Raw genomic sequence first — 57,671 nt, 5'->3', positions numbered from 1 at the left:
GGTGACGCCGGGTTCCAGCTGGCCGCGGCCCCGGGACGCTCCGGCGACCTGTGGCTCAGCGCCAAGGCGAACGGGCTCTACCGCTCGACCGACGGCGGCGCCGGCTTCACCGAGGTCGCAGGCTGCCGTGCCTCGCACACCCTGGGCTTCGGCAAGGCCGCCAAGGGTGCCTCGTACCCGGCGATCTACATGGCCGGCGGGATCGAGGACTTCAACGCCGTCTACCGTTCCGACGACGAGGCCAGGACCTGGACGCGGATCAACGACGACCAGCACCGGTGGGGCTGGACCGGCGCGGCGATCACCGGCGATCCGCGCGTCCACGGCCGGGTCTACCTCGCCACCAACGGGCGCGGCGTGCAGTACGGGGAGCCGGTCTGATGCCCGGCCTGAGTGACGTGACACGAGGCCGTCTGCTCTTCGGCGGCGACTACAACCCGGAGCAGTGGCCCGAGGAGACCTGGCACGAGGACGTCCGGCTGATGAAGGCGGCCGGGGTCAACTCGGTCACTGTCGGTGTCTTCTCCTGGTCGATGCTGGAACCGAAGCCCGGGGCCCGGGAGTTCGGCCGCCTCGACACGGTGATGGACCTGATGCACGAGAACGGCATCGGTGTCGTCCTCGCCACCCCGACCTCCTCGCCCCCGCCCTGGATGGGCCGGCTGCACCCGGACACCCTGCCCGTCACCGAGGACGGCCGCACCGAGTGGTGGGGCGGCCGCCAGCACTTCTCGCACTCCAGCGCCACCTACCGGCGCTACGCCGCCGCCATCACCGAGGACCTCGCCGCCCGCTACGGCGGCCACCCGGCCCTGACGATGTGGCACATCAACAACGAGTACTGCACCTTCGACTACGGCGACCCGGCCGCGGCCGGCTTCCGCCGCTGGCTGCGCGGGAAGTACGGCACCCTCGAAGCCCTCAACGAGGCCTGGGGCTCCGCCTTCTGGAGCCAGGGCTACGACACATGGGACGGCATCCTGCCGCCCCGCCTGCCCCACTACATGCGCAACCCCACCCAGGTGCTGGACTTCCGGCGCTTCACCTCCGACGCGCTCCTGGAGTGCTACGCCGCCGAGCGGGACATCGTCCGCCGCCACACCCCGCACCTGCCGGTAACCAGCAACTTCATGCCGCTGTGGATCGGCCAGGACGCCTGGCGCTGGGCGGCTGAGGAGGACGTCGTCTCCGTCGACATCTACCCGGATCCGCGCGACCCGCTGGGCGCCCAGAGCGGCGCCCTCGTCCAGGACATGACCCGCTCCCAGGCGCGCGGGCCGTGGATGCTCATGGAGCAGGCCGCCGGGCCCGTCAACTGGCGGGGCGTGAACCACCCCAAGCCGCGGGGTCTCAACCGGCTCTGGTCCCTGCAGGCCGTGGCCCGGGGCGCCGACGCCGTCTGCTACTTCCAGTGGCGCCAGTCCCGGCAGGGCGCGGAGAAGTTCCACTCCGGCATGGTCAGCCATGCCGGAGAGGAGGGCCGGACCTACCAGGAGGTCAAACAGCTCGGCGCGGAGCTGGAGCGGATCGCCTCCGAGGTGACCGGCCGCGACATCACCGCGGACATCGCGGTCCTGCACGACTGGCACGCCTGGTGGGCCGGAGCCCAGGACGGCCGCCTGTCCCGGCAGGTGGAGTACCCGGACGTGCTGAGCGCCTGGCACCGAGCCCTGTGGCAGGCGCACCTCACCACCGATTTCGCCCATCCCGAGCACGACCTGACGCCGTACTCCGTGGTCGTCGTGCCGCAGCTGTACGCGCTCACGGACACGGCCGTAGACAACCTCCTCGCCCACGTCCGCCGGGGCGGCACCCTCGTCTGCGGCTTCCAGACCGGCGTCGCCGACGAGGACGACCGGGTCCGCGCCGGCGGCATGGATCCCCGGCTGCGCGAGCTGTTCGGGATCCGCACCCTGCACGAGTGGTGGCCGCTGGACGCGGGGGAGACCGTCACCTGCGAGGGCTTCGGGGCGTCCCTGTGGTCCGAGGAGCTGGAGGGCGACGGCACCGCCGAGGAGACCGTGCCGTACAAGGGCGGTGAACTCGACGGACTGCCCGCCGTCCTGCGCAAGGGCCGGGCCTGGTACGTCTCCACGCTCCCGGAGCCGGAGGCGCTGCGCGACCTGCTCGCCCGGATCGCCGACGGCGCGGGCGTCCGGCCGGTGCTGGACGGCCTTCCCGAGCAGGTCGAGGCCGTCCGGCGGGGCGGGGCGCTGTTCGTGCTCAACCACGGCATCGAGCCGGTGACCGTCGAGGTGCCCGGCGCCCACCACGACCTCCTGACGGGGACGGACGTCACCGACCGGGTGACCCTCGGCCGCTACGGCGTGGCGGTGCTCCGGCCATGACCGCGGTCGACGGGCCCGTCCACGGCACGTGGGAGCCGCACCCGGCCACCCGCTGGGAGGACGGCTTCCTGAGCGGCAACGGCCATCACGGAGCCCTGGTGTTCGGTGATCCGAACGCGGAGCGGGTCGTCGTCACGCACCACACCCTGGTACGGCCGAGCGGGAACGGCCCGCACCGGCGGCCGCCCCGGCTGGCCGCCGAACTCCCCGGGCTCCAGGACCGCCTCCTGGCAGGAGACCGCACCGCCGCGGAGGGTTTCACCGACGGCCGTCCGCACCAGTGGGTGCAGCCCTTCCACCCGGCCTTCCAGGTCAGCCTGGTCCGGCCCGCCGCCGAAGGAGGTGACGGGGGTGACGGGCCTGACGGGGGTGACGGTGGCGGCGGTGGCGACTACCGCCGTGACATCGACTTCACGACGGGTGTCGTACGGGCGGCCGGCGCCGGATGGACCAGCCGGGTCTTCGTCTCCCGCGGCGACGACGTGATCGTCCAGCACGTGACGGCGCCGCCCGGACTCACCCTCGACATCTCCCTCGACCACCGGCTCCCCGGAGCCCCCGCCGCGCTGGCCGTCGGCCACGGCGCCATCGTCACCCCCGAGGGCGCCCTGCTGAGCCTGCGCGCCCGCTACCCGGAGGGCGACCGCGCCTTCACCGGAGTCACGCTCGTCGTGGCCACCGGTGGCAGGACGGCCCTCGCCGCGCCCCGCGTGCGCGTCGAGGGCGCCCCGTCCGTGCTGCTCCTCACGCGCGTCCGGCGGCACACCGGCGGACTGGACGTGACCGCGGAGGGCCGCGCCCTGCGCGACCTGCCCCTGGACTACGACGCGCTCCTCGACCGCCACGCCGCCCTCCACCGCCCCGCCTACGAACGCGTCACCCTCGACCTCGCCGCCGACCCGGCCGAACGGGCCCTGCCGGGCTCGGAGCTGCTGAAGCGCCCGCGTGATCGCGCCCTGCTGGAGCGGCTGTTCGCGGCCGGCCGCTACCACCTGCTGTCCTCCAGCGGCCTCTTCCCGCCCCGCCTGACCGGCCTGTGGACCGGCGAATGGAACACGGCCTGGTCGGGGGCGTTCACCAACGACGCCAACCTCAACCTCCAGACCGCCTCCGCCGCGGCCGCGCATCTGCCCGAGGTCACCGAGGCCCACGCCGCGCTGATCCAAAGCCAGTTGCCCGACTGGCGCGACAACGCCCGCGCGGTCTTCGGCGCCAGGGGCGTGGTCGCCCCCGCCCACACCGACGGCGAGTCCGGCCACTCGTACCACTTCAGCCGCGAGTACCCGCTGCACCTGTGGACCGCGGGCGCGGACTGGCTGCTGGGGCCCCTCGTCGACCACGACGAGACCCACGGCGTCCGCGACCCGCGCACCGCCGCCGCCCTGGCCGAAGTCGCCCTGTTCTACGAGGACTTCCTCACTCGCACCGATGGCGACGGCCGGCTCGTCGTCGTCCCTTCCTACTCACCCGAGAACCGCCCCGCGGACGCGAGCTGGGGGACGGTCAACGCCGCCATGGACCTCTCGGCGGCCCGGCACGCCCTGCGCACCGCGGCCGACTACCACCCGGACGGGCCGGACGCCGACCGCTGGCGCGCCCTCGCCGACCGGCTCCCGCCGCACCGGATCAACGAGGACGGGGCCTTGGCCGAATGGGCCTGGCCGGGCCTGGCGGACTCCTACGACCACCGCCACCTCAGCCACCTCTACGGAGTCTGGCCGCTCGAGGAGATCACCCCGTACGACACCCCCGGCCTGGCGGCCGCCGCCCACCGCGCCCTCGAACTGCGCGGCGCCGAGAACGACTCCGCGCACGGCCATCTCCACCACGCGCTCATCGCGGCCCGGCTCCGGGACGGCGGACGCCTCGCCCACGCCCTCGGTCAGGTCCTGGACGGCGACTTCTTCCACGCCTCCCTGATGAGCGCGCACTACCCGAACCGCGACGTCTACAACGCCGACGCCGCGCACACCCTGCCCGCGGTGCTGATCGAGGCGCTCCTCCAGTCGACACCCCACCGACTGGTCCTGCTGCCCGCGCTGCCGCCATCCCTCCCGGCGGGCCGGCTCACGGGCGTACGCACGCGGTTCGGCGCCGAGGTCGAACTGATCTGGGCGCCCGGCCGGGCGAGGGCGGTTCTGAAGCCGGCCCGCACGGTCCGCATCGAAGTCAGGACTTCTTCCGGCGACGCGGAGTCGATCGATCTCGTCGCCGGAGAGGACCACGTCCTCAGTATCGGGACGTGGTAGTACCCCCACATTTCCCCCCACCCGTGGAAGGGACACCATGGTAAACCGCACGATAGGCAAGATCACGATGGCGGTGCTGGCGCCGGCGCTGGCGCTCGGTGCCGCCATCGGCCTGGCCGCCGCCCCCGCTTCGGCAGCAGTCTGGAACTCCTGCGACCAATGGGGCAGCACCAGCCTGAACGGCTACAAGCTCTACAACAACGTCTGGGGCTCTGGTGCGGGCAGCCAGTGCTTCTGGGCCAACTCCGGCACCGGCTGGGGTGTCTGGGCCAACCACCCCAACACCGGCGGTATCAAGTCCTATCCCAACTCGACGAAGACGATCAACAAGACGATCGACTCCCTCGGCTGGCTCACCAGCACCTACAACGTCAGCGTCCCGTCGTCCGGCGCGTACAACACGTCGTACGACATCTGGGACACCGACCACCAGTACGAGATCATGCTCTGGGTCAACTACAACGGAGCCGTCGGCCCGATCGGAACCTGGCAGGCCAGCGTCGCACTCGGCGGCCACAACTGGAACGTCTACAAGGGCTCCAACGGGTCGAACCAGGTGTTCTCGTTCCTGCGGACGTCCGACTCCAACTCCGGCACCGTGGACGTCAAGCCGATCCTCAACTGGATCGCGCACACCAAGGGCTGGATGCCCGGCAACGAGACCATCGGCGACGTGCAGTTCGGCTATGAGATCACCTCCTCGTCCGGTGGCCTCAACTTCAACACCAACAACCTGACCATCAACGGCGGCTGACCCGGCACATCAGGGCCGGCCTCGGCCCGCAGTGCGCTGTGGGAGTCGTCCACCGCCGGACGAAGCCGTCGGGTCAGGAAGCGGCGAAGGACGCCGGCCCTGTACTCTCCCGCACCGTCAACTCCGGGGTGATGAGAACGACTTCATCGGCGCCGCGGTGGTCGAGCTTGGCGACCAGACGCTCCACGGCGTGCCGGCCCATCTCCTGCGCGGGGATGGAGACCGACGTGAGCCGCACCGAGGCCTGTACGGCCACCTGGTCCGGGCAGACCGCCACTACCGACACGTCCTCGGGCACGGCGCGGCCCTGCCGGCGCAGCAGGGCGAGCAGCGGCTCGACCGCCTGCTCGTTCTGCACGACGAACCCGGAGGTGGCCGGGCGCTCGTCGAGGATGCGGGCGAGGGTGACGGCCATCGCGTCGTAGCCGCCCCCGCACGGCCGGTGCAGCATCCTGATGCCCAAGTCCCGTGCGCGCAAACGGAGTCCGTCGAGGGTGCGTTCGGCGAAGCCGGTGTGCCGTTCGTAGACCGCGGGGGCCTCGCCGATGACGGCGATGTCGCGGTGGCCGAGCGTCGCCAGGTGCTCCACGCACAACGCGCCGGTGGCCTTGAAGTCGAGGTCGACGCAGGTCAGCCCCGAGGTGTCGGCGGGCAGTCCGATCAGGACGGACGGCAGGTCGGTGCCGCGTAGCAGCGGCAGACGCTCGTCGTCGAGTTCGACGTCCATCAGGATCATCGCGTCGGCGAGCCCACTGCCGGTGACGCGGCGGACGGCGTCGGGACCCTCCTCGCCGGTCAGCAGCAGCACGTCGTACCCGTGTGTCCGGGCCGTCGTGGCGACCGCGATGGCGATTTCCATCATCACCGGTACGTACATGTCGGTGCGCAGCGGAACCATCAGCGCGATGATGTTCGACCTGCTGCTCGCCAGGGCCCGCGCGCCGGCGTTCGGGTGGTATCCCAGCTCGTGGATGCTCTCCTCGACCCGTAGCCGCGTGGTCGTGGAGATGGACCGCTTGCCGCTGAGGACATAGCTCACCGTGCTCGCCGATACTCCGGCGTGCCGGGCGACCTCGGCGAGGGTTACCATCCAGCTCTCCCAGCTTTGTGAAACGCTTCGACAGTGTGCGCGTATTTGCGCGTAAAATGTACGCCGACCCTATCGTCAGCCCTGGGTGCGTGTCCATCCTTGCGTCGAAGCGCTTCGACGCGGACGCGAGCCTGCCCTGGCCGCCCGGGGGAGCGGGCGGCCAGGGCGAGGGTGCGGCAGGTCAGGAGAGGGTGCCGGTGACCGCGCTTCCGGACTTGGTGACGTGGTAGGTGACGGTGGTGCCGCTGTAGAAGTGGAAGACCAGCGTCGCCGGTTCCCCCTCGCGGAGCGCGCTCAGGAACTCGGGGGTCAGGATGATCGTGCCGTTCGGGTAGTCCGGTGAGAACGCCTTGTTGAACTCCTGGTACGGGGTCCAGCTGGTCTGGCCGGCGTTGGTGCCGTCGGCGTACGTGGCGTGCATGGTCGCCAGGTCATTGCCCCGGTACTGGGCGGGGACGGTGAACGAGCCGGTGGTGCCGGTGGCGTCCGACAGCACCGGAACGTCGTTGGTGACGATGTCGATGTTCCAGGGCAGCCCACTGGTGAACCGGGCCTGGAGCGACGAGTTGACGCCGTAGGCGCGGTTGCCGACCAGGCGGGTCAGCGCCTTGGCGGAGAAGGTCAGCTGGTTGCCGGAGACGGTGTAGTCCCGTCCCGCGACCAGCCTGGTGTCGCCCTGCCATACCCCGCGGAAGTAGGTGCCGTTGAGGTTCAGGGTGAGCGACTTGGCGGTGACCGGGCTGGACTTCGGCACGAAGACCTTGTCGAAGGAGGCCGTGCCCGAACGGGTGGTCCAGCTCGACTTGATCACGGCGAACAGGGCCGGGTCGCGCCACTGCAGGGTCTCGCGGTCCAGGTAGGCGAACGGGTCCCACAGCGCGGTGGTGATGCCGTACTTGCGCGCCCCGTAGCCCACGTGCTCGAAGTACTTCAGCGCCTCGCCCCGCTCGACGCGGGAGGGGTTGAAGTGGTTCGGGTAATCGAGCAGCCCGTACTCGCCGAGATAGAGCGGGATGCCCTTGGCGACGAGGGTGCGGTGCATGTTGGCGAAGGAGTCCTCCAGGTGCTTCTGCGCGACGGCGTCGTACAGGGTGCCGCCCGCGACGTTCACGCTGAACGGGTACCAGCTGTAGAAGTGCACCTGCGCGATGAGCTGACGGTCCTTCAGTCCGGCGATCGTGGTGTACAGGTTGTCCAGGTGGACCTGGTCACCACTGCCGCCCGGCGTGGTCAGCGACAACATGCGGCTCGCGTTCGCGCCGCCCGAAGCGCGGACCACGAAGTGGAACGAAGTCTGCAGTTCGTGCAGGTAGGAGACCTTCTGCGCGTCCGTGGCGTTGGCGAAGCTCGGCTCGTTGATGCCCTCGAAGATCAGAGTGCGCGGCGCGTCACGGAAGGTCGTGGAGATCTGCGACCAGGTGGAGTTGAAACGGGCCATCACGTTGTCGTGGTCGCTCGTGATCTTCTCGACCCACCTCCAGGAGTCGTGGTGGACGTTGAGCACCACGTACAGGCCGTCGGCCAACGCCCAGTCGACGAGCTGCTTGACCCGGGCCATGTAGGCGGCGTCGACGGTGTACGGCGCGGTGGTGGACTGGTGGTCGGTCCAGGTCACCGGGATGCGGACGCTGCGGAACCCCTGCGCGGCGATGGTGTCGAACGTCGCCTTGGTGGTCTGCCCGTTGCCCCAGGACGACTCGTTCGGGAAGGCGTCCAGGGTGTTGCCCAGGTTCCAGCTGGGCTGCATCCCCGCGACGGCGTCCATCGGGTTGTCCGGAACCCAGACCACCGGCCGCGAAGGCTTCCGGTGGCCGTCGGACGCGGCCAGCGCGGTGCCGCCGGCCAGCCCCAGCATGACGACGAGCGCCAGCAGCAGGGCGGCCAGCCTGCCCGGGCCCCGGCTGCGGTGCTGCGCGGGGGGCCGTATGTCCTTCATGTGTCATGCCTTTCGGTCGGTCGTACGGGTGATGGCCGGCCGGTGGGGAACGTGTCAGCCGGACTCGGGAGGGGGATTGGTTCAGCCCTCGACGGGCTCGTAGTCGAACCAGTCGAAGTGGACGCTGCCTTCCGCGGCGTACATGCCGATGACGCGTCCGGTGAAACCGCCGGCGACCTCGGTCGACAGGTAGCGGCCGTCGAGGGCCGCGAGCTCGGTGAACGTGCCGTCGGGCCGCTCGATGCCGAGGGAGACGGCGTCAGGTCCGGTGCACGGTCCGTGCGGCGGCGGCTCTGTGATCGTGACGGCGAGCACCACCGGCCCGGCGGGCACGGACCGAGCGGCCACGACCGTGCGCAGGGGGCCGACGCGCGCGATGACCCGTACCTCCGTACCGGACGCCTCGATCGCGTAGTGGTGCTGCTCGTCGAGCCGGACGGCAAGGCCGCCGCGCCCTTGCGACGGGTCGGTCAGGGTCCGCGCCCGGCACGTGAGGTGCTGCTGGCGTCGGCCGGTGAACACCACGTCGGGTTCGTCCAGGGAGCCGCCCCGCGCGCGGAGGGTCAGCCAGCCGGGGCGTTCCTTCGTGGTGCAGTGTTCGGCGGTCCGGTCGCGCAGGGAGATCCAGGACGGCCGCAGTTCGGCGAGGTCGAAGTCGTCCCGCTGCTCCTCGACCGGGCCGGGGGACAGCGGCCACGGGAGCTCGGGCAGGTCCAGGGCGACCTCGCCGACGACCGGCCAGTCGTCCACCCAGGTCACGGGAGCCAGGAAGGTCTCCCGGCCGAGCACGTGCCAGCCCGGCGTGCCGCCGCCCGGCCGGACTCCGAGCAGCACCATCCACCAGGAGCCGTCGGGTCCTTGGACGAGGTCGGCGTGCCCGGTGTTCTGGACGGGGCGGTCGGTGCCGCGGTGGGTGAGGACCGGGTTGGCCGGGCACGGCTCGAACGGGCCGGCAGGCGTGCGGCCGCGGGCGATCGACACGGCGTGACCGCGTTCGGTGCCGCCCTCGGCGATGAGCAGGTACCAGTAGTCGCCGATCCGGTACAGGTGCGGCGCTTCCGGGGCCTTGGCGCCGGGCCCGCCGGACCAGACCCTGTGCGGTGTTCCGTACGTCTGCCCGGTGGACGGGTCGATACGGACCTGTGAGCCCCCGGCGACCGTGCACCAGCAGGTGCCGTCCTCGTCCCAGACCAGGTCGGGATCGATGCCGGGGACGCCTGGCGCCCAGATGGGGTCAGACCATGGTCCGGCGGGGTCGGCGGCCGTGACGAGCAGGTTGCCGCCGCCCTCGCTGCAATTGGTGACGATCAACCAGAAGCGGCCGTCGTGGTGCCGCAGGGTGGGGGCGTAGATCCCGCCGGAGGACGACATGGAGACGGGCAGCCGCAGTTGCTCCGGCCGGTCCAGGGCGTTGCCGATCTGGGTCCAGTGCACCAGGTCACGGCTGTGGAAGAGGGGTATCCCGGGGAAGTACTCGAAGCTGGAGCAGGCCACGTAGTAGTCGTCGCCGACGCGGCAGACGCTGGGGTCGGGGTGGAAGCCGGGGATCACGGGGTTGGTGGAGCGGTGGTCCGGCTGGGGCAGAGGCGGCACCCGATGGGTCCTCTCGTCGATGCGTGATGCGTGATGCGTGATGCGGGCGTGGGGCGGGGTGGGGTGGATCAGAGCCCGGGAGCGCCGGGGTCCGTGGAGGTGATGCGGAGCAGGACGGCGGACGGCGCGGCGGGCAGGGTCAGCCTCAGCTCGGCCGTGTCGGGCATCCAGCCGGAAACGGCCCGGCTCGCCGAGGGGTAGAGCAGGTCGACGCGGGCGGCGGTGTCCCGCAGGTGGGGCAGGTGAAGCGTCGCCGTGGCGTCGGTTCCGGGGCGGCGCCAGGCGGTGAGGTAGGTGAGGGCGGGAGTGTGCAGGGCCAGGGCGATCCAGGGGTCGTCCCAGACGGGAAGGCCCAGTGGCCAGGACGGCACGGCTCGCGGCAGGTCGGCGCGGATGGCCTTGTAGACCGCCACCGCTTCGTGGACCAGGGCCCGGGCCTCCGGTTCGAGTTCGGGAATGCGGCCGGAGAGATGGATCCGGCCGAGGAGCGCGTTGGCCATGGTGAAGGCCACCTCGTCGAGGGAGTCCTCCGGCTGGGGGTACGCCCAGACGGCACCCTGTTCGGGGGTGACGGCGGTGGGCGCGGAGGCCGCGATGGCCGCGTAGAGGTGGAGGTTCTGCTGGTCGCTGGTGGACTGCAGCTGCATCCGGGAGAGCATGGCGTCGTCCCAGCGCATGCCGCCGGAGGCGCAGTTCTCCACCACCAGGTGCGGATACCGGTCGAGGACGCCGTCGAGCCAGTCGAGGTGCGCCCGGTTGTGGCCGAGCAGGCCGGCGCCCGGGGTCTCGCCGGGGTGGGCGCTGGTGCCGGAGCCGGGGTCGATGTTGTGGTCGAGTTTGAGGTAGCCGGCGCCCCACTCGCCGACCAGGCGGTCCACGACCTGGTCCAGGTGGGCGCGGGCGGCGGGGTGGCGCAGGTCCAGGTGGTGCCGGCCGGCCTCCGTGACGCGGGAGCCGTCGCGGCGGAAGAACGCCTCGTCGGGCAGGGACTCGGCCATCGGGCTGCGTACGCCGATCGCCTCCGGCTCCAGCCACAGGCCGGGAACCATGCCGCGCTCCCGGATGCGGTCCAGCACCTCGTGGATCCCGCCCTCCCCGGGGAACCGGGAGGCGGCGGGCTCCCAGGCGCCGACGGTGGTCCACCAGCCCCCGTCGTCATCGTCGTACCAGCCGGCGTCGATCACGAAGTACTCCGCGCCCGCGTCGGCCGCCGCGTCGATGAGCGGAAGCAGCTTCTCGGTGGTGGGGTCGCCCATCAGGCAGTTCATGTAGTCGTTGAAGATGACGGGCAGGCGCAGGTGGTCGGCGTGCGGGCGGCGCTGGGCGCGGCGGTAGCGGGTCAGCGCGGCGAACGCGGCGTCGGGGCCGCCGTCGGCGCTGAAGGACAGGGCGGCGGGCACGGTGCGGAAGGCGGCGCCGGGTTCGAGCGCGTGCCGCCAGCCGTGCTGGGTGTCGGTGGGTCCGAACAGCGCCGCGTAGGCCGCCTTGTCCCGCTCGCCGCACTCCCAGCGCCAGCCCCCGCCGTTGTGCTCGATCTGCCACACCCAGGTGCGGCCGGTGAGCCGGTCCGTCCATCCGCCCATGGGGAGGTGCCCGCAGCTGGACCAGGTGCCCTGCCCGTTCAGGGCGAAGCCGGCCCGGCCGTGCGCCTGGACCACGCGTCCGCTCTGGGCCGGTGTGGTCAGACGCGCCGGATGTCGCCGCCAGCGGCATTCGGTGAGCCAGTCGTTCTCCGCCAGCAGCAGATCCGCGGTGTCGAAGGCGGCCGGGTTCCGGGGGGTGAGGCAGCCCACCACGAGCGAACTCACCGACTCCAGATTCAGAGTGACCTGCCCCTCGTTGCGCAGGGTCACCTCGCTGCGGAGCACGGGGACGCCGTCCGGCGAGCGGTAGGTCACCTCCGCCACCAGGCCGGTCTCCGGGTCGTGGAGGTGCACGGTCAGTGTGTGCCAGACGCCGTCGCGGGCCGCGTGGTGGGACCGGTGGACCAGTCGCCCGCCGAGATCGGTGCCCACGAGGAGGTCGCCCGACCAGCCACGGCCGTGACCCGCGGCCGTCACCTCCACCAGGGGCAGGGACGCACCGGGGGTGCTCCGTGCCTCGCCGGGCAGCCCCAGGTGCGTCAGGCGCGGACTGCCGTTGTCATCGAGGACGATCTGCAGGTGAAGGGCGTCGTGCCCCCAGTGGAGGGTTCCTTGTTCGTTGGGCATGGCGGGCCTGGCGGGCATGGCGGCCCTTTCGAGGTCAGAGCCCGCGCAGAACAGCGCAACCGCCGGGCGGCAGTTCGTGCGCGAGGGCATCGGTGAGCAGGTCGTGGGCGGGGACCGGCAGGGGCACGGCCTCGGCGTTGTGGTTGAGCAGGATCTGCCAGTGGCGGCCGTCGGGTGCGTGCCGGGTGACGGCTTCGACACCGGCCGGAAGGCCCGGCACGTCCGGTTCGACACCGGCCTCCTTCAGCAGGCGGCCGACCAGGACGCCGTAGTCGGCGGCGTCCAGGCGGGTCGAGAGGTACCAGCCCTGCCCGGTGCCGGAGCGGTGCCGGGTGAGGGCGGGGCTGCCCGTGAGCATGCCGTGGGTGTAGGTGGCGAGCGTCTGCGCGCCCTCGGTGCGCAGGGACTCGCTCCAGACCGTGCCGTGCGACCCGTCCGACAGGGTGATGCGTTCGTCCGTCCGCAGCGGCCGGTGCTCCTCGACGCGGATGCCCAGCGCCTCGCGCAGCGGGCCCGCGGGATAGCCGCCCAGCCGGGCGTGCACGCGGTCGTCGACGAATCCGCTCGCGTGCTGGACGAGGAGCGTGCCGCCGCCCTCGACGTAACGGCGCAGGTTCTCGGCGCCCTTGTCGGACAGCAGGAACAAGGACGGGGCAATGACCAGCCGGTAGCCGCTCAACTCGTGCTCCGGGTGCGCGAAGTCGGCCGTGACGCCGGCGTCCCACAGCGCCCGGTGCGCCTCGGCGAGCGGCGTGTGGTAGTCCAGCCGGGCGGAGGGCAGGCCGTCCGCCTCCAGCGCCCACATGGCGTCCGGGTCGTCGAGTACGGCGACCGGCGCGGTGACCGTGGATCCCGCCAGCTCGCCGAGCCGGGCGACCGCCTCGCCCGTCCGGGTGACCTCGCGGAAGATGCGGCTGTCGGGACCCGCGTGCGGCAGCATCGCCGAGTGCCAGGTCTCGGCACCCGCCCGGGACTGGCGCCACTGGAAGAAGAGGGCCCCCTCCGAACCGCGCGCGATGTGGCCGAGGCTGTGGCGCAGGATCTCGCCGGGCTCCTTGCCGAGTACCTGGTCGCCGTCGTAGACGGTGTTGGTGCCCTGTTCCATCAGCAGCCACGGGCGGCCGCCGGCCAGTGAGCGGGAGCGGTCGGCGTAGAAGGCTACGTGGGCTGCGGAGTCCGGGCCCGTCTCGGACGGGTACTGGTCGGAGGTGACGACGTCGAGTTCACGCGCGAAGGCCCACAGGTTGAGCCTGAGGTAGTAGGGCAGCATCAGGTTCGTCGTCACCGGGCGGTCGCTGTACGCGCGGATCGCGTCGCGCTGTTCGCAGTACGCGGCGATGATCTCGTCGCCCCAGAAGCGGTGGAAGTCCACCGTCTGGCCGGGGTTCTTGTGGTAATTCGTCGCGCGCGGCGGCAGCACCTGCTCCCAGGAGGTGTAGCGCTGGCTCCAGAAGGCCGTTCCCCAGGCCTCGTTGAGGGCGTCCAGCGAGCCGTGGCGGGCACGCAGCCACACCCGGAAAGCGGCGGCCGCGTGGTCGCACCAGCAGAGCGTGCCGTACTCGTTGTGCACGTGCCACAGCGCGAGGGCGGGGTGGTCGCCGTACCGCTCGGCGAGCGCGGAGGCGATCCGGCGGGCCGCGCTGCGGTAGGAGGGGGAGGCGAGGCAGTACGTGTCGCGGCTGCCGTGGACGAGGCGGGTGCCGTCGGCCCGGACCGTCAGCGCATCGGGATGGGCCAGGGTGAACCAGGGCGGCGGGGAAGCGGTCGGCGTGGCCAGGTCGACGGCCACGCCGTTCGCGTGCAGGCGGTCGATGTGGGCGTCGAGCCAGGTGAAGTCGTAACGCCCCTCCTCCGGTTCGAGCAGGGCCCACGAGAAGACGCCCACCGTGGCCAGGTTGACCCTGGCCCGGCTCATGAGCTCGTCGTCCTCCTTCCATACCGGCTCGTCCCACTGCTCGGGGTTGTAGTCCCCGCCGAAGGCCAGGCCACCCAGGCGGTCGGTGATGCTGCGAGTCGTCATGACGGTTCCTCGGGTACGGAGAATCGAGTCGTGCTCTGGCCAAGCGCCAGAGCCGAGGGAAGCAGCACGAGGCGACGGGCCTTCCTACGGCAATCGTCGAAGCGCTTCACTTCAGACGGCAAAAAGTAACGGACAAGTTTCGTGTTAAACAAGGGCCTCTACCGCGTGAACGACTTCTGCTGGACCATTCACGGCCCGTTAGGGCTGGTGAGGCGTCGAAGCGCTTCGACGCAGATGATTCAGATTCGGCTACAACCTCGGCGTGCGAGGGGTGCGCGAGGTGAACCCGGCGTTGGACATGCCGGACGGCGCGAGGTCCGCCGTACGGCCACGCGCCGATTTCACGTTGTCCCGGGACCGGAGCCCGGAAGGGGCTCCGGTCCCGGGAGCGTGGGTCATCCGGCGGTCAGAGCGGTCCACTTCTGGTTGGAGCCGCCGTGGCAGTCCCACAGGTGGAGCTGCGTGCCGTCGGTCGTGGAGAAGACCGGAACGTCGAGACAGCGGCCGGAGGCGGGGTTGCGGTAACCGCCGTTGTAGGGCTGCCAGATCTGGTTGGCGCCCCCGTGGCAGGCCCAGATCTGCACCTTGGTTCCGTTGGCGGTGCCCCCGCCGGCGGCGTCGAGGCATTTGCCCATGGAGCGCAGGGTGCCGCCGGTGTAGGCGGACCAGAGCTGGTTGGCGCCGCCGCCGCAGCCCCAGATCTGGACGGCGGTCCCGTCGGCCGAGTTGGCGCCACCGACATCCAGGCACTTGCCGGTGGTGCCGGACTCCACGCGTGCGGCGGCGGGGGCGGGGTTCCGCAGCCACCCGGCGCTGTCCGCGGCCTGGATGCCCCGGTGGAAGGCGCTTGCCATCTTCTGGTAGCCCGCGTCGTTGGGATGCAGGGCGTCGGCCAGGTCTGCGGTGGTCAGGCTGCTCATGTCCACGTACGAGACCCGCTTGCCCGCTGCCTGTGCCTCGCTCACGATCTGCGGGATGGCCTGGTTGTACGCGGCCCTGTACTGCTCCTCCGAGCCGCTGGTGGACACGACCAGGGACGCCACGAGGACGGTCGCGTCGGGGGCGGCGGCGGTGATCTGGTTGACCAGCGACTTCAGCCGCGCGGCGGCAGTGGTGGGCTGGTAGCCCCCGTTGAGGTCGTTGGTGCCGATCTCCAGCGTCACGACGTTGGGCCGGTAGCGCGTCAGCGAGGCGTCGGCGAGTGCGGCGATCTGGTCGATGCGGTATCCGGAGTGGCCTTCGTTGTCGGCGTCGGACATCGAACCGCCCCGCAACGTACCGACGAAGTCCAGCGGATGGCCGTCCCCGGCAAGCTTGTCCCACAACGGACCCCGGTAGCCGTTGCCCGTACTGCTCCCCACTCCCCAGGTGATCGAGTCGCCCAACGGCATGACCCGCAGGGGCATGGTCGAGGCGGCGGAGGCAGGGGTCACACCAACGGCTGCCACTCCGAGCGTGGCAGCGACAAGAGCGATGAGGGGAAGAAACCAAGGCTTTCTCATGCAGGCGTCCTCTTCTGTGAGTGATTGCTTCATCAAAGGGACCGAACGCCGTTCCGTCGGCGGTCCGGCCCGTGGGGGGAGCGTGCGTTTTCCGATGGTGGCCCGGGCGGTCAGCAGGAGGAGTTGGTCTGGGTGAGCGGGCCCATCCGCCAGGGCAGGTCGATGCAGCCGGCATCGGCCTTGGGGTCCATGCCCTGGTAGACGTACTGCAGCCGGCACGGATTGATGGCCCGCACGCCTCCCCGCCCCGGCCACGGGGGCTTCCATGCCTTGAGCGTGTCCTTCATCTGCCTCTCCTCGTTTCCGGGTGCGGGTAGCCGTCCGCGGGGGCGTGCCCCGAGGCGGGGTCAGCCGAGCTGAAGGTGGAGTCCGGGCGGACCTCGAACGTCCGCCGGGCAGGCCCGTGTCACAGGACGCCGTCGCTCTTGAACCGTTCCTTGGACCGTTCCTTGAACCGCGCCGTGTCCCGGGACGTGACGTCACACGGCGGCCGGAAGCCGCTGCGTCAGGCGGTGCCGCCAAGGCCGGCACCCCGGCTCCCTGGCATTCACAAGCGCCAGGGCGCCGACGAGGAATACGAGGAACAGCGTGAACGCATCTGCGAGCAAGGGCACTTGGCGACCCAGGACAGGATTCCTGATCGGTTGGAATCCGGTCGGCTCCGTCGCAGGACAGTAGGCATGCGGTATGCCCCCGTCAATAGGTACCCCAAGATAAATACATCCCATGACCAGGGGTGCGAGCCAGGAGGAGTCGACTCCCAACTCCTGCTGTACCAGGGATGTCTGTCCCACCTATGGACAGAATCCCCTCGGTGCCCCACTAATACATCCCATGTTCGTGGATCGTGCGGTGCTGTGGCCGTCCATGAGCCGGTCGCTTTCGCGCTGTCGTCCCGCAGGGGAGGGATTCGCCCGAGGGCAGGTATCGCCTCGCCGTACCTCCACGAGGTCCCACAGGGCTGCCGGGGCGCCCTGCAGCAGTTCACTACGAATGCAGAGAGATGGTGTGCAAATGACCTTCAGTGCGTGGCGGTCGGGGCGGGGGAGGCGTGCGGGGGTGTTGGCCGCGGTGACCGGTTTGATGGTGGGGCTTTTGACGGGACTTGGCGCGGTCGGGACGGCTCAGGCGGCGAGTGTGGATACGAGTGCGTGGTACGTGCTGGTGAACCGTGGCAGCGGTAAGGCGCTGGACGTGTCGGGAGGGAGCACCGCCGACGGGGCGGCCCTGTCGCAGTGGACTCGTCATGACGGGGGCAACCAGCGGTTTCAGTTCGTCGACTCGGGTGGCGGCTACTACCGGTTGAAGGCGCAGCACTCGGGCAAGGTGCTGGACGTCTCCGGGTTTTCCACCGCGGACCATGCCCCGATCGTGCAGTGGAGTAATGCGGGTGGCGTCAACCAGCAGTTCCGGGCGGCGGATTCCCCGGACGGTCATGTCCGGTTGATCAACCGGAACAGTGGCAAGGCCGTCGAGGTCCAGAACGCTTCCACCGTGGACGGTGCCAAGGTCGTGCAGTTCACCGACTGGGGCGGGGCCAACCAGCAGTGGAAACTCGTCCGCGTGTCGGGAGTGACGGCGCAGGTGCACACCGCGGGACGGGTCAAGGACGCCGGGAACACGGTGCAGTACAGCTGGCCCGGCGTGTACTTCGAGGGCCGCGTCAGGGGCACCGGCGTGGGGATCGTGCTCAACGACTCGGCGGCCGATTACGACGTCCAGGTCGACGGAGCCACTGTCGCCACGCTCGTCACGCCCGGCAACACCACGCACTGGGTCAACGGGCTGCAGGACCGGGAGCACGCCGTCCGCCTCGTCAAGCGCAACGACAGCCCGGGGGACACCAGTACGTTCGGGGGCTTCCTGGCCGCGCCCGGCGGGGCCGTACTGGGCAAACCGACGGCCCGCAGCCGTCAGATCGAGTTCATCGGCGACTCCCTCACGGTGGGCTACGGCAACCTCTCGACCTCCCGCACCTGCACCTCGGACCAGCTCAAGCGGAGCACCAACTCCGATGTGAGCTACGGCGCCCTCACCGCCCGGCAACTGAATTCCGACTACCAGATCAACGGCTATTCGGGCCTCGGCATGGTGCGCAACTACAACGGAGGCTCGTCGGACGTCACGTACCGGACCTTCTACGACCGCGCCCTGCTGAGCGTGTCCGGCGACGTCTGGCAGAACCCGGGCACCTGGCGCCCTCAGCTCGTGGTGGTCAACCTCGGCACCAACGACTTCTCGACCGCCGTGAACCCCGGTGAGCCGTGGACGCCCGAAAGCCTCGCGGCCGGCTACCGCAGCGCCTACGGCGACTTCCTCCAGAAGCTGCGTACGCGCTACGGGACGGGGACGACCGTCGTGGCAGTCGGCGCGGGCCAGTACGCCGACCACGTCCAGCAGGTGGTCAAGGCGCGCAACGATGCCGGCGACAGCGGGGTCCGCTACTGGCCCCTCGACGAATCGGGCCTGGACTACCTCGGCTGCGACTGGCACTACTCGGCCCACGACGACCGGCTCATCGCCGACCGGCTCAGCTCGTTCGTCGCCGGTCTCCCCATGGGCTGGTGACGGTACCGGCCGGACAAGAGCACCACGGAAGCCCGCGAGCCCGGCCCGATCCACACGACATCCACAGCACTAGGGGAGGGTCTGCGCGCACCAGATGGTCTTGCCGCTGGTGGTCTGCCGGGTGCCCCAGCCCTGAGTGAGCTGGGCGACGAGCAGCAGGCCCCGGCCGCCCTCGTCGAAGGCGCGGGCCCGGCGTAGGTGCGGAGCGGTGTTGCTCGCGTCGGAGACCTCGCAGATCAGGGAAGCATCGCGGATCAGCCGCAGCCTGATCGGCGGCTCGCCGTACCTGATGGCGTTGGTGACCAGCTCGCTGACGACCAGTTCGGTGACGAACGACGCCTCCTCCAGACCCCAGGCGTCCACCTGGTCGACGGCGAACTTCCTGATGAGCGGCACCTGCGAGGGGTCGGGTTCGACGTCCCAGTCGGCGACGTGGTGGGGGTCCAGCGCATGGGTGCGGGCCAGTAGCAGGGCGGCGTCGTCGGTGCGGCGTTCGGGGAGCATGGCGTCCAGCACCGTGTCGCACAGGGCCTCGAGTGAGGGGGCCGAGTGGTCCAGGACCCGCTGCAGTTCGGCGATCCCCTGGTCGATGTCGCGCTCACGGCCTTCCACCAGGCCGTCGGTGTAGAGGGCGAGCAGGCTCCCCTCGGGCAGCTCGAGCTCGGTGGCCTCGAAAGGCAGCCCACCGAGGCCGAGCGGCGGTCCCGGCTGTGCGAGTACCGGGGTCATGGCACCGTCCGGGGAGATGACCAGCGGCAGCGGATGGCCTGCGCTCGCCAGCGTGAAGCGGCGCGCGACCGGGTCGTAGACCGCGTACAGGCAGGTCGCCCCGAACTCGCCGGTCGCCTCGAAGTCGCCGGCGGGCTGAAGGTCGCCGGACAGGTGGATGACCAGGTCGTCCAGATGGGTCAGCAGCTCGTCCGGAGGGAGGTCGACGTCGGCGAGGGTGCGGACCGCCGTCCGCAGCCGGCCCATGCTGGCCGAGGCGTGCAGGCCGTGGCCTACGACGTCGCCGACGACCAGGGCGACCCGGGCGCCGGACAGCGGAATGACGTCGAACCAGTCACCGCCCACTTCCGCGCCGGCCCCGGCGGGCAGGTAGCGGGACGCCACCTCGATCGCCTCCTGGCTCGGCAGCCGCTGGGGCAGCAGGCTGCGCTGCAGGGTCAGCGCCGTGGTGCGCTCACGCGCATACCGGCGGGCGTTGTCGACGGCGACGGCCGCCTTGGCGGTCAGCTCTTCGGCGAGGATCAGGTCGTCGGCGGTGAATGCTTCGGGCCGGTCGCGGCGGGAGAAGGCGACGACACCGAGCAGCGCGCCGCGCGCCCGGAGCGGCACGGTGATCTGGCCGGTCAGTCCGTCCGCGGCGATGGTCCCGTCGATCACAGGGTTGCCCGGGGGCCAGTGGGCCGGGTCGGCGGCGAGCCCGGGTCCGAAGGCCCATTCGCCGCCCTGACCCGGATCGGCGGCGAGTTCGACCGTGGACCTGCCGGTCACCATGCAGCGGGCGGCGACGGAACCGGGGGCGTGGCTGATGGCCGTCGTCGGCCGGGCCGCCCGGCCGGTGTCCAGCTTCGCGCTGTGCTCGGCGGCACGGCAGAGCGTGATGGTCTCGCCGGGGGCGAACGCGGACGCGGAGGGCGGTTCCTCTCCGCGCAGCACCTCCTCGAAGAGATCGACGCTGACGTGGTCGGCAAATCCCGGCACAGGGGCCCTGGCCAGCTCCTGGGCGGTGCCGATCACGTCGAGAGTCCGGCCGATGCCGCTGCCGGCCTCGTTGAGGATGAGCAGGCGTTGCCGGGCCCAGTACTCGGCGCTCATGTCGAATCCCCAGTTGGCGACGGCACGGACCCTGCCCTCGGCGTCCCGGACGGGCCACATGCTGGTGGCCCAGGCGTTGGCGTAGTTGCTGCCGAGCGGGCGGAAGACGGTGATGAGACGCGCGGGCTCGCCCGTCCTCGCCACCTCGGAGAGCCGGCCGGTGTAGGCCATGTCGTCGAGTTCGGGGAACAGCTCGCGGTACTTCTCACCGAGCACCTGCTCCTCGGAGTGCGCCATCACCCGGCACGCGGAGGCGTTGACCCACAGGAACCGCAGCTCAGGGTCATAGACGCCCAGAGCGAAGGGGCACTGCTCGAAGGCCCGGTCGGCGATCACGGGGCGGCGCCCCCACGGCTGGGCGGTCACCACGTGGCCCAGCGCACGGCCGTCCGCGCCGCGCAGCGGTTGAACCGTCAGCACGGCGTCCACCGTGGAACCGTTCCGATGGCGCAGCGGGACGACGCCCGTGGAGCCGGAGCCGACGCCGTGGCTCCCGGGGAAGCCGGGTGGGGGATCGGCCAGCAGGCCGGTGACGGGCCGCCCCACGGTCTCCTGCGCCGTCCAGCCCAGGAGCAGCCGCCCGCCCTCGCTCCAGCCGCTCACCACGCCGGCCGGGTCGACCGTGACGGAGGCGGTCGGGGCATCCCGCTTCGCAGCCATCTCCACGCGCCACGCCTCCGTCCGGACAGCGGTGCTCGCCAGGAACAGTGCCCAGCGGCTCGTTTCCAGCCTAGATCCGCACCGACCGGTCCGCCGCCCTCGTCGCGGGCCGTACCGGACGATCAGCGGTGAGTGACGGACGCGCCGCCCGGGGGCTCCCGGAATCCGGCCGACCCGCACGGACATGTCACCTACTTCCCCCCCTCAGTCCCCCCGTTCCGCGACGCCCAAAGCTTTAACTACACCGTGTACTGGCGGATCGACAGTCGTAGGTAGGTCAACTACCGGGTCACACCGGTGCCTTGACGGACCGTCTGACGGCTGGCTTGAATGGGAGCGCTCCCACTCCTGCCCCCACCCCCCAAGGAAGGCTCCACCCGTGCCTCCTGTCACCCCCGCCCCCGCCCGTCGTGTGCCGCGTCGCGCGGCCGCCGTGCTCGCCGGCTTCGCGCTGGCCGTCGGCGCCGTGTCCACGACCGCCCTGACCGTTCCGGTCGCGGCAGCCGCCACGGTGGCCGCCGCTGCCGACACACCCGTCCGGGTCAACCAGCTCGGCTACCTGCCCGACGGCCCCAAGCGGGCCACCGTGGTCAGCTCCGCGACGGCCCCGCTCGCCTGGCAGCTGCGCGACGCCTCCGGCACGGTTGCTGCCTCGGGCACCACCACGGTGCGCGGCGCCGACCAGGCGTCCGGCCAGTCCACGCACCTGGTGGACTTCGGCGCGTACACCGGCACCGGCACCGGCTACACCCTGGGCGTCGGCGGCCAGACCAGCCACCCCTTCGACATCTCCGCGTCGTTGTACGACGGACTGCGCGCCGACAGCATGTCGTTCTTCTACCAGCAGCGCAGCGGAACCGCGATCGACGCGGCCCTGGCGGGCGGCAGTGCCTACGCCCGCCCCGCCGGGCACCTGGGCATCGCTCCGAACAAGGGCGACACCAGCGTCCCCTGTCAGGCCGGGGTGTGCGACTACCAACAGGACGTGCGCGGCGGCTGGTACGACGCGGGCGACCACGGCAAGTACGTGGTCAACGGCGGCATCTCCGTCTGGGAAATGGTCAACTCCTATGAGCGGGCCCGCCGTTCGGGCGGCGACGCGGCTCTCGGCGACGCGACGCTGCGGGTGCCGGAGCGTGGCAACGGGACGCCGGACGTGCTGGACGAGGCCCGGTGGGAGCTGGAGTTCCTGCTGCGGATGCAGGTCCCGGCCGGGAAGCCGATGGCCGGGATGGCCTTCCACAAGATGCACGACGCCAAGTGGACCGCTCTGCCGACGCGTCCCGAACTCGACGCGGAACAGCGTGAGTTGCACAAGCCGTCGACCGCGGCGACGCTGAATCTGGCGGCCTCGGCAGCGCAGTGTGCCCGGGTGTACGCGCCGTACGACGCTGCGTTCGCCGCGCGCTGCCTGGACGCGTCCCGCCGCGCCTGGACGGCTGCCAAGGGCAACCCGAACGTGCTCGCCCCGGCGACCGACAACACCGGCGGCGGTGCGTACGAGGATGCCGACGTCTCCGACGAGTTCTACTGGGCAGCGGCGGAACTCCTGGCCACCACCGGTGAGTCGCAGTACCGGGACGCCGTCACCTCCTCCGCGCACCACACCAAGCCCGTCGACGGGTTCTGGTGGGGAGGTACCGCGACGCTCGGCCGGATCACTCTCGCCACCGGCGTCGGCGTGGCCCTGCCCGCCGCCGACACGGCCCGGCTGCGGGGACTGCTGACCTCGGCCGCCGACGGCCACCTGTCCACCATGGCCGGACAGGGCTACGCGGTGCCACTGGCCACCACCGGATACGTGTGGGGCTCCAACAGCGCCGTCACCAACAACGCGATGGTGCTGGCCGTTGCCTACGAGCTCACCGGTCAGCAACGCTACCGAGCCGGAGCAGTGGAGTCCCTGGACTACCTGCTGGGCCGGAACGCGCTCGGCCTCTCCTACGTCACCGGCTACGGCGATCGCTACTCCGAGAACCAGCACCACAGGTTCTGGGCGCACCAGAACGACGCCTCGCTGCCGCACCCGCCGGCCGGTTCCTTCGCGGGCGGGCCGAACGCGGGGCTGGAGGACCCGGTGGCCAAGGAGAAGCTCGCCGGCTGCGCGCCGGCGGCGTGCTACGTGGATGACATCGGCTCGTACGCCACCAACGAGGTGGCCATCAACTGGAACGCCTCGCTGGCTTGGCTTGCGGCCTTCGCGGCCGAGCGGCGCGGCGCCCCGGCGGTGCCCGCGGTCCAGGTGTCACCGGCGGTGCTGACGGTCCCGGAGGGCGGTTCGGCGCCGGTGGGCGTGCGGCTCTCGGCCGCGCCCGCGCAGAACGTCACGCTGACGGTGGCCCGCAACTCCGGCGACCAGGACCTGTCGGCAGCCGCGACCCTGGTGTTCACCCCGGCCAACTGGGCCACGACGCAGCAGGTTTCGGTCTTCGCCGCGCAGGATGCCGACGCGCTGCCGGGTAGCGCGACGTTCACGGTCGGTGGTTCCGGCGTGCAGCCGGCGACGCTCACGGCGACGGAGGCGGACGACGACGCGCCGGCGGCCGCCTGCACGGTGGCGTACCGGATCGACAACGCCTGGGACAACGGCTTCACCGCGACGGTGACCGTGAGGAACACCGGAACGTCGGCGGTCTCCGGGTGGACCCTCGGCTGGAGCTTCGCGGGTGATCAGCGGATCAGCAGCGCCTGGAACGCCACGGTGAGCCAGTCGGGCAGCACGGTCACCGCCCGGGACTCCGGGTGGAACGGTACGGTGGCGCCCGGCGGCAGCGTGAGCTTCGGCTTCCAGGCGACGTATTCGGGTACCAACGCGGTCCCGGCGCGCTACACGCTCAACGGTGCACTCTGCTCCTGAACGATCAGCACGCCCTGTCCGCCCGCCGACTGACCAGGCACGCAGCGGCCCGCCGCACCAGGAACCCTGGTGCGGCGGGCCACTCGGCCGTCTCAGCTCCGCAGTAGGGGAGTCAGGACGAACGCGAAGTCCGCCGAAGCGAGTTCGAGCCGGTACTGAGGCAGGACACCGGGTCCCACGGCGCCGCTGCCGAGGCCCTGGACGGCATGGTCGGTGTGGAGGTGGATCACCGGGCCCGGGACGAGATCGGTGTGGTGGCGTGCGGCGTCGAGCTGTCGGTCGGTCCAGCGGCGCGCGGCGAAATGGAACGGCTCCTCACCCCCGACGCGCAGCCCGTTCCCTGCTCCGTCGGTGAAGGTGGCCCAGCGTACGTCCGCACGGTTGCCGTTCTCCTGGGGGCGCACGTAGGGCGTCTGCAGCTCCTCCACGGTCGCGCGGAAACGTCCGACGCGCACTGCCTGACGCGAGTCGGGGTAGGCCTCCCCCGGGCCCGTACCGAACCACTCCACCCGGGACCAGTCGGCGGGAACCTCCCCAGGCGAGTCCGAGGCGGGCCAGTGAGCGGGACCTGTTCCTGCGGACCAGCTCCTCATGTTCCTCCGGCGGGAGCGCCGGGTCCACCATGGTGTCGTGGAAGTCGTCGCTCCGCTCCGGCCAGTGGCCGACGGGTTCGGCACGCACCCGCAGGCGCAGGCTGTCACCGCCGCTGTCCCAGCGGTAGGTGGTGAGGTAGCCGGAGTTGCCCGCGGCGGCGGCACTGCGGACGACGACGGCCATGCCGTGTGCGTCAGGGGTGACGGAGACGGTGCGCTGGCGCAGTCGGTCCAGCCCGCGGTCCTTCCAGTAGGCGGCGTCGCGCTGGGACCAGCCGCGGTCGTTGTCGGTGGGGGCGCGCCACAGATTCAGCCGTGGCCCGCGCAGGGGAAGTCCGCCGATGCCGAGCAGAGCTCCGGTGGTCCGGTCGAAGCGGCCGGGGCCGAGCAGGATGTGCTCGCCCTCGCTACGGGCCGGCCCCGGCGGGCCGGCCGGCCGGCGGCGACCCGTCGAGGAGAGCTGGAGCTGCCCCCAGGCGACCACGTGACCTTCGGGGGCCCAGTCCGCGGGCTTGCCCAGCTCCGCCTGGACGGTGAGCCAGAGCTCGCCCCCGTCGTCCTGCCCGCCCGGAGGGTCCAGCCGGGGCAGCGGCAGCCGTCCGTGCTCCCCGGCGGCGAGCTCCGGTGTGGGCAGTACGCCGTGGGCCAGCTCGACCCCTTCGCGGGCCAGCGACCAGGTGAACCGCAGATGGGACAGGTCCAGCACCTCATAGCGGTCTCCACCGCGAGGGTGTCCGCTTCCGGGCCGGGGCCGATCCGGACGGGGGCGATCACCTTCGCGTACTCCAGGAGACCGGGGGAGGGGGTGCGGTCGGGTAGGACCAGGCCGTCGCAGATGAAGTTGCCGTCGTGCAGGTCCTCGCCGAAGTCGCCGCCGTAGCCGAAGAACTCGCGCCCCTGGGCGTCACGGGTGCGCAGCCCCTGGTCCATCCACTCCCAGACGTAGCCACCCTGGACCCGCGGGTACTCGCCGCACAGCCGCAGGTACTCGGTGAGCCCGCCGGGCCCGTTCCCCATGGCGTGGGCGAACTCGGTGAGGAGGAAGGGCTTGCGGTTGCGCACGTCGTCCGCCGGGTCGCCGGAGCCGGCGCGGGCCGGGTAGGAGACCTCGCCCGGCAGTAGCTCTCCCCGGCCGATCCGGGCGACGGCGGCGGGCGGGCGGTACATCTCGCCGTGTACGTCGGTGTACTCGCCGAGCCGGTCGCCCTCGTAGTGGATCGGCCGGGACGGGTCGCGCCGCCGGACCCATTGGGCCATGGCCCGCAGGTTGCGTCCGTCCCCGGCCTCGTTGCCCAGCGACCACAGGATGACGCTCGGGTGGTTCTTGTCCCGTTCCACGGTCCGCTCGATGCGGTCCAGGTAGGCGTCGCGCCAGCGGGGATCGTCGGAGGGGTTGCGCTGCCAGCGCTCCGGGTCGGCGTGCTCGAAGCCGTGGGTCTCCAGGTCGCATTCGACCATGACCCACAGGCCGAGCTCGTCGCACAGGTCGAGGAACGCGGGGTGCGGCGGGTAGTGCGCGGTGCGCACGGCGTTGATGTTGTGCTGCTTCATCAACTCCACGTCGCGGCGCATGGTTCCGAGCGAGAGCGCACGGCCGTGGTCGGGGTCGAACTCGTGCCGGTTCACCCCGTGCAGCACCACCCGGCGGCCGTTCGCCCGGAGTACTCCGGCCTCGTCGACGGCGATGCTGCGGAATCCCACCCGGATCCGGACCCGCTCGGCGGCGGTGGCCAGGTACGCGGTGTAGAGCTGAGGATCCTCCGCGCTCCAGGGCCGTACCTCCGGGAAGGCGAACTCGGCTCCGGCCGGCTGGTCGTGGATCCCGAGGGCCGGGATGTCGATCCGCACCGGCGCGTCGGCGTCGGCCTCCACGCGGAGCCGGCCCGCGCCGGTGTCCGCGTCGTAGCCGGCGTGTACGAAGACGTCCCGGATGCCGCCCGCGGGGCGGGCCAGCAGGGACACGTCGCGGAAGATGCCCGACAGGCGCCAGGTGTCCTGGTCCTCGAGGTAGGTGCCGGCGGAGAACTGGTGCACCCGGACCGCCAGCACGTTGCGGCCGGGCCGCAGCAGCCCGGTCACGTCGAACTCGGTCGGCAGGCGGCTGCCGTAGGTGACGCCCAGCTCGCGGCCGCCCAGCCAGACCCGGGCGCACGAGTCCACGCCCTCGAAGCGCAGCACGGCCGGCGTGTCCGCCCAGGTGCCGGGCAGGTCGAAGATCCGGCGGTAGTCCCCGGTCTCGTTCTCGTCCGGGACGAAGGGAGGGTCGACCGGTATCGGGTAGGCGATGTTGACGTAGACGGGCCGACCGTGGCCCCTCAGCTGCCAGTGCGAGGGGACGCGAAGGGTGTCCCAGGAGCTGTCGTCGAAGTCCGGGGCTTCGAATCCGTCCGGTTCCGGGCGCAGGGCAGGTGAGAACCGGAACGCCCAGTCCCCGTTGAGGTCGATTTTGGGGGCATCGGAGTCCAGGGCCGCGCGCGGTGCGGCCCTGCCGTGGCCGGGTGCGTAGTCCTCGAAATAGCGGGCGGACATGCGGAAACCTCCGGCGGTCGCAGGTGATGCGGGCGACCGTACTATCGAAGGTGTCTTGCGGGAAGCGCGTCATGCGCACCGCCGCCGGACCTGGGGGGACGGCGACGGAGTGGAGCCAGGATCATCCTGGCTCCACTCACCTGGTGCGGGTATGTCACTGGAACTGTGCGAAGAACCTCCAGATCTCCGTCTTGGTCCAGGTCGCGACGCCGCTCTCGTTGGGGGAGCCGTCGACCGGACCGGGCAGGTGGCCGCCGTCGAACGCGGCCCACTGGACCGGGTACCCGGCGCGGCAGCCCGAGTAGGTGGTGGTGATGTGCGTGCGGCTGCCCGGCGCGGGCTCGCGCGGGCTCTGGGGAGTGCAGCCGTTGTTGCTGACGAACCTGTCGCGCAGGGACCGTCCTTGCGCGATGCCGAGGACGGAGTCGCTGACGCCGTGGATTCCGAAGTAGGCGATGGGCCGGGTGCCGTCACTGCACCCGCTGATCTGTGCGCCGGAAATGACCGCGACAGCCCTGAAGACGTTCGCCCGGGTGCATGCGAGTGCGTAGCTCATACCGCCGCCCCAGCTGAAACCCGTGGCGAAACGCTGCGCCGTGTTGACGCAGAGGCCGCCCTCGATTCGCCGGATCATGTCGTCGACGAAGGTGATGTCCTCACCGCCCGAATTGGCCCAGCCGTTGCCGAGACCCTGGGGCGCGACGAGGATCGCGCTGTTGCTCGACTGTTCCTGTTGGCCGTAGTAGGACCAGGCGTTTCCGCTCGTTCCGCCCGAAGCGACTTCGCCGGCGGTTCCGCCCCGCCAGTGGAACGCGAATATCAGGCGGTAGGGCCGGCTGCTGGTGTAGTCGTCGGGAATTCTGAGAATGAAGCTGCGGCTCTTGCCGCTGCTCTGAATCGTGTGCGTACCGCTTGCCAGGGTCGGGGCGCTGCCGCATCCGCCGCCTCCGGACGACAGCTTGACCATCTGCCATTGCTGGTTGGCGCCGCCCCAGTCGGTGTACTGGACGACGTTGCCGCCGTCGGCGGTGGAGCCGCCCTGCACCTCGACGGCCTTGCCGCTGTTGCGGTTGATCAGCCGGACGTGGCCGGAGTCGGAGTCCGCCAGGCGGAACTGCTGGTTGGACCCGTTGCCGTCGGCCCACTGCGCGATCGCGGCGCCATCGGAGGTCGAGGCGCCGCTCACGTCGAGGACCTTGCCCGAATGCCGCGCCTTGAGCCGGTAGAAGCCGCCGCCGGAGTCCACGAACTGCCACTGCTGGTTGGCTCCGTCGCTGCGCGTCCACTGGCTGACCCGCGCGCCGTCGGCGGTGGACACGCCATAGACGTCCAGTGCCTTGCCGCTGTTGCGGTTCACCAGGACGTACCAGGCATTGCCGTCCACCGTCGCCGCCTCGGCGGGCGCCGGATGCACCGCGACGAGCATGCCGATCGCAAGGGTCGCCGCCACTACGGCGGCCAACCGGGACCACCAGCGGTTTCGGTGTGGAGGAGCGGGGGAAGTCGCGCCGTAGGTCTTCATCGGCTCACCCCTTCACCGCGGCAGGTCACGTGCGGGTCCAGCGTTGGTTGCTGCCGTTCGAGCAGGAGTAGAGCTGGATCTGGGTGCCGTTGGCGGTGCCGTTGCCGGTGGCGTCGAGGCAGAGTCCGGACTGGACTCCGACGATGGATCCATCGGAGTTGAGGCGCCACTTCTGGTTGTCGCCACCCCAGCAGCTGTAGATCTGGACCTTGGTCCCGTTGCCGGTGCCGGCGGCGTCCAGGCACTTGTCGCCGTAGACCCTGAGCTCGCCTCCGGCCGTGTACGACCACTGCTGGTTGGTGCGGTTGTTGCAGTCCCACAGGTTGACCTGGGTGCCGTCGGTGGTGCTGGCACCGGGCACGTCCAGGCAGCGGCCCGAAGCGACGCCCTTGATCTGTCCGGAACCGGGCGTGGGCGTCGGAGTGGGGGAGCCGGCGTTGAGTGCGTTGAGGACGGAGGAGTAGGCGGCCTTCTTGCTGCCGTCGCCGTTGAACAGCAGCGGCGAGTGCTCCGGTCGCCAGGAGTCGGTGTCGCGCACTCCCCAGACGGTGATGCCGAGGCAGCGCGGGACGGCCAGGCAGTCGTTGGTCACGTTGGCGTAGGTCGTGCCCGAAGCGCCCTGGATGTCGAGTTCGGTGATGGCGACATCGACGCCGAGGGCGGCGAAGCTCTGCAGGGTGGTGCGGAAGTTGCTGTTGTAGGGACTGTCGCTGTTGAAGTGGGACTGGAAGCCGACGCAGTCGATCGGCACGCCGCGCTGCTTGAAGTCCCGGACCATGGTGTACACGGCCTGGGTTTTGGCCCAGGTCCAGTTCTCGACGTTGTAGTCGTTGTAGCAGAGCTTGGCGGCCGGGTCGGCGGCACGCGCGGTGCGGAAGGCGACCTCGATCCAGTCGTTGCCGGTGCGCTGGAGGTTGGAGTCGCGCCGGGCCCCCGAAGTACCGTCCTGGAAGGCCTCGTTCACGACGTCCCACTGGCCGATCTTGCCCTTGTAGTGGGCCATCACGCCGTTGATGTGGTTGGTCATCGCCTGGCGCAGCGTGCTGCCGCTGAGGCTCTGCATCCAGCCGGGCTGCTGGGAGTGCCAGGCCAGGGTGTGGCCGCGCACCTGTTTGCCGTTCTGCACCGCCCAGTTGTAGACGCGGTCACCGGCGGTGAAGTTGAACTGGCCCCGCTGGGGTTCGGTGGCGTCGATCTTCATCTCGTTCTCGGCCGTCACGGAGTTGAACTCGCGTCCAGCGATCGTCGTGTACGCCGAGTCGCCCAGCCTGCCCGAGGCGATGGCGGTGCCGAAGTAACGGCCGCTCTGCGCCGCCGCGCTGCCGAGCGTGCTCTCGGCGGCGTGTGAGGTCAGCGGCGCCACCAGCGCGACGGCCGAACCGAGGACGCCGACGACCAGGGCCGTATACAGGCCGCCGATCTTCCGGCGGACGGTGGGTGGGGGAATGGCATGTGAGCCCATGAATTGGCCTCCAGAAAGAAGTCACGGAAGGATTGGAGCGCGGCAGAGTGAATCCGCGTGAACGACGCCCGCGTCCATTGAGAAAGGGCGCTCACCACCAGGGCGTAAAGATCCGAGGACGGCACCCAGAACCCGGACATAGACGGGCCGCACCGCCTCGGGCATCAGTCTGGAAACCCCGCCGAAACAAGTCAAGACTTTCGAAAGAATTTCGAGAATTCGCCCCATTGGAGTGACCTGGTAGCCCCTTTAAATTGAGCGATCCTCATCGAAAGTATTTCGATGAGGATCGCTCAGTGGGATGTCGCCGAAAGCTCAGGCCACATCAGATATTTCCCCGCCTCGGTCAGCGCAGGACGGTGTTGAACTCCAGTGCCGGGTTGGCGTTCCGGACGAGGGACTTGGCCTGCTCAGGCCACCACACGCCGGCCGCGGGATCGACGATGCCGTACTCCGGGTCGATGGTGCCGCCCGGGATGCCGCGGTTGCACTGGCCGTCGGACTGGCCGACGGTCTTGATCCACAGATAGGCGTCGACGAGCGGGACGCCGGTGTTCGCGGTCGGCCGGTCGCCGATGCCGCGACCGGGCGCGTTGCACCAGGTTTGCGGGTCGCCGCTGTACTTGCCCGCGGGCGGGGTCCAGGCGCCCCGGCCGTTGCGGCTCGTGTCGACGACCAGGTGGGTGAGCTCCTGCGCGGGCGGGGTACCGACGTTCTGCTGGAACCAGCGGTCGGTCCAGTGCCAAGTGGACGGGTCGTCCACGTCTACGGAGTGTCCAGGCTGCCCGTCGTTCGGTGCTGCGGGGGAGTAGTACTGGCTCGCGCACCAGTCGGCGTGCCCCCTGGCCCAGTCCGGGCCCTTGGTGGCGAACCACAGGCACTGGGAGACCCAGGTGCCGTAGTGGGTGGACAGGTCGGTGGCCAGATAGTTGGAGACGTTCAGCGAGAAGCCCTGGGTACGGGTGACACCGGCCTGGAGGAGCCGTTGCGCGATGTCGCCGACGCTGCGCCAGTGGCTGTTGCCGGCGTCGAGGTAGACGACGCTGTTCGGCTGCTGCCCCAGCACGTCGATCGCGTGGTTGAGGTCGGCGAAGCGTCCGGTGGTGATCGCGCCGGTGGGGTCGCTGCCGGGACCGCAGTCGGAGGGGAGGTTGGCCAGCCCGTCCGGTTCGAGGATGACGACGGCCTTGCTACGGCCGAGCCCCCGGGCGAAGGCGCTGATCCAGGCCTGGTACTCGGCGTCCGACTGCGCACCCCCGGAGGAGTACTGGGAGCAGTCGCGCAGCGGGATGTTGTAGGCCACCAGGGCGGGAACCGTCCGGGTTCGTTCGGCGCGGCGCACCAGGTCGCGTACGCGGGATTCGACCTGCTCCGGGGTGCCGTCGGTGAACCAGACGGCCTCCGGCCAACTGGCCAGCTTCGCCATGGACTTGGCGCCCTCGAAGTCTCCGCGGACGAGGTCGGTGACGGCCTGGTGGGCCGCGTCGCTGCCGGGATCGACGGAGAAGCGGGTGTTCGTGGGAAGCGTGTGGGAGGCCGGCGCGGAGCTCGCCTCGGCTGAGGCCGGGGCGACGGCGCCGAGGAGCAGCGTGAGTGCGCTCGCTGCCAGGACTAATCGGTGCAGGGGGATGCCCATGGAGGTCCTTCGGTGCGGTGTTGGGGTCGCGGGCCCGGGCGTCGGGCCGCGTGGGGGTCGGCCCGGCGCCAGGGCCCGGCCTGCGGTGAGGGAAGGGCTCAGTAGCCGTAGACCATCTTGTAGGCGACCTCCGGCAGGAACTGTCCGGCCGAGGAGCCCGACCCGACGCCGCAGTTGCCGTCGGACTCACCGGGGATCTTGATCCACAGCAGCATCTCGGCACCGCCGCCGCGCTGACTGGGAGTACCGATCCGGCGGCCGGCGGGGTTGCACCACTGGCCGTTGGAACCGCTGCCGTTGCGGCTGGTGTCGACGACGAACGGCTTGGTGTAGCCGTAGGAGCTCAGGGCGGAGTTGACCGCGTTGCCGTAGGAGGTGTTCTGGTCGGTGGCGAAGTAGTTGGAGACGTTCAGTGCGAAGCCGCGTGCTCCGCTGACACCGGCGGCGGCGAGCTGCCGTGCCATGGTCGAGGCGTCGATCCAGCCGGGGTTCCCGGCGTCGAGGTAGACCCAGACATTGGGTGCCTTGGCCTTGAACTGGGCGATGGCGTTCTTCAGCATGGCGTTGCGCTCGGCGATCTGGCCGGCCGTCATGCAGCTCTCGTGGCCGAGCGCGTCGGGTTCGAGGACGACCACGGCCGGGCGGCTGCCGATGCCACTGGCGAAGGCGGCGATCCAGGCGTCGTACGCGGCGCGGCTCCCCGCGCCACCGCCGGAGTGACCGGCGCAGATGTCCCGGTTGGGGATGTTGTACGCGACCAGGATCGGCAGCTTGTCGTAGGCGTCCGCGCGGCCGACGTAGGCGCCGGTGGCCGCGGCGATGTCGCCGCTCCAGTTGCCGAACCAGCGGGCAGCCGGGGTGTTGGCGATGGACGTCCGGATCGCCGCCGCCCGCCCGTCGCCGGGGTTCGCGTTGGTCCATCGCAGGGCGGAGTTGTCGGGGTCGGCGTAGAAGCCGCTGGTCATGGTGGTCGGGTCGGCGGCGTGCGCCGGGCCGGCGTTGATCACGGCGAGGCCGGCGGCGAGGATACCGGCCAGCAGGGCGGATGCGGCTCGGACGGGCTTGCGCATGGTTCTTCCTCCGGTGGGGTGGGGAAGTGGAAGCGCTTCCAGTTTTGATGGGGGCCGGACAGCGCTGATGGGATGATTGGGTCGGCCGCCAGGGCGTGTCAAGAGGTTGAACGCAGAAGTACCGCAGTGACCGGTAGGGCGCGACAGCTTGGAAGCGCTACCAAATCGAACCAAGGGCATCACCGACGTCCAGGTCTGAAGTCGGAACGGTGCATGGAATCATGGCCGCTGTTCGCCGACCGCGTGAGCCCGAGGAGCAGTTCTTCCATGGAGCCGTCACCCAAGCGCATGCCGACCCTCGACGAGGTGGCCGCACGAGCCGGTGTGTCGCGCACGGCGGCCTCCCGGGTGATCAACAACGCCCCGCACGTCAGCCGCGCCAAGCGGGAGGCGGTCCAACGGGCGGTGCGCGAGCTGGATTTCGTGCCCAATCCGTCCGCGCAGGCCCTGGCGACCCGCAGGGTCGGAGCGGTGGTGCTGGCGCTCTCCAGCGACGAGCCGGGGCTGTTCGCGGACCCGTTCTTCGCGGAGGTCATCGTCGGCGTCAGCGCGGCGCTGGAGCAGACCGAACTGGAACTGATCCTGCTGCTGGCCAACACCCCCCGCGGCCGGGAGAGGTTCGAGCGGTTGCTGCGCTCCCGCCGGGCCGACGGTGTCATGCTGATGGCGCTGCGTGGCGACGATCCCCTGGGACGCCTGGGCGAGGAGGTCGATCTCCCCGTCGTCTTCGGCGGACTCCCGCTCATCGGGGAGCCCACGTGGTACGTCGACGCCGACAACCGGGGCGGTGCCCGCCTGGCCGCCGAGCACTTCGCGCGCACGGGCCGCCGACGCCCCGTGATGATCACCGGGCAGGTGGACACCAGGGCCTCCGTCGCGCGCGAGCAGGGGTTCACCGACGGTCTGACGTTGTCCGGCTTGCCGCTGCTCGGGATCGAGCCCGGGCAGTTCACCGAGGAGGGGGGCGCCGAGGCGATGGAGCGACTACTCCGGGCGCACACCGATCCCGACGCGGTGTTCGCGGCCTCCGACGCGATGGCCATCGGCGCTCTGCGCACCCTGCGGGAACGGGGGCTCCGGGTGCCCGAGGACGTCGCGGTGATCGGCTTCAACGACCTGGCGAGCGCCCGGCACACCAGCCCGCCGCTGACCACGGTCCATCAGCCGGTGCGGGCGCTGGGGCAGGAGATGGCCAGGATGCTGGTCAGCGCCATCGAAGGCCACCGTCCCAGCCCGCTGATCCTCCCGACCCGCCTGACCGTGCGCGAGTCCGCCCCCGGTCTGCCCGCGTCGGCCTGATCGGCGGTCGCTTCCGGCAGGGTCGGCCCGATCTGACGTGAGCGCCTCCCACTCGATTTCCCGTCGCCGCGAGCGGCCTGTGGCGATCGGGGGACTCGGCGCGGGGTCAGATGAATCGCCACAGGTGGTCGTTGGTGCCGTTGTCGTCCCAGAGGACGGTCTGTGCTCCCTGGGCGGTGGAGGCGCCGGAGACGCCGAGGACGCGGCCGCTGTTGGCGCACTGGATCCTGAAGGTGTCGCCGCCGCCGTGGCGCAGGCGCCACCGGTGGTCGGCGGTGCCGTTGTCCGCCCACTGGACGATCCGGGCGCCGTTGGCGGTGCCACCGTTCTCCACGGCGAGGACCTTGCCGCTGTGGGAGTTGCGCAGGCGCAGGTGGCCGCCGGTGTCGACGACGGCCGTCCAGAGATGGTCGGCGGTGCCGTTGTCGTCCCACTGGACGGCGAGGCCGCCGTCGGCGGTGGACATGTCCCGCACACCGAGTACCCGCCCGCTGGCGACGTTCTGGATGCGCCTGGCGCCGTCGGGGACGAACTGCCACTGGCCGGCGGGGGCTCCGGTGTCGGGCACCTGTACGGCCGCGGCGCCGTTGGCGGTGGCGCCGCCTTCGATGCCGAGCAGCTTGCCGGTGTGGACGTTCCGAAGCTTGTGGTAGCCGTTGCCGGCGTCGACGACGGTCCACCGGTGGTCGGCGGTGCCTGTGTCGGCCCACTGGAGGATCGGGGCGTTGTCGGCGGTGGACATGTCCTTCACGCCGAGGACCTTGCCGCTGTTGAGGTTGCGCAGCCGCAGTGCGGTGCCGTCGACGAGGAGGAGCCAGTCGTGGTCTGCGGTGCCGGAGTCGGTCCACTGCAGAGCGAGGCCCCCGTCGGCGGTGGACATGTCCCGGATGCCGAGGACGAGTCCGCTGGCCGCGTTGACGAGACGGAAGCCGGGACTGTCGGTCCGCCAGTAGACGGTGTAGTTGAAACCCTGGGCGTCGTGGAAGGGGGCGAGGCCGACCTTCGTTCCGTTGGCGGTGGCCGTGAAGGCGAGGGCGGTGCTGCTGGTTCGGGTGATCGAGGAGGGGTCCAGGGCCGGGAGGGAGGACAGTGTGGTGCTGCCGTAGTCGCCGGCGAGGATGGCGGGGCCGTAGGTGATCGCCGCGACACCGGGGTTGTCGTTGGCGGCCTGGAGGGCCACGCGCATGGGGAGCTTCACGGTGACGGTATCGCCGGAGGCCCAGGACCGGGTGAGCGTGGCGTAGGTGCCCGGACTGGCCGTGACGGTCTGGGCGACGCCGTTGACGCTGAGGGTGGCGCCCGAAGTCCATCCGGGGATGCGGACGCGCATGGACCAGGTCCCGCCGACGCCGCCGGTGACCTTGAGCGTCGTGGTGTCGTCGGCCGGGTAGGAGGTGGTCTGGGTGACGGTGATGCCTCGCTGGGTCCAGTTCAGGACGGAGGGGAGGAACAGGTTCACGGTGAGGGTGGTGCTGCCGTCGTGGAAGTAGATGGAGTCCATCAGCTTTGTGTTGGACTCGATGCCCGTTCCCTGGCAGCACCAGAACGTGTCGTAGTCGGTGCTCCAGGTGCCGCCGCCCCACGCCGGGCCCTTGCCGCGGCGGCCGCCCGGGTTGAGGGGGGTGAAGTAGGTGACGTGCCCGTGCGGGTCGGCCGGGTTCTGGGCGCCGATGACGTGGTTGAGCAGCGCCTTCTCGTAGAAGTCGAAGTACGACGCCCGGCCGGGGTCCAGCTGCCACAGTTCTCGGGTCAGCTTGAGCATGTTGTAGGAGTTGCAGAGCTCGCAGGTGTCGGGGACCAGGAAGCCGGAGATGGCGTTCGGGGACCGGAAGTGTTCCGCCTGGCTGTTACCGCCGATGGCGTAGGTGTGCGAGGTGGTGCAGATCGTCCACGCGTTGGCGGCGATGTCGCGGTAGCGGGTCGTCCCGGTGGCCTTGTACTCGCGGACGGCTCCGATCCACTTGGGCACCTGCGTGTTGGCGTGGAGACCGTTCAGTCGGTCCAGGTTCGCGGCGAGGGGGTCGAAGACCGCCGCATGGTCGAACCGCTGGGCGGTGGTCAGCCAGCGTGCGTCGCCGGTCTGTTGGTGGAGGTCGGCCAGCACCTCGTTCATGCCGCCGAACTCGACGCCCAGCAACGACTGCATCTTGCTCTGGCTGAGCGCGGCCGTGCGCCGGTCGACCCAGCCGGCGAGCGCGAGGAGCACATCGCGGGCCTGAGTGTTGCCGATGAGGCGCCACACGTCGAGCAGACCGGCCATGGTCTTGTGGACGCAGTAGTACGGGACGTTGCCGTTGTTCAGCGTGCCTGCTTCGAGGCTGGTGAAGTCGGCCTCGGGGAAGCCCGACAGGTAGCCGGCGGAGAAGCCCGCGGTGGAGTTGTTGGCCTGGCACTTGGCGAGTTCGGCCACCATGCGGTCGGCCTTGTCGCGGCAGGTGGTGTCCCCGACCGCGGCGTAGGCCTGGGCCCATGCCGTGAGGAAGTGGCCCTGCACGTGGGTGCGGAAGGGGAACGCCGGGTCGTCCCATCCTCCGGTCGGGGCTGCGGCGTTGGTGGAGAGCCGGTGGTTGGCGCGGAAGTTGTACAGCAGGCGGTCGACGTCGATGAAGCGGAGATAGGCCAGGGTGCGGTTCTGATTGTCGAGCCAGCGGCTGCTGGTGAGCTGGACCTGACCCAGGTCGAACGGGAACGTCGACACTCCGACGTCGGACCTGACCGGGGGCGTCTCCGCCGCGGCGGAGACGGTGTTCAGTACGGGGCCGACGGCCGCGGCTACGGCCGCGACGCCGGTCGCCTTGATCATGGCGCGGCGACTGAAGGGCGGAACCGGCATGGCGAACTCCATGGTCCGTGAGAGATGAGGGTGCGCGCCCAAGGACTGTCGGGCTTCGACCGGCGGCTGCGAGGTCGGTGCGGCCGCCTGCTGCGCACGAGTGTTAACGCTCACAGTTGACGTGTCAATACCTTCGACGGGCGGTGCCGACAAGGCTGTCCCGCGCACCGCGCAGCTGCACCGGGCGATCGATCCGCTCCGGCGGCGTGCATCGCGGCCACGTACACCGAGGTCAATGGGGTCGGCTGGGTGGGACGTGAGGTGCGAGCGGCCAGGTGGCGGAAGCTGACCGCCACCTGGCCGCGGCATCGGCGACGTCAGGGCCTGCCGGGCGGTTCCTGTGGGCCCGGGTACGTGATGTCGAACCACGCGAAGCAGGCTTGATTGGTGGAGGGGCGGCCATGGGAGGTGGCGTAGAGGCCGAGCTGGATGCTGGTGAACAGCGGGGTGAGGAAGGTGGCTTCGACGGTGGTCAGGTCCTGCCAGGCACCGTCGGGTACCGCGTGGGCGAAGGTGTGGCTGAAGCCGCGGATGCGGACCCCCAGTCGAACGGGGCCCGGGGGGACGGCAACGCCGGCCAGGACCTCGGGCCCGTGATGGAGGCTGAGTCCTTCCGTGGTGCGCAGGAAGAGGAGGTGGGTGTCGTCGTCGAGGACCACGGCGAGGCCTGCCTGCTCGCCCGGTGCGGCGGGGGCGAAGTGCAGTTCGGTGGAGACGTCGCAGTCGGGCTGTTCCTGGGGGCGGGCCAGGAGGGACGGGGTGGTGCGTTCGCCGAGGCGGTCGGGGCGGAGCCGCAGGCGGAGCCCGTCGCCGGTGGTCCAGAACGGCGCGGCCGGGGTGCGCAGGGTGCTCCAGTCGGCGGAGAGGGTGGCGAAGCCGTCGTGGAGGGGCCGGCGAAGGCCGGTGTGGACGACGGGGGAGAAGACCGGCCAGCCCTCTTCCCAGGTGATCCGGCTGAGGAAGGTCTCGCGGCCGAGGGCGGAGCCGGGACGCACGCCCAGAAGGACGGCCCGCCAGTCGCCGTACGGGGTTTGGACGAGGTCGGCGTGCCCGGTGCAGGTGACAGGGCCCTTGGCGGGTGGGAGCACCGGGTTGCCGGGGGCGCCCTCGTAGGGGCCGGTCACGCGGTCGGCGCGGGCGGCCACCACGCTGTGGTCCACGTCGGTGCCGCCCTCGGCGGTGAGCAGGAGATAGGTGCCGTCGATCTTGTACAGGTGCGGGGCTTCCGACCACCGGGCGTCCGGGTGGCTTCCTGACCACAGGACATGCTCGGGTCCCGTGAGCCGTCGTTCACGGGGAAGGTATTCGCGCATCCAGATCTCGGTGCGGCCGGCGGCCCCGTCCAGCACGCGGGCGGCGGTGAACCAGGCCCGGCCGTCGCCTCCGTCCGGCCCGTCGTCGAAGAACAGCGACGGGTCGAAGCCCTCGCCGTCCAGCCAGTGCGGCTGCGACCACGGCCCCGCCGGGTCGGTCGCCGTGACGACGAAATGGCCGGGGCCGTCCATCAGCGTGCAGACGAGGTGGAAGACGCCGTCATGGTGCCGGATCGTCGGTGCGAACAAACCCCGTGAGGGCTCGCACCCGTCGAGGTCGAGCTGGGACGCCCGGTCGAGCGCGGAGCCGATGCGCCGCCAGTTCACGAGATCGCGGCTGTGGAACACGGGAAGGCCCGGGAACCATTCGAAGCTCGACGTCACCAGGTAGTAGTCGGATCCCACCCGGCAGACGGACGGGTCGGGCCGGAACCCGGGCAGCACGGGATCACCGAAGAACCCGGTCATGGAACCGGGACGATCTCGACCGGCACGGACAGTACCCGGTCGGCCGCCGGGTGGCGTACGGGGCCCTCCAGAGTGAAGGAGCCCCGGAGCGGAAGATCGCCGCTGGACCGTCCGACGGCCACGCCGATCTCCCCGGGCTCCACCCTTCTGCGCAGGTCGAGTCCGGTGAAAGAGGTCCGGTCGGCATGGACGGAGAACGTGATCCGGGCGGCCGCGCCCGGCTGCAGCTCGACCCTGGCGAATCCGGCGAGCCACCGCTGCGGCCGGACGACGGACGCCACGGGGTCGGAGAGGTACAGCTGAACCACCTCGGTCCCGGTCACCTCGCCGACGTTGCGTGCCGTGACCGAAACCGAGACGGCCCCGTCCGTCGCGGCGACGGGATCCACCGAGAGCTCCGAGCAGGTGAAGCTGGTCCAGCTCAGCCCGTGTCCGAAGGGGAACAGAGGCGTCGGGTCCACCGAGCTCCAGTCGGTGTGCCCGCCGAGTCTGCCGTGCAGGTAGGTGCCGGGCTGGCCGCCTACCTGACGGGGGATGGAGACGGGCAGCCGCCCGGACGGTTCCGCGGCCCCGCTGATGACCCGGGCCAGCGCCGTCCCGCCCTCCTCGCCGGGGAAGAAGACCTGCACCACGGCCGATGCGCGCTCGGCCAGCGTGCCGAGCGCGTAGGGCCGTCCGGAGACGAGGACCAGGATGGTCGGCACCTCGGAGTCCAGAACGGCGGAGGCGAGCGCGGCCTGATCGCCGGGCAGGTCGAGGGTCTCGGCGTCGCAGCCCTCTCCGGAGGTGCCCCGGCCGAACATGCCCGCCCGGTCCCCGAGCACCAGCACGTTCACGTCGGGATCGTCCGCGGTGACCGTGAATCCGGCAGCGGTGAGAGCCTCGCCGAGCGTCGGGATCTCCAGCCCGAGGTCGCCGGGCAGCGCGACGTGGTTGGGGAAGGAATAGCAGCCGAGGAAGGAGCGGGGGTCGTCGGCGTACGGCCCGCTGACCGACACCCGGCACGGCCGCAGCGGCAGGGTGCCGTCGTTGGCGAGCAGGATGGTGGACCGCTCGGCCAGGAGCCTGGCCAGTGCCCGGTTTTCCGGCGGATCGAGGTCGACCGGCCCGGGGTCGGCGGGTTCCCAGTCGGGGTCGAGCAGGCCGAGCTCGGCCTTCTGCAGCAGGACCCGTTCCGCGGCCCGGTCGATGAGCTCCTCGGGTACGGTTCCTGACCGCACGAGTGCGGTCAGCGGCTCGCCGTAGCAACGGGCCGTGGGCAGCTCGACGTCGATTCCGGCGGTCAGTGCCAGCGCGCCGGCCGCGCCGCGCGATCCGGTGACGCCGTGCCGGGTCTCCAGGAAGGAGATGGCGTAGTAGTCGGCGACGACCACACCGCTGAAACCGAGCTCACCCCTGAGCAGTTCGGTCAGCAGACGTTCGTCGGCGGCCACCGGGACGCCGTCCACGTCGGTGTAACTGTTCATCACCGACCGGGCGCCTCCCTCGCGCAGTGCCCGTACGAAAGGCTCCACCAGTACGTCCGCGAACTCGCGCGGCCCCGAGGCGACGGGGGCCATGTTCCGGCCGCCGCGCGAGGCCGAGTACCCGGCGAAGTGCTTGAGCGTCGACACGATCCCGGCGCCCTCCAAACCCTGCACATAAGCGGTGCCGATCGCTCCGACGAGATAGGGATCCTCGCCGATGCACTCCTCGGTCCTGCCCCACCGGTAGTCGCGGACCACGTCGAGCACCGGGGCCAGCCCTTGGTGGACGCCGACCCGCCGCATCCCCGTGCCGATGGCGGCGGCCATCTGGCGCACGAGCCCGGGATCGAAGGACGCACCCCAGGCCAGCGGCCCGGGGAAGACCGTCGCCCCGAACGTCATGAACCCGGTCAGGCACTCCTCGTGAGCGACCGCCGGGATCCCGAACCGGCCGGCTCCGGTCACCTGCCGCTGGAGCGAGGCGAGCCGCTCCATCCCGGCTTCCACGGTGATCGGCGCGGTGCCGTACACCCTGGTGAGCTGGCCGAGCCCGTGGGCGACGATGTCGTCGAGGCCGGGCGCGGACTCGCCGGAGTCGTCCTCCATCGGCGCGACCGGCGCCCCCGGATCCGAGGGCAGCGCCCAGAAGCCGGCGAGCTGACCCGCCTTCTCTTCCAGCGTCATCCGTTTCAGCAGATCGGCGACCCGTATGGACACGGGCAGGAGGGGGTCACGCCAGGGCTCGGTCAAGGAGTTCTCCTAGAGACGGGGCGGGGCGGTGGAGAGCCGGACCTTGAGCTCGGTCGAGAGCTCCATCCGGGGACTGACCAGGTTTTGGCCGTCCAGGAGCTGGAAGAGCGTGCGTGCGGCGAGCCGGCCCATCTCCTCCAACGGCTGACGCACCGTCGTCAGCGGCGGTGAAAGCCATTCGCACATCGGCAGGTCGTCGAAGCCGACCACGCTGAGGTCCTGCGGGATGCTCAGCCCGCCCTGCCGGGCGGCTTCGTAGACGCCCATCGCCTGCTGGTCGCTGCCGGCGAAGACGGCGGTCGGCGGCTCGGGGAGGGCGAGCAGTTCCCTGGCGCGCTGGAACCCGCCCTCGTGCCGGAAGTCGCCGAACCGGATCAGGTCGCGGTCGACCTCGATCCCGGCCCGCTCCAGCGCGGCCCGGTACCCGTCGATGCGGGCCTGGCTGCAGAGCATCTCCTTGCGCCCGCCGATAGCGGCGATCCGGCGGTGCCCCAGCTCCAGCAAGTGCTCCGTGGCGGCGAGGCCGCCCGCCCAGTTGGTCGCGCCGATGCTCGGCACACCGTTGCCCGGCAGGTCGATCGGGTCGATGACGACCAGCGCCACCCCGGCCTGTTCGACCTGGGCGCGCTGGGCCTGGGTGACCGAGGCGGTGACGAGGATGACGCCGTCGCTGTGGTGCAGGACCGGCAGTGCGGCCCAGCTCGACGGCGTGGCCTCGCCCGGTGGGACGAGGGACACGACGGTGCCGACGCTCCGCTGGGCGCACTCGGCCTCGACGCCGCGCAGTATCTCCACCGCCCACGCGCTGTCCAGACCGCCGATGATCAGGTCGACCAGGCCCGATCTGCGGGCCCTGCCCTGCCGCCCGGGGTGGAGGTAGTTGTGAGATCGCAGCAGGCTCTCGATGCGTTCGCGCGTCGAGGGTGCGACGTCGGAGCGGCCGTTGAGCACCTTGGACACGGTGGCCTGCGAGACGCCTGCCTCCGCGGCGATGACGGCCAGGGTCGGACGCTGCTCGCTCAACTTCTCTCCTATGGGCAGACCATGGGCTGGCGACATGTATCGCAAACTTTCGAAGAGTTTCCGGTCGGCGTGACCTGCTTGTCAAGCTCAAAGAGTGCTGCTGTGGCGGATAAATCGGTGACAGGTCTTGACCGAGGGGCCCCGCCTTCCTAGTTTATGGCAGCACCGAATCCGATGGTGTTTCGAAAATCTTTCGCGTCTGAACCGGCATTCCTAACCCGGAGGTCCCATGGCCAGCACCCCCCCGAGCCGACGAAGCTTCCTGGCGCTCTCGGGTCTGACCGCTCTGTCCGTCTCGCTGACCGCGGCCTGCGGCGGTGACGACTCGGGCGGCAAGCCGGCGGCCGGCGGCAAGGTGACCTTCGCGTGGTGGAACATCGCCACGACGGAACCGGGCAAGTCCCTCTTCCCGCAGATCTCCTCGGCGTTCACGGCCGCCCACCCGGACATCACGATCAAGACGACCTCGTTGGAGAACGAGGCGTTCAAGTCCAAGCTGACCGCCACCACCTCTTCGGGCAAGCTCCCCGACGTCTTCCAGACCTGGGGCGGAGGCGTGCTGCAGCAGCAGGTCGACGCGGGGCTGGTGGAGGACCTCACCGACGTGTTCGGCTGGTCGTCCGACCTCACCCCGGTCTCGCTGCAGGCCTACCAGTTCGAGGGCCGGACCTACGGGGTGCCCTACGACGTCGGCATGGTCGGCTTCTGGTACAACAAGAAGCTCTTCGCCAAGGCCGGGATCACCGCTCCGCCGGCCACCTGGGCCGAGCTCCTGGAAGACGTCAGGAAGCTCAAGGCGGCGGGCGTCACTCCGATCGCCCTCGCGGGCAAGGAGAAATGGCCCGGCCACTACTACTGGGCCTACCTCGCGATGCGCGTCGCGGGCCTCCCCGCGCTGCAGCAGGCCGCGACCACCAAGGACTTCACCGGCGCGGGCTTCGTCCAGGCAGGCGCCCACCTCAAGGAGCTGGTCGACCTCCAGCCGTTCCAGACGGCCTTCCTCGGCGCCGGCTACGCCACCCCCGGCGGCCAGGCCGCGACCATGGGCAACGGCAAGGCCGCCATGGAGCTGATGGGGCAGTGGGGGCCGTCGGTGCAGAAGGACGCGGGCGCCGACCTGGGAGCGGACCTCGGCTTCTTCCCCTTCCCTACGGTCGACGGCGGCGTCGGCCAGGCCACCGAGGTGTTCGGCGGCGGCGGCGGCTTCGCGCTGCGCAAGGGCGCCCCGAAGGAGGCGCTGGACTTCCTGAAGTTCTTCGTTCTGGAGAACCAGTCCAAGCTGCTGGCCTCCAACGGCTACCTCCCGGTGGTCAAGGGCGCGGAGAGCCAGCTCACCGACCCCAACAGGAAGGTGGTGGCCGACAGCCTGGTCAAGGCGACGGGCTTCCAGCTCTTCCTCGACCAGGCCTACCCGCCGGCGGTCGGCCAGGAGGTCAACGACAGCGTCGCCGACCTCATCGCGGGCAAGAAGACGCCCGAGCAGGTCACCAAGTCGATAACCGAGGCTGCGAAGGGTGCCTAGCTCCGTGTCCACCCTGACCAAGGAGCGGACGCAGGACACCGGACCGGTGCGCCCGCCCGCCCCGGCGCGGTCGCTCCTGCGCCGGCTGGGAAGCTGGGCGTCGGTCGCCTGGTTCCTCGTCCCGGCTCTGGTCCTCTTCCTCGTCTTCGTCCTCGCCCCGATCGCGGTCGCCGTCTACACCGGCTTCTTCAAGTGGGGCGGGGTCGGCCCCCTGGAGGACTTCGTCGGCTTCGGCAACTACGCCACCCTCTTCGGGGATCAGGTCTTCCTCGGCGATCTGGAGCGCGGGCTGTACCTGATCACGCTGTCGATCACGGTGCAGTTGCCGTTCGCGCTGTTCACCGCCGTCCTGCTCAACCAGAGGCTGCGCGGCCGGGCCGTCTACCGGATGCTGTTCTTCGCGCCGTACATCCTGTCCGAAGTGGTCACGGCGGTCCTCTTCACGATGATCTTCCTTCCCGGTGGCGGCATGGCCGACCATCTCGCGGGCGCCCTCGGCCTGGAGGGGCTGCAGGGCAAGTGGCTCGCCGATCCCTCGACGGTCATGCCGACCCTGTTCGTGGTCATGACCTGGAAGTACTTCGGGTTCCACATGATGCTCTTCCTCGCCGGGCTGCAAAGCATCCCGGGCGAGATCCTCGAGGCCGCCTCCATCGACGGCGCCGGCGCCTGGCAGCGCTTCCGGCACGTGACGCTGCCGTTGCTCGGCCCGACGATCCGGATCAGCGTCTTCCTTTCGGTCATCGGTGCCATCCAGCTCTTCGACCTCGTCTGGGTCATGACCGCGGGCGGGCCCAACCACTCCTCCGAGACGATGGCGATCTCGATGTTCCAGTTCGGCTTCAAGCGCTACCAGGTCGGCTACGCCAGTGCGATCAGCGTGGTGCTGTTCATGATCAGTCTGGTCTTCTCCCTCTTCTACCAGCGTTACGTACTGCGCCGTGACCTGAGCGGGGCCGTCACCTCGGGAGGTGGCCGATGAACGCCCGCAGAACGGCACACGGCCTGTCGCTGCACGCCGTGGTCTGGCTGATCGGCGCGTTCGTCGTCGTGCCGCTGGTCTACGCGGTGATCTCCGGGTTCAAGAGCACCGGCGAGCTGACGACCAACCCGTTCGGGCTGCCGGAGCACTGGAAGACCGGCAATTACACCGGCATCCTCAGCGACGGAATGTTCTGGCGGCAGATCGCCAACAGCGCGGGAATCGCGATCGGCACGGCATGCTGCACGGTGGCGGTCGCTGCGATGGCGGCGTTCGTCCTGGCCCGCTACGCCTTCCGGGGCAGGGAGCTGTTCTACACGCTGTTCACGATCGGGCTGATGTTCCCGTTCGCGGTGGCCGTCCTGCCGCTGTTCCTGCTGCTGCGCAACTTCGACCTGCTCGACAACCCCCTCGGAGTGATCCTCCCGCAGGCGGCCTTCGGGCTCCCCATGACGATCATCATTCTGCGCGGCTTCTTCCGGACCATCCCGGCAGAGGTCGAGGAGGCGGCCGTCATGGACGGCTGCGGCAAGTTCCGCTTCTTCTGGAAGATCCTGCTGCCGATGGCGCGTCCGGCGCTCGGCACGGTCTCGGTGCTCGCGATCGTCGCGAGCTGGAACAACTTCTTCCTGCCGCTGCTGGTGTTCAACGACCCCCAATGGCAGACGATCCCGGTCGGCGTCCAGCAGTTCCAGGGCCAGTACTCGACCGACTACGCGCTCGTCCTCGCCTACATCGTGCTCGCCATGGTCCCCGCCCTCGCCTTCTACGCCGTCGCCGAGCGGCAGCTGATCGGCGGACTCACCGCGGGCGCCACCAAGGGCTGACCCGTCCCGCCCGACCTCCCCCCCCCCGAGGAGACGCCGTGAAACGCCTGGCCGCATTGACCGCAATATTGTTAGCGTTAACTATGCAGGCGGTGGCCGCCCCCGCGCGACCCGTCATCGACTTCCGCGCCGAGCTCCAGCCCATAGACGGATTCGGCTTCTCGATGGCCTTCCAGCGGGCCGACCTGCTGCACGGCGCACGCGGCCTCAGCCCGGCCAAGCAGCGCGAGGTGCTCGACCTGCTGCTCAGTAAGGACAAGGGTGCGGGCCTTTCGATCCTGCGTCTGGGCATCGGGTCGTCGACCGACAAGGTCTACGACCACATGCCGACGATCCTGCCGGCCGATCCCGGCGGGCCGCGGGCCACGCCGAAGTACGTCTGGGACGGCTGGGACGGCGGTCAGGTCTGGCTCGCCAAGGAGGCCAAGGAGTACGGCGTCAAACGGTTCTTCGCCGACGCCTGGAGCGCCCCGGCCTTCATGAAGACCAACGGAAGCGAGAACGACGGCGGCGAGCTGCTGCCCGAATGGCGTCAGGCCTATGCGAACTACCTCGTCCAGTACGCGAAGTTCTACCAGCAGGAGGGCATCGGGCTCACCGACCTCGGGTTCACCAACGAACCCGACTGGACGGCGACCTACGCCTCGATGCGGTTCACCCCGCAGCAGGCCGTCGACTTCCTCAAGGTGCTCGGGCCGACCGTCCGCGCGTCCGGGCTGAAGACCGGGGTGGTCTGCTGCGACGCCGCGGGCTGGGACCGGCAGGTCGCCTACACCGAGGCCATCGAGGCGGACCCCGCGGCCGGCAAGGCCGTGCGGACCATCACGGGCCACCGCTACAGCGGTCCGACCGAGGTGGCGCAGCCGACCGACAAGCACGTGTGGATGTCGGAATGGTCGCCGGACGGCGCCACCTGGAACGAGAACTGGGACGACGGCAGCGGCTACGACGGTCTCACCGTCGCGGCCGACATCCAGAACACCCTGACCGTCGGCAACGCCAATGCCTACGTCTACTGGACCGGCGCGTCCCTCGGCGCGACCCGAGGGCTCATCCAGCTCGCCAACCCCGGTGACGACTACCGCGTGTCCAAGCGGTACTGGGCGCTGGCCGCCTTCAGCCGGTTCATCCGCCCCGGCGCCGTCCGCGTGCCGGTCACGAACGCCGACCCGGCACTGCGGATCACGGCCTTCCGCAACACCGACGGCAGCCGCGTGATCGAGATCCTCAACACCGCGAGCACCGAAAGCTCCACCGAGTTCTCACTCCGCGGCGGGCACGACCGCCGCCCTGACGCCTACGTCACCGACGAGACCCGCTCGATCACCCCGGCCGACATCGTCTCCACGCACGGCACGACCCTCAGGGCGACGCTCGCCCCACGCGCGCTGACCACGATCGTCCTCGACTGAACCGCCCATCACTGGAGGAGTAGTCCGTCATGTCCATGTCCCGGATTCTCACCGCTCTGTCCGCCGCCGTCTGCCTGTCGGCCGGCCTCGCCGCCGCGCCCGCGGCCGCCGAGCCACGTCCCAGGACGCTCGGCGAACTGGCCGAGAAGCACCACAAGTACTTCGGCTCCGCCACCGACAACCCCGAGTTCACCGACGCCGCCTATCTGAAGCTCCTCGGCAGCGAATTCGGGCAGACCACCCCCGGCAACGCCATGAAGTGGTACGCCACCGAGCCCGAACGCGGCGTCTTCGACTTCACCGCCGCCGACGAGGTCGTCGCGTTCGCCCAGGCCCACCACCAGAAGGTCCGCGGCCACACCCTCATCTGGCACAACCAGCTTCCCGCCTGGCTCACCGAGGGCACCTGGACCGCCGACGAGCTGCGCGCCATCCTCAAGCACCACATACAGACGGTGGTCCGGCACTTCAAGGGCCAGGTGATCCACTGGGACGTCGTCAACGAGGCCTTCAACGAAGACGGCACCTACCGCGAGACGCTCTTCTACAAGACGCTCGGCCCCGGCTACATCGCCGACGCCCTGCGCTGGGCCCACGAGGCCGACCGACACGCCAAGCTGTACCTCAACGACTACAACGTCGACTGGATCGGCCCCAAGAGCGACGCCTATTACACCCTGATCAAGCAGTTGAAGGCCGACGGCGTCCCGGTGGAGGGCTTCGGCATCCAGGGCCATCTGGCGCTCCAGTACGGCTTCCCCGCCGACGTCCAGCAGAACATGGAGCGCTTCGCCGACCTCGGGGTCGAGGTCGCGATCACCGAGCTCGACATCAGGATGAACCTCCCGGCGACCCCCGAGAAGCTCGCCACGCAGGCCACCTGGTACGCCGACTACGTCAAGGCCTGCCTCGCGGTCAGGAAATGCGTGGGCATCACCATCTGGGACTACACGGACAAGTACTCGTGGATCCCCTCCGTCTTCCCCGGTGAGGGTGCGGCCCTGCCCTACGACGAGAACCTGATGCCCAAGCCCGCCTATCACTCGATCAGGAAGGTGCTGGGCGGATGATCAGGACGGCGATCGTCGGAACGGGCGGGATCGCGGGCATCTGCCACGTACCCGCCCTCCGGGCGCAGGCGCACCGGGCCGTGATCGTGGCGGCCGTCGACGTGGACGCCGCGCGCGCCGAGGAGTTCGCGGCCGAACACGGCATTCCCGCGGTCTACACCGACCTGCACACGATGCTCCAGGAGCAGAGCCCCGACCTCGTGCACCTGTGCACGCCTCCGTTCCTGCACGCCGACCAGGCCGTGGCCTGTCTGGAGTCGCAGGCGTGGGTGTGGTGCGAGAAGCCGGTGGCGCTGTCGCTGGCCGAGCTCGACCGGATCCGCGCCGCCGAGGGGCCCGCCGTCGCGGGCGCGGTGTTCCAGCACCGGTACGGCTCGGGGGCCCGGTACCTGCGCGACCGGATCGTCGCCGGGACGCTGGGCCGTCCCCTGGTCGCGCAGTGCGTCACGGCCTGGTACCGCGACGACGCCTACTACGACATGCCCTGGCGCGGCACCTGGGAGAGCGAGGGGGGTGGCCCGACGCTGGGGCACGGCATCCACCAGATGGACCTGATGCTCGCGGTGCTCGGCGAATGGGCCGAGGTACGCGCGATGGCCGGCCGCCTCGAACGCGACGTCCAGACCGAGGATGTGTCCGCGGCCCTGGTCCGGTTCGAGAACGGAGCCATCGCGACGGTCGTCAACAGCGTCCTTTCCCCGCGCGAGGAGAGCTACCTGCGGTTCGACCTCACCGACGCCACGGTCGAACTGCGGCATCTGTACGGCTACTCCAACGCGGACTGGACGTTCACCACCGGATCGACCAGCGTGAAGTGGGAGCCGCCGGACGACCTGCCCAGCTCGCACACCGCCCAGCTCGCGGCCTTCCTGGACGGCTACGAAGCGGGCATCCGGCCCGACCTCGGCAGATCCACCATGGAACTGGTCACCGCCCTGTACAAGGCCGCGATCACCGGGCTGCCGGTCCGGCGCGGAGAGATCGACGCGGCCGATCCGTTCTACGGCTCGCTCAACGGAGGCCGCCCGGAGGTGTTCCGATGACCTTCGAACTCCTGGAGGACGAGGACTCGCTGACCGTCCGAGCTCGCGGCGTCGACCTCTTCCGGTACGTGCACCGGCCGGTCATGGACCCCTTCGAGGCGCCGAAGCCCTACCTGCATCCGGTGCGCACGCTCGCCGGCGACGTGGTCACCGGGTACCGGCCGCACGACCACCGCTGGCACAAGGGCATCCAGATCACGGCGTCGTGGGTGTCGGGGCAGAACTTCTGGGGCGGCGGCACCTACCTGCGCGGCCAGGGCTACGTGGACCTGCCGAACCTCGGCACCATGCGCAGCCTCGCCGTGTCCGCCGAAACGGGCCACGGCCGCGCCGTGATCACCGAGGACCTGGCCTGGTACACGATGGCGGGGGAGCACTGGATCGACGAGCGCCGCACGCTGACCGCACACGACGTCGAATCCGACTCCTGGAGCCTGGACGTCGCCACCGCACTGATCAACGTCCGGGACACCGGTCTGCTGTTCGGCAGCCCCGGCACACAGGGCAGAAAGCTCGCCGGGTACTCCGGCCTGTTCTGGCGAGGCCCGCGCGATTTCACCGGCGGCGACGTGATCGGCCCCGCGATGGGCGAGCAGGGCGACTGGCTGGCCTTCATCGGCACGCACGACGAGGTCGACCGCTCCTCCACGCTCCTGTTCCTGGACGATCCGGACGCCCCCTGCGACTGGTTCGTCCGCAGCGAGCCCTTCCCCGCCGTCAACCCGTCCCTGGCGTTCGACGAGGAACTGCCGCTGGCCCCGGGCGAAACCCTGTCGCGCCGCTACCGGGTCGTCGTGGCCGACGGCGCATGGACCGCCGGGCGCCTGTCCCGCCACATCGCGGAACACCCGTGGTGACCCCCTTCCCCGGCGGCGTGGGGATCTCCGGGCTGACCGTGTACGACTGGGAGGCCGCCGACGGGCTGTGCGGCGGCACCCCCCACATGCACCTCGTCTGCTCCGAAGCCTACGTAGTCACCGGCGGCGCGGGCAGCGTCCAGACGCTCACCACCTCCGGCTTCGCCGACACCCCGCTGCACCCCGGCGACGTCGTCTGGTTCACCCCCGGCACGATCCACCGCCTCGTCAACGACGGCGACCTGCGCCTCGTGGTGCTCATGCAGAACGGCGGACTCCCCGAGGCGGGCGACGCCGTCTTCACCTTCCCCGCCCCGGTGCTGGCCGATCCGGGCGCCTATCAGGCAGCGGCCACCTTGACCGGCGACCTTTCCGCGGCAGCGCGCCGCCGCCGCGACCTGGCGGTCGAGGGCTTCCTGGCCTTGTGCGAAGGCGGGCTGCCGCAGTTCCACATCGCGGCTCACCGCCTGAAAAGCGAGCTGCTGGACGCCTGGTGGACCCGCTGGCGTGACGGCCCCCTGGCCGCGGCCCTCACGACCGGCCGTCAGCTGGAACGGCTGAAGGCCGCAGACCTCTCCCACCTCGGCCACGGCGCGGTGTCACGCCTGGAGCGCCCGGAGCGCCAGAGCTTCGGCATGTGCGGCCGCCTTCACACCTATCCCGTCCCCGACCCCCCAACAACGCGGCCGCCGCGCGGCCCGTCGGGGTCACCTCGCCCCCACCCCTCGAAGGAGCTCTCCTGATGTCGTTTCGCCCTCCGTTCCCGGTGCACGTGAGACGGCTGCTCGCCGTCCTCGCACCCTTGCTGCTCCTGGCCACCTTCCTCAGTGTCCAGCCCGCCACCGCGGCGACCGTCGACCCCAACGCCTACTACGTGCTGGTCAACCGCAACAGCGGCAAGGCCCTGGACGTCTACAACCTGGCGACCGGCGACGGCGCCCGCATCACCCAGTGGACCCGGAACGATCAGAACCAGCAGCAGTGGCAGTTCGTCGACTCCGGCGGCGGTAACTACCGCATCAAGTCCCGACACTCCGGCAAGGTGCTGGACGTCCACAACGGATCCACCGCCAACGGCGCCTCGATCGTCCAGTGGGCCGACCTGAACGCCACCAACCAGCAGTGGCGGCTCGCCGACAGCTCGGACGGCTACGTGAGGCTCATCGCGCGCCACAGCAACAAGGCCCTCGAAGTGCAAGGTGGCTCCACCGCCGACAACGCGAACATCGTCCAGTACGAAGACTGGGGCGGCACCAACCAGCAGTGGCAGCTCGTCAAGGTCGGTGCCGGCACCCCCGGCGCGTGCGCTCTTCCGTCGACCTACCGCTGGAGCTCGACGGGCGCGCTGGCGCAGCCCAAGGCAGGGTGGGCGTCGCTCAAGGACTTCACCGTCGCCCCCTACAACGGCAAGCATCTCGTCTATGCGACGACGCACGGCGCCGCGGGAACGGGGGCGGGCTGGGGTTCGATGAACTTCGGCCTGTTCGGCAACTGGTCGGAGATGGCCTCGGCCGGCCAGAACACGATGTCGAACTCCGTCGTCGCGCCCACGCTCTTCTACTTCGCGCCGAAGAACATCTGGGTGCTCACCTACCAGTGGGGCGGGGGGAGCGCCTTCTCCTACCGGACGTCGAGCGACCCCGCCAACCCCAACGGCTGGTCGTCACAGCAGGTGCTCTTCTCCGGAAGCATCGCCGACTCCGGAACAGGGCCCATCGACCAGACGATCATCGGTGACAGCACGAACATGTACCTGTTCTTCGCCGGTGACAACGGCAAGATCTACCGGGCCAGCATGCCGATCGGGAACTTCCCGGGCAGTTTCGGCTCGACCTACACAACGATCATGAGCGACACGACGAAGAACCTGTTCGAAGCCCCGCAGGTCTACAAGCTCCAGGGCCAGGACCGCTACCTCATGATCGTCGAGGCGGACGGCTCGCAGGGCCGCTACTTCCGCTCGTTCACGGCCACCAGTCTGAACGGCTCGTGGACACCCCAGGCCGGGACCGAGAGCAACCCCTTCGCCGGTAAGGCCAACAGCGGCGCCACCTGGACCAACGACATCAGCCACGGCGAACTGATCCGCACCACCGCGGACCAGACCTTCACCGTCGATCCCTGCAACCTGCAGTTCCTCTATCAGGGACGCGACCCCAACTCCGGCGGTGATTACGGCCAATGGCCCTACCGGCCGGGTCTGCTGACACTGCGTCGCTAACGGCGTGACACGGGTCCGGCTCCGGAGCGGAGCCGGCGTGGCGGGCTCGGCGACGCAAGGCCGAGCCCGCCCGGGTCACGCGAAGAGGGGGTAGCGCCGAGGTAAGCCCAAAAGCCGCCAGTACTTGATCTTGTTGCCCCGAGGTGTCTTGGTCGCCTACTCGGTCTCCGTGCTCTGGAGCACCTGGTCCTAAATCTGTTGACGGAGGTCGGCTTCCTCGGCCGTGATCGGGTCGTCCGGGCGCCGGATGCGGGCTCGGCGGGGGCGGGGGATGTCGTCGGCGTCCTGGAGTTCGGCGAAGTCGGCGTGTGCCTGTTCGACGGCCTCGGGGTACGCCTCCCCCTTCTCGTGCTCGGCGAGCGCGCGGTAGATGCTCGCGACGCTGGGGGCCTGGCCCTTGCGTTTACCGGTGGCGATGATCAGGTCGGGCTGGATCTGCTCGACCGACTCGCCGTTCGCGCGGCGCCGCAGCACGGTGTGCAGCATGTCGTCGGTGATGACGGGCGGTCGGCCGCCGTGCTTGCCCTTGCGGGCCGCCGCGTCGAGCCCTTCGAGGGTCGACTCGCGGATGTTCTCCCGCTCGGTCTCCGCCATCGCCGCGAAGAACGCGAACAGCAGCTTGCCGGGCCCGGTGGGGTCGTAGATGCCGGGCGGCGGCCCGGCGAGCATCTCGCGGCCGAGCCGCTTCATCTCGTACACGGTGAAGATGACCCGGCAGTGCGGGGCGTGGGCCTTGACCTCCCGCGCGGTCCGCAGCGCTTCCTCGAACCCGTTCTTGATCATGCTCGCGCAAAGGACCGTTTGTGAGCGCGGGGCTGTCGACTTCGCTCAGTCAGGCAGGCCGTTGGTGAAGGCGGTGATGACCTCGGCGAGGGCGTGGGGGCCGGTGAGGAAGGCGTCGTGGGCTTCGCCGGGGATCTCGACGAGGCGGGCGTCGGGCAGGGCCTGGTGCAGGCGGCGGGAGACGCCGGTCAGCCAGTGAGGGCTGAGTTCGCCGATCACGAGGAGCGTCGGGATGTCGAGGGCGGCGAAGCGGGCAAGGTCATCGCCGAAGCTGTCCATCGCGCGCATCTCGCGGGCCCACGTCGGGGTCATGGACGCGCGGATGGCCCAGAACGGGGTCTGGCGGAACTCCTCGATGGCCTCGTCGGGGAACTTCAGGAAGTTCCGCAGCCCGAGGGTGAGGGCCTGGTCGAGGTCGCCTGCCTGGACGGCCTCCTCGAAGGGGGCGAGGGCGTCGCCGCCGACGGGGCCGCCCAGCGGGATCGGGGGCTCGTAGAGGATGAACGCCGCCGGGGGCTGGTGCAGGGCGTGGGCGAGGGTGACCAGTCCGCCGTAGGAGTGGCCGAGCAGGATCGCGTCGGGGCCGGCGAGGTCGAGGACGGCGGCGATGTCGTCGGCCTCCCGCTGAATGGTGTGCTCGCTGTTGTCGCCACTGGCGCCCCGGCCGCGGCGGTCGATCGCATAGGTGGTGAAGTGCGGGGCGAGCAGGTCGGCGAGGATCTGCCAGTCCTGGGCGGCGTTGAGGGCGCCCGGGGAGACGACCAGGGGGCGGCCCTGGCCGGTGATCGTGACGGCGATCTTCGTGCCGTCGGTGGAGGTGACGTGGGCCTGGCGGGGATTAGCGGCAGTCATGGTCTTCTTCCTTATGTCGCCCTCCCGGGGAGGGGTACGGCGCGGGCGGCCGGCCCGAGGCGGCCTTGCAGGCGGCACGGAGAGGAGGCCTCCACATCCAACGTAACATCGAAACGATGTGCGCATCGTTTCGATGTGAGATCCTGGGGCCATGCTGGAACTCGCGATACTCGGCTTCCTCGCCGAAGGCCCCCTGCCCGGGCACGAGCTGCGACGGCGCATTACGCACCTGACTGGCTACAGCCGTCCGGTCAGTGACGGCACCCTCTACCCGGCGATCAGCCGGCTGACGAAGGCCGGGCTGATCGAACGGCGCCCTGCACCCGAGGCGGGCGGCGGCCGGTACATGCTGAACCTGACGGATGCGGGACGCGAGGACATGCTGCGGCGGCTGCGGGAACCGGCCGAGCACGAGATCACCGACTTCTCCCGCTGGTTCGTGATCCTGGCGTTCCTCTCGCTGTTGCCCGACAGGGCCGAGCAGCACGCCGTGCTGCGCCGCCGCCTGGACTTCCTGGAGGCTCCCGCCAGCTTCTTCTACGACGGCGACGCGCCGATGCGCGCCGAGCAGGTCACCGACCCTTACCGGCGCGGCATGATGCTCACCGCCCGCGCCACCAGCCGCGCCGAACGCGCCTGGCTCCACGAGGTCCTGGACGGCGACGGCATCCGAGGGGCAGACGAGCAGCCCCGCCCCCAGACCCACACCCGTGATCGGAAGGGCTGAACATGCTTGCGTCCTGGTACGACCAGCAGGGCCCGGCCGCCGAGGTGCTCCAGTACGGTGAGGTGCCCGACCCCACCCCCGGCCCCGGTGAGGTCCGTGTCCGCGTCACAGTCTCCGGCGCCAACCCCGGCGACACCAAGAAGCGGCGCGGCTGGACCGGCTCGGCCATGCCCTATCCGCAGGTGATCCCGCACAGCGACGCCGCCGGCATCGTTGACGCCGTCGGCGACGGCGTCAACGCGCGGCGCGTGGGGCAGCGCGTCTGGGTGTACGGTGCCCAGTCCTACCGCCCCTTCGGTACCGCCGCCCAGTACACCGTCGTCCCCGGTGACCTCGCCGTCCCGCTGCCCGACCACCTGTCCGACGACCTCGGCGCGAGCCTGGGCATCCCCGGCATCACCGCGCACCGCACCGTCTTCGCCGACGGCCCCGTCGACGGCAAACTCGTGCTCGTCAACGGCGTCCTGGGCGGGGTCGGCTCCCTGGCCGCCCAGCTCGCCCGCTGGGGCGGGGCCACGGTCATCGGCACCGTCCGGCGCGGCACCGAACTGGACCGGATCGATCCCGCGGCCGTCTCCCACGCCGTCGCCCTCGACTCAGGCGATCCGGCCGCCGCGATCCGCGCCCACGCACCCGACGGCGTGGACCGGATCATCGAGGTCGCCCTGTCCGACAACGCCGACCTGGACGACGCCGTCGCCGCGAACGGCGCCGTCATCGCCGCGTACGCCACCCGCGACGACCGCACCGAGATCCCGTTCTGGACGTTGCTGTTCAACAACGTCACCCTGCGCCTGCTCGGCAGCGACGACTTCCCCGACCAGGCCAGACGCCAGGCGGCCCGGGATCTCACCGCTGCGGCGGCCGTCGGCGCCCTCAGCGTCGATGTCGGCGACCGCTTCCCGCTCGCCGACATCGCCAAGGCCCATGACCGCATCGACGGCGGCGGACGCGGCCGGGTCCTGATCGACGTCCCCCAGTAGAGAAACCCTGGGGAACCTTCTCGATTCTCCCCACGGTCGTTGCCCGGTCATCGGCCCGGTGCCCCGCGCTGCCGCGACGGTCGCGATCGAGTCGTTTCCCCAGGTCAGGGTGGGGAGGGCGCCCCTTTCCCAGCCGGGTAGGGTGGGCGCATGTGCATCGCGGTTCTCTCTCCTCCGTCGGCCCGCTAAGCGGGTCGCTATCGACACCAGCGCGCCAGCCACGGGCTGCGACGCGCTGACGCGGTGTGCCCGCACAGGAGACCACGTTCCTGACGCAGGTGCCGGCGGATCGGGAAGAGGGCTGCGTGGCCGATGGCCGCCTCGTTCCGGCCGTGAATCGGTGACGCTCCTCGGGGCTTGTCCGCCGATCAACGCGGCCGAGGGTGTCGGGTCATTCCGCGTAGTCGTTGCCCTGGAGGTGGAGCGAGCGCAGGGCAGCCTCCAGGGTGAAGCGATGGTCCGGGTCCGTGATGCGGTCGCCCAGGTGGGCATCCAGGTTGCGCAGGCGGTAGCGGACGGTCTGCGCGTGGACACCGAGCACCTCGCCGACCTGATCGGCGGGGGCTCGGGTGGAGATGTGGACGCGCAGCGTCTCGACTAGGCGCCCGCGCCGGGAGCCGGTGAGCCCGCTGAGCGGGGCCAGTTCGCGGGCCGCGATGTGGGTGACGAGCGCGGGGTCGGACAGGAGCCACAACGTTGTCAGATGGTCTTCGCAGTGCACGACCGGCCGGTTGGGCACGATCCCGTCGTCGATGAGCTGCAGCACCCTCCTGGCCCACCGGATGGAGTCGGCGGCCTGCGGCGGTGACACGGTCAGGCCTATGACGGCCGAGGTGCCCGACAGGGCGGATTCGAGCATCGCCAGACGCTCGGAAGTGAGTGGTCCGGGGATCAGCAGGTGCGGCTGCGGGATGCCGAGGTCGGCGAGGACGTCCCGGTCGAGGCAGGTCCGTATGTGGTCCGGCGCCGGAGCCCTTAAGGCCACCAGGGTGCACTGGGAGGGGAGTTCCCAGGCCGCCTGCTCGCACAGCTCGGCGATGGTCGCCTGCGGCAGGGGCGACCCGACGAGGATGAGGTGGAGCAGTTGCCTTCGTAACGCCGACACCTCGGAGGCCGCACGCGCCCGGACCTCCGCGTGCCCCTCGCGCGCGAGTGCCTCCAGCTCGTCCACGTAGGCGAAGAGCGCGTCCGCGAAGGCGAGGATCAGCGAGGGGGACAGGTTGTACCGCCGGCCTATGGTCTTGGCCCGGCGGAGCGCGATGCGTGCGCCCAGCCGGTAGGCCCCCTGGAGGGTGTCGAGGTCACGGCCTTCGTACGCCTCCACCCGGCCGAACTTGCGCAGCAGTTCGTCGCGCAGGACCGAGCTCGCGCCGGGGTCGGCGACGCGGTCCACGAACGTGGCCAGTGCCTGTTCCACACCCTGGCGGATGGTGTCCGCGTTGGGGCCGTTGAGGAGTCGGGTGTACACGGGATAGGCGCGCTGGACCTCGACGCGGATCTCCTTGATGAGGCCCGGGACCTCGGGCCTCATCAAGGCTGCGAACTCCTTGGGGAGCGGGTCGAGCGGTTCACCGATGTCCGGTGTCTGTGCGATTGAGGGCATGACCGATCCCTTGCTCTCCTGCGCGCCCGATGGGGAGCGGCGTGGCAGCACCCTGTCTGGCTGGAGGGCGGGGGCGCGGCCGTCAGGTCCATACCTGGTTGTGGTGCTGACGCTAAGTCAAGTTGGCTGTGCTGTACACCACTTGAGCACGAGTCACGCAGGGGGGAGGGGTGGCGGCGGTGAGTTCGGCCGGGAATCGGCTGTCGATGGCGGTTACTTGACCGCGGAGTGCCAGTTCCGGGCGAGCTGCTTGCCCGCGTCGGGGGCTACCGTACCCGGGGCGTAGAGCCCGCCCAGGTAGGTCTGGGTGTTGTTCAGGGTCAGGCTGTTGTTGCCCGCCGCCGACGGCAGACCGGTCTTGAGGTTGACCGCCGCGTCGATCAGGCCGAACAGCCCCAAGCCGCAGCCGCTGGCGCCGGGGACGGCGAAGGACGTGTCGTACTGGGTGGAGCCGAGGAGGTTGAGGCGGCTCATCTCGCCTTCCTCGTTCGCGCTGCCGTCACCGTTGAACCGATCCACGCCGAACGAGGGGTAGGTGAGGTTCTTCGGCTTCAGGACGATCGGGTTGCTCTTGGTGCCGATGTAGCAGTTGCTGCCCAGGAACGGGTTCTCCAGGTGGATGCGGACGGGGATGTTCACGATCGTCTGGTCGGTGACGACGCCCGCTATCTGGTCGAAGTTCGAGGGGGCGCCCACCGACTCCAGGGTCGCGGTGATCTTGTTGAGCTTGCCGTCCGAGAGCTGCTGGCAGATGGCCGTGATGCCCGGGATGTTGCTCGGACACATCAGCCCGAGGAGGCCGCCGGGCACCGTCGCGGAGTCGGCGATGATCGCCCCGGAGGCGGGCGCGACGACGGTGCTGGTGCCGTCGGAGTTCTGGACGACGCCCATCTGCAGGTTGCTGTTGGCGGTGATGACCGTCGTGTTGCCGAGTTTGATGGACCCGCTGGTGGAGTAGGAGACGACGCACTGCGGTGCCTTGTCCAGACCGTCCGCCCCGAGCATCGTCGGCGAGTCGACGGGGCAGCGGGTGAACGGACCCCATCCGCCGTTGAGGTCCGGTGTGGCGGCGGTCGCCGTACCGAGGGAGGCGAACGCGCCGAACGCGGTCAGCGCCGAGAGGGTGGCGAGCCGGGTGCGTGCGGAGGCGAGTGGCATGGAGGTGCCTTTCGGTGACGGGGAATGTTCAGGTCTGGTGCGGAGGGCGGAGGGCGGAG

At 70.4% G+C, this 57,671-nt stretch carries 39 protein-coding genes and 2 pseudogenes (1 of these 41 running past the window's edge); 18 read left to right on the top strand and 23 right to left on the bottom strand.

The features are described 5' to 3' along the window. The 4 genes in view from OTB20_RS31830 to OTB20_RS31815 are tightly spaced (at most 37 nt apart) and all read left to right on the top strand, a layout consistent with a single transcriptional unit that may run on beyond the window. Nucleotides 1-381, top strand: the 3' end of a protein-coding gene (locus OTB20_RS31830; protein ID WP_267822837.1) for a sialidase family protein. It extends 1,866 nt beyond the left edge of the window; the window shows 381 of its 2,247 coding nt (coding positions 1,867-2,247); the start codon falls outside the window, past its left edge; the stop codon is at nucleotides 379-381. Then, on the top strand, nucleotides 381-2,348 hold the full coding sequence (locus OTB20_RS31825) for a beta-galactosidase (protein ID WP_267822835.1): 1,968 nt from the start codon (nucleotides 381-383) through the stop codon (nucleotides 2,346-2,348). The genes OTB20_RS31830 and OTB20_RS31825 overlap by 1 nt, the downstream gene beginning before the upstream one ends. Beyond that, nucleotides 2,345-4,597: a glycosyl hydrolase family 95 catalytic domain-containing protein gene (locus OTB20_RS31820; RefSeq protein WP_267822833.1), complete on the top strand. Its 2,253-nt coding sequence runs from the start codon at nucleotides 2,345-2,347 to the stop codon at nucleotides 4,595-4,597. The genes OTB20_RS31825 and OTB20_RS31820 overlap by 4 nt, the downstream gene beginning before the upstream one ends. Nucleotides 4,598-4,634: 37 nt before the next feature. Then, complete coding sequence (locus OTB20_RS31815; RefSeq protein ID WP_267822831.1) at nucleotides 4,635-5,351, top strand: GH12 family glycosyl hydrolase domain-containing protein; 717 nt, start codon at nucleotides 4,635-4,637, stop codon at nucleotides 5,349-5,351. A 73-nt stretch (nucleotides 5,352-5,424) separates the two neighbouring features. Here OTB20_RS31815 and OTB20_RS31810 read toward each other — a convergent pair whose 3' ends face one another. The 7 genes from OTB20_RS31810 to OTB20_RS31780 all read right to left on the bottom strand — a co-directional run bounded on the left by OTB20_RS31810 (nucleotide 5,425) and on the right by OTB20_RS31780 (nucleotide 15,989). Then, the gene (locus tag OTB20_RS31810; protein WP_267822829.1) at nucleotides 5,425-6,441 is read right to left on the bottom strand and encodes a LacI family DNA-binding transcriptional regulator; all 1,017 of its coding nucleotides are present in this window, start codon (nucleotides 6,439-6,441) and stop codon (nucleotides 5,425-5,427) included. Nucleotides 6,442-6,622: 181 nt separating this feature from the next. Beyond that, on the bottom strand, nucleotides 6,623-8,377 hold the full coding sequence (locus OTB20_RS31805) for a cellulase family glycosylhydrolase (RefSeq protein ID WP_267822828.1): 1,755 nt from the start codon (nucleotides 8,375-8,377) through the stop codon (nucleotides 6,623-6,625). A gap of 81 nt (nucleotides 8,378-8,458) precedes the next feature. Then, a complete protein-coding gene (locus OTB20_RS31800; RefSeq protein WP_267822826.1) occupies nucleotides 8,459-9,970 on the bottom strand; it encodes a glycoside hydrolase family 43 protein in 1,512 nt (503 codons plus the stop codon). 68 nt (nucleotides 9,971-10,038) lie between these two features. After that, a complete protein-coding gene (locus OTB20_RS31795) occupies nucleotides 10,039-12,180 on the bottom strand; it encodes an alpha-galactosidase (RefSeq protein ID WP_267822879.1) in 2,142 nt (713 codons plus the stop codon). Nucleotides 12,181-12,214: 34 nt separating this feature from the next. Continuing rightward, complete coding sequence (locus OTB20_RS31790; RefSeq protein ID WP_267822824.1) at nucleotides 12,215-14,200, bottom strand: beta-galactosidase; 1,986 nt, start codon at nucleotides 14,198-14,200, stop codon at nucleotides 12,215-12,217. A 395-nt stretch (nucleotides 14,201-14,595) separates the two neighbouring features. After that, a complete protein-coding gene (locus tag OTB20_RS31785) occupies nucleotides 14,596-15,702 on the bottom strand; it encodes a ricin-type beta-trefoil lectin domain protein (protein WP_267822822.1) in 1,107 nt (368 codons plus the stop codon). A gap of 110 nt (nucleotides 15,703-15,812) precedes the next feature. Further along, nucleotides 15,813-15,989: a hypothetical protein gene (locus OTB20_RS31780; protein WP_267822821.1), complete on the bottom strand. Its 177-nt coding sequence runs from the start codon at nucleotides 15,987-15,989 to the stop codon at nucleotides 15,813-15,815. A 796-nt stretch (nucleotides 15,990-16,785) separates the two neighbouring features. Here OTB20_RS31780 and OTB20_RS31775 point away from each other — a divergent pair. Further along, nucleotides 16,786-18,270: an RICIN domain-containing protein gene (locus OTB20_RS31775; RefSeq protein WP_267822877.1), complete on the top strand. Its 1,485-nt coding sequence runs from the start codon at nucleotides 16,786-16,788 to the stop codon at nucleotides 18,268-18,270. 69 nt (nucleotides 18,271-18,339) lie between these two features. Here OTB20_RS31775 and OTB20_RS31770 read toward each other — a convergent pair whose 3' ends face one another. Beyond that, nucleotides 18,340-20,751 carry a SpoIIE family protein phosphatase gene (locus OTB20_RS31770; protein ID WP_267822875.1) on the bottom strand — a complete coding sequence of 804 codons (2,412 nt, stop codon included), beginning with the start codon at nucleotides 20,749-20,751 and terminating at the stop codon, nucleotides 18,340-18,342. A 379-nt stretch (nucleotides 20,752-21,130) separates the two neighbouring features. Between OTB20_RS31770 and OTB20_RS31765 the strand changes: the two genes are divergently transcribed. Then, a complete protein-coding gene (locus OTB20_RS31765; protein WP_267822819.1) occupies nucleotides 21,131-23,608 on the top strand; it encodes a glycoside hydrolase family 9 protein in 2,478 nt (825 codons plus the stop codon). A gap of 92 nt (nucleotides 23,609-23,700) precedes the next feature. Here OTB20_RS31765 and OTB20_RS42575 read toward each other — a convergent pair whose 3' ends face one another. From OTB20_RS42575 to OTB20_RS31740, 7 genes and pseudogenes are all read right to left on the bottom strand, one after another. Next, on the bottom strand, nucleotides 23,701-24,201 hold the full coding sequence (locus OTB20_RS42575; protein WP_324290437.1) for a beta-galactosidase small subunit: 501 nt from the start codon (nucleotides 24,199-24,201) through the stop codon (nucleotides 23,701-23,703). 145 nt (nucleotides 24,202-24,346) lie between these two features. After that, nucleotides 24,347-24,907, bottom strand: a pseudogene (locus tag OTB20_RS42570) (beta-galactosidase domain 4-containing protein); the annotation flags it as partial. 110 nt (nucleotides 24,908-25,017) lie between these two features. Beyond that, a pseudogene (locus OTB20_RS42565) lies at nucleotides 25,018-26,730 on the bottom strand (glycoside hydrolase family 2 TIM barrel-domain containing protein); the annotation flags it as partial. Between the two features lie 154 nt (nucleotides 26,731-26,884). Next, nucleotides 26,885-28,156, bottom strand: coding sequence for an RICIN domain-containing protein (locus OTB20_RS31755; protein WP_267822873.1), 1,272 nt, complete (start codon nucleotides 28,154-28,156; stop codon nucleotides 26,885-26,887). Between the two features lie 121 nt (nucleotides 28,157-28,277). Then, nucleotides 28,278-29,714 (bottom strand): endo-1,4-beta-xylanase, encoded by a 1,437-nt coding sequence (locus tag OTB20_RS31750; RefSeq protein WP_267822816.1) that lies wholly within the window; start codon nucleotides 29,712-29,714, stop codon nucleotides 28,278-28,280. Nucleotides 29,715-30,060: 346 nt separating this feature from the next. After that, the gene (locus OTB20_RS31745) at nucleotides 30,061-31,350 is read right to left on the bottom strand and encodes a glycoside hydrolase family 6 protein (RefSeq protein ID WP_267822814.1); all 1,290 of its coding nucleotides are present in this window, start codon (nucleotides 31,348-31,350) and stop codon (nucleotides 30,061-30,063) included. Nucleotides 31,351-31,448: 98 nt separating this feature from the next. Further along, nucleotides 31,449-32,420 (bottom strand): glycoside hydrolase family 6 protein, encoded by a 972-nt coding sequence (locus OTB20_RS31740; RefSeq protein ID WP_267822812.1) that lies wholly within the window; start codon nucleotides 32,418-32,420, stop codon nucleotides 31,449-31,451. A 267-nt stretch (nucleotides 32,421-32,687) separates the two neighbouring features. Between OTB20_RS31740 and OTB20_RS31735 the strand changes: the two genes are divergently transcribed. Next, nucleotides 32,688-33,719 (top strand): LacI family DNA-binding transcriptional regulator, encoded by a 1,032-nt coding sequence (locus OTB20_RS31735; protein WP_267822810.1) that lies wholly within the window; start codon nucleotides 32,688-32,690, stop codon nucleotides 33,717-33,719. Between the two features lie 106 nt (nucleotides 33,720-33,825). Here the strand turns inward: OTB20_RS31735 and OTB20_RS31730 are convergent, their stop codons facing one another. The 4 genes from OTB20_RS31730 to OTB20_RS31715 form a co-directional block, all read right to left on the bottom strand. Continuing rightward, nucleotides 33,826-36,552 carry a beta-L-arabinofuranosidase domain-containing protein gene (locus tag OTB20_RS31730; RefSeq protein ID WP_420716529.1) on the bottom strand — a complete coding sequence of 909 codons (2,727 nt, stop codon included), beginning with the start codon at nucleotides 36,550-36,552 and terminating at the stop codon, nucleotides 33,826-33,828. Between the two features lie 317 nt (nucleotides 36,553-36,869). Next, nucleotides 36,870-38,333 (bottom strand): glycoside hydrolase family 43 protein, encoded by a 1,464-nt coding sequence (locus tag OTB20_RS31725; protein ID WP_267822806.1) that lies wholly within the window; start codon nucleotides 38,331-38,333, stop codon nucleotides 36,870-36,872. Then, nucleotides 38,330-40,549, bottom strand: coding sequence for a glycoside hydrolase family 3 N-terminal domain-containing protein (locus OTB20_RS31720; protein ID WP_267822804.1), 2,220 nt, complete (start codon nucleotides 40,547-40,549; stop codon nucleotides 38,330-38,332). Before OTB20_RS31720 ends, OTB20_RS31725 begins: the two co-directional genes overlap by 4 nt. A gap of 9 nt (nucleotides 40,550-40,558) precedes the next feature. After that, nucleotides 40,559-41,572, bottom strand: a complete 1,014-nt coding sequence (locus OTB20_RS31715; protein WP_267822802.1) for a LacI family DNA-binding transcriptional regulator — start codon at nucleotides 41,570-41,572, stop codon at nucleotides 40,559-40,561. A gap of 229 nt (nucleotides 41,573-41,801) precedes the next feature. On the opposite strand from OTB20_RS31715, the gene OTB20_RS31710 reads away from it, so the two are divergent. The 9 genes from OTB20_RS31710 to OTB20_RS31670 all read left to right on the top strand — a co-directional run bounded on the left by OTB20_RS31710 (nucleotide 41,802) and on the right by OTB20_RS31670 (nucleotide 51,506). Next, nucleotides 41,802-43,094, top strand: coding sequence for an extracellular solute-binding protein (locus tag OTB20_RS31710; RefSeq protein WP_267822800.1), 1,293 nt, complete (start codon nucleotides 41,802-41,804; stop codon nucleotides 43,092-43,094). Then, nucleotides 43,087-44,076 carry a carbohydrate ABC transporter permease gene (locus tag OTB20_RS31705; protein ID WP_420716528.1) on the top strand — a complete coding sequence of 330 codons (990 nt, stop codon included), beginning with the start codon at nucleotides 43,087-43,089 and terminating at the stop codon, nucleotides 44,074-44,076. Before OTB20_RS31710 ends, OTB20_RS31705 begins: the two co-directional genes overlap by 8 nt. Beyond that, nucleotides 44,073-44,903 (top strand): carbohydrate ABC transporter permease, encoded by an 831-nt coding sequence (locus tag OTB20_RS31700; RefSeq protein WP_267822799.1) that lies wholly within the window; start codon nucleotides 44,073-44,075, stop codon nucleotides 44,901-44,903. Before OTB20_RS31705 ends, OTB20_RS31700 begins: the two co-directional genes overlap by 4 nt. An 83-nt stretch (nucleotides 44,904-44,986) precedes the next feature. Beyond that, the gene (locus OTB20_RS31695; RefSeq protein ID WP_267822797.1) at nucleotides 44,987-46,315 is read left to right on the top strand and encodes a glycoside hydrolase family 30 protein; all 1,329 of its coding nucleotides are present in this window, start codon (nucleotides 44,987-44,989) and stop codon (nucleotides 46,313-46,315) included. A 29-nt stretch (nucleotides 46,316-46,344) separates the two neighbouring features. Next, complete coding sequence (locus OTB20_RS31690) at nucleotides 46,345-47,385, top strand: endo-1,4-beta-xylanase (protein WP_267822796.1); 1,041 nt, start codon at nucleotides 46,345-46,347, stop codon at nucleotides 47,383-47,385. After that, a complete protein-coding gene (locus OTB20_RS31685) occupies nucleotides 47,382-48,428 on the top strand; it encodes a Gfo/Idh/MocA family protein (RefSeq protein ID WP_267822795.1) in 1,047 nt (348 codons plus the stop codon). The genes OTB20_RS31690 and OTB20_RS31685 overlap by 4 nt, the downstream gene beginning before the upstream one ends. Further along, nucleotides 48,425-49,285, top strand: a complete 861-nt coding sequence (locus OTB20_RS31680; protein WP_267822793.1) for a PmoA family protein — start codon at nucleotides 48,425-48,427, stop codon at nucleotides 49,283-49,285. The genes OTB20_RS31685 and OTB20_RS31680 overlap by 4 nt, the downstream gene beginning before the upstream one ends. Then, nucleotides 49,237-50,028 carry a cupin domain-containing protein gene (locus tag OTB20_RS31675; RefSeq protein WP_420716527.1) on the top strand — a complete coding sequence of 264 codons (792 nt, stop codon included), beginning with the start codon at nucleotides 49,237-49,239 and terminating at the stop codon, nucleotides 50,026-50,028. The genes OTB20_RS31680 and OTB20_RS31675 overlap by 49 nt, the downstream gene beginning before the upstream one ends. Further along, nucleotides 50,028-51,506: a non-reducing end alpha-L-arabinofuranosidase family hydrolase gene (locus OTB20_RS31670; protein WP_267822792.1), complete on the top strand. Its 1,479-nt coding sequence runs from the start codon at nucleotides 50,028-50,030 to the stop codon at nucleotides 51,504-51,506. Before OTB20_RS31675 ends, OTB20_RS31670 begins: the two co-directional genes overlap by 1 nt. A gap of 189 nt (nucleotides 51,507-51,695) precedes the next feature. Here the strand turns inward: OTB20_RS31670 and OTB20_RS31665 are convergent, their stop codons facing one another. Further along, complete coding sequence (locus OTB20_RS31665; RefSeq protein WP_267822790.1) at nucleotides 51,696-52,289, bottom strand: recombinase family protein; 594 nt, start codon at nucleotides 52,287-52,289, stop codon at nucleotides 51,696-51,698. 45 nt (nucleotides 52,290-52,334) lie between these two features. Then, nucleotides 52,335-53,141: an alpha/beta fold hydrolase gene (locus tag OTB20_RS31660; RefSeq protein WP_267822789.1), complete on the bottom strand. Its 807-nt coding sequence runs from the start codon at nucleotides 53,139-53,141 to the stop codon at nucleotides 52,335-52,337. A 151-nt stretch (nucleotides 53,142-53,292) separates the two neighbouring features. Here OTB20_RS31660 and OTB20_RS31655 point away from each other — a divergent pair, with 151 nt between their 5' ends. Together OTB20_RS31655 and OTB20_RS31650 are read left to right on the top strand one after the other, a co-directional pair. Beyond that, nucleotides 53,293-53,868 (top strand): PadR family transcriptional regulator, encoded by a 576-nt coding sequence (locus OTB20_RS31655; protein WP_267822787.1) that lies wholly within the window; start codon nucleotides 53,293-53,295, stop codon nucleotides 53,866-53,868. A 2-nt stretch (nucleotides 53,869-53,870) separates the two neighbouring features. Next, on the top strand, nucleotides 53,871-54,851 hold the full coding sequence (locus tag OTB20_RS31650; RefSeq protein ID WP_267822786.1) for an NADPH:quinone reductase: 981 nt from the start codon (nucleotides 53,871-53,873) through the stop codon (nucleotides 54,849-54,851). A 391-nt stretch (nucleotides 54,852-55,242) separates the two neighbouring features. Here OTB20_RS31650 and OTB20_RS31645 read toward each other — a convergent pair whose 3' ends face one another. Together OTB20_RS31645 and OTB20_RS31640 are read right to left on the bottom strand one after the other, a co-directional pair. Then, a complete protein-coding gene (locus tag OTB20_RS31645) occupies nucleotides 55,243-56,454 on the bottom strand; it encodes a helix-turn-helix domain-containing protein (protein WP_267761559.1) in 1,212 nt (403 codons plus the stop codon). A 213-nt stretch (nucleotides 56,455-56,667) separates the two neighbouring features. Beyond that, nucleotides 56,668-57,612 carry a hypothetical protein gene (locus tag OTB20_RS31640; RefSeq protein ID WP_267822785.1) on the bottom strand — a complete coding sequence of 315 codons (945 nt, stop codon included), beginning with the start codon at nucleotides 57,610-57,612 and terminating at the stop codon, nucleotides 56,668-56,670. Between the last annotated feature and the right edge of the window lie 59 nt (nucleotides 57,613-57,671).

It is taken from the genome of Streptomyces sp. H27-H1, from assembly GCF_026627445.1.
GTDB lineage: Bacteria > Actinomycetota > Actinomycetes > Streptomycetales > Streptomycetaceae > Streptomyces.
Note: the sequence above shows the minus strand (reverse complement) of the source record. Positions and strands in the feature narration are given on the sequence as shown.

What these genes read in the sequence shown, in the direction of transcription:
- OTB20_RS31825 (WP_267822835.1), top strand. Translation starts at nt 381, where the DNA reads ATGCCCGGCCTGAGTGACGTGACACGAGGCCGTCTGCTCTTCGGCGGC.
- OTB20_RS31820 (WP_267822833.1), top strand. Translation starts at nt 2,345, where the DNA reads ATGACCGCGGTCGACGGGCCCGTCCACGGCACGTGGGAGCCGCACCCG.
- OTB20_RS31815 (WP_267822831.1), top strand. Translation starts at nt 4,635, where the DNA reads ATGGTAAACCGCACGATAGGCAAGATCACGATGGCGGTGCTGGCGCCG.
- OTB20_RS31810 (WP_267822829.1), bottom strand. Translation starts at nt 6,441, where the DNA reads ATGGTAACCCTCGCCGAGGTCGCCCGGCACGCCGGAGTATCGGCGAGC.
- OTB20_RS31805 (WP_267822828.1), bottom strand. Translation starts at nt 8,377, where the DNA reads ATGAAGGACATACGGCCCCCCGCGCAGCACCGCAGCCGGGGCCCGGGC.
- OTB20_RS31795 (WP_267822879.1), bottom strand. Translation starts at nt 12,180, where the DNA reads ATGCCCAACGAACAAGGAACCCTCCACTGGGGGCACGACGCCCTTCAC.
- OTB20_RS31790 (WP_267822824.1), bottom strand. Translation starts at nt 14,200, where the DNA reads ATGACGACTCGCAGCATCACCGACCGCCTGGGTGGCCTGGCCTTCGGC.
- OTB20_RS31785 (WP_267822822.1), bottom strand. Translation starts at nt 15,702, where the DNA reads ATGAGAAAGCCTTGGTTTCTTCCCCTCATCGCTCTTGTCGCTGCCACG.
- OTB20_RS31780 (WP_267822821.1), bottom strand. Translation starts at nt 15,989, where the DNA reads ATGAAGGACACGCTCAAGGCATGGAAGCCCCCGTGGCCGGGGCGGGGA.
- OTB20_RS31775 (WP_267822877.1), top strand. Translation starts at nt 16,786, where the DNA reads ATGGTGGGGCTTTTGACGGGACTTGGCGCGGTCGGGACGGCTCAGGCG.
- OTB20_RS31770 (WP_267822875.1), bottom strand. Translation starts at nt 20,751, where the DNA reads ATGGCTGCGAAGCGGGATGCCCCGACCGCCTCCGTCACGGTCGACCCG.
- OTB20_RS42575 (WP_324290437.1), bottom strand. Translation starts at nt 24,201, where the DNA reads ATGAGGAGCTGGTCCGCAGGAACAGGTCCCGCTCACTGGCCCGCCTCG.
- OTB20_RS31755 (WP_267822873.1), bottom strand. Translation starts at nt 28,156, where the DNA reads ATGCTCGTCGCGGTGCATCCGGCGCCCGCCGAGGCGGCGACGGTGGAC.
- OTB20_RS31750 (WP_267822816.1), bottom strand. Translation starts at nt 29,714, where the DNA reads ATGGGCTCACATGCCATTCCCCCACCCACCGTCCGCCGGAAGATCGGC.
- OTB20_RS31745 (WP_267822814.1), bottom strand. Translation starts at nt 31,350, where the DNA reads ATGGGCATCCCCCTGCACCGATTAGTCCTGGCAGCGAGCGCACTCACG.
- OTB20_RS31740 (WP_267822812.1), bottom strand. Translation starts at nt 32,420, where the DNA reads ATGCGCAAGCCCGTCCGAGCCGCATCCGCCCTGCTGGCCGGTATCCTC.
- OTB20_RS31735 (WP_267822810.1), top strand. Translation starts at nt 32,688, where the DNA reads ATGGAGCCGTCACCCAAGCGCATGCCGACCCTCGACGAGGTGGCCGCA.
- OTB20_RS31730 (WP_420716529.1), bottom strand. Translation starts at nt 36,552, where the DNA reads ATGCCGGTTCCGCCCTTCAGTCGCCGCGCCATGATCAAGGCGACCGGC.
- OTB20_RS31725 (WP_267822806.1), bottom strand. Translation starts at nt 38,333, where the DNA reads ATGACCGGGTTCTTCGGTGATCCCGTGCTGCCCGGGTTCCGGCCCGAC.
- OTB20_RS31710 (WP_267822800.1), top strand. Translation starts at nt 41,802, where the DNA reads ATGGCCAGCACCCCCCCGAGCCGACGAAGCTTCCTGGCGCTCTCGGGT.
- OTB20_RS31700 (WP_267822799.1), top strand. Translation starts at nt 44,073, where the DNA reads ATGAACGCCCGCAGAACGGCACACGGCCTGTCGCTGCACGCCGTGGTC.
- OTB20_RS31695 (WP_267822797.1), top strand. Translation starts at nt 44,987, where the DNA reads ATGCAGGCGGTGGCCGCCCCCGCGCGACCCGTCATCGACTTCCGCGCC.
- OTB20_RS31690 (WP_267822796.1), top strand. Translation starts at nt 46,345, where the DNA reads ATGTCCATGTCCCGGATTCTCACCGCTCTGTCCGCCGCCGTCTGCCTG.
- OTB20_RS31685 (WP_267822795.1), top strand. Translation starts at nt 47,382, where the DNA reads ATGATCAGGACGGCGATCGTCGGAACGGGCGGGATCGCGGGCATCTGC.
- OTB20_RS31680 (WP_267822793.1), top strand. Translation starts at nt 48,425, where the DNA reads ATGACCTTCGAACTCCTGGAGGACGAGGACTCGCTGACCGTCCGAGCT.
- OTB20_RS31675 (WP_420716527.1), top strand. Translation starts at nt 49,237, where the DNA reads ATGGACCGCCGGGCGCCTGTCCCGCCACATCGCGGAACACCCGTGGTG.
- OTB20_RS31670 (WP_267822792.1), top strand. Translation starts at nt 50,028, where the DNA reads ATGTCGTTTCGCCCTCCGTTCCCGGTGCACGTGAGACGGCTGCTCGCC.
- OTB20_RS31665 (WP_267822790.1), bottom strand. Translation starts at nt 52,289, where the DNA reads ATGATCAAGAACGGGTTCGAGGAAGCGCTGCGGACCGCGCGGGAGGTC.
- OTB20_RS31660 (WP_267822789.1), bottom strand. Translation starts at nt 53,141, where the DNA reads ATGACTGCCGCTAATCCCCGCCAGGCCCACGTCACCTCCACCGACGGC.
- OTB20_RS31655 (WP_267822787.1), top strand. Translation starts at nt 53,293, where the DNA reads ATGCTGGAACTCGCGATACTCGGCTTCCTCGCCGAAGGCCCCCTGCCC.
- OTB20_RS31650 (WP_267822786.1), top strand. Translation starts at nt 53,871, where the DNA reads ATGCTTGCGTCCTGGTACGACCAGCAGGGCCCGGCCGCCGAGGTGCTC.
- OTB20_RS31645 (WP_267761559.1), bottom strand. Translation starts at nt 56,454, where the DNA reads ATGCCCTCAATCGCACAGACACCGGACATCGGTGAACCGCTCGACCCG.
- OTB20_RS31640 (WP_267822785.1), bottom strand. Translation starts at nt 57,612, where the DNA reads ATGCCACTCGCCTCCGCACGCACCCGGCTCGCCACCCTCTCGGCGCTG.